At 65.1% G+C, this 55,025-nt stretch carries 55 protein-coding genes and 1 tRNA gene (2 of these 56 only partly in view); 29 read left to right on the forward strand and 27 right to left on the reverse strand.

What is annotated here, in order from left to right; all coding sequences use genetic code 11:
- A protein-coding gene (locus AASM09_RS12935; RefSeq protein ID WP_049430959.1) for a response regulator crosses the window boundary here: on the reverse strand, positions 1-332 show its 5' portion. Its footprint begins 2,776 nt before the window's first position; 332 of the gene's 3,108 nt are visible here — the first part of the coding sequence; it begins with the start codon at positions 330-332; its stop codon lies beyond the left edge, outside the window.
- 151 nt (positions 333-483) lie between these two features.
- Here AASM09_RS12935 and AASM09_RS12940 point away from each other — a divergent pair, with 151 nt between their 5' ends.
- Together AASM09_RS12940 and AASM09_RS12945 are read left to right on the forward strand one after the other, a co-directional pair.
- Positions 484-1,647 carry a two-component system sensor histidine kinase NtrB gene (locus AASM09_RS12940; protein ID WP_404830258.1) on the forward strand — a complete coding sequence of 388 codons (1,164 nt, stop codon included), beginning with the start codon at positions 484-486 and terminating at the stop codon, positions 1,645-1,647.
- Positions 1,637-1,996, forward strand: a complete 360-nt coding sequence (locus tag AASM09_RS12945) for a response regulator (RefSeq protein WP_049430967.1) — start codon at positions 1,637-1,639, stop codon at positions 1,994-1,996. Before AASM09_RS12940 ends, AASM09_RS12945 begins: the two co-directional genes overlap by 11 nt.
- A 66-nt stretch (positions 1,997-2,062) precedes the next feature.
- On the opposite strand, the gene AASM09_RS12950 is transcribed toward AASM09_RS12945, so the two are convergent.
- The 3 genes from AASM09_RS12950 to AASM09_RS12960 all read right to left on the reverse strand — a co-directional run bounded on the left by AASM09_RS12950 (position 2,063) and on the right by AASM09_RS12960 (position 12,860).
- Positions 2,063-5,752 (reverse strand): hypothetical protein, encoded by a 3,690-nt coding sequence (locus AASM09_RS12950; protein WP_049430972.1) that lies wholly within the window; start codon positions 5,750-5,752, stop codon positions 2,063-2,065.
- Complete coding sequence (locus AASM09_RS12955) at positions 5,749-11,832, reverse strand: CshA/CshB family fibrillar adhesin-related protein (protein WP_343368468.1); 6,084 nt, start codon at positions 11,830-11,832, stop codon at positions 5,749-5,751. The genes AASM09_RS12950 and AASM09_RS12955 overlap by 4 nt, the downstream gene beginning before the upstream one ends.
- A 461-nt stretch (positions 11,833-12,293) precedes the next feature.
- Positions 12,294-12,860, reverse strand: a complete 567-nt coding sequence (locus tag AASM09_RS12960) for a TetR/AcrR family transcriptional regulator (protein ID WP_049430975.1) — start codon at positions 12,858-12,860, stop codon at positions 12,294-12,296.
- 170 nt (positions 12,861-13,030) lie between these two features.
- Here AASM09_RS12960 and AASM09_RS12965 point away from each other — a divergent pair, with 170 nt between their 5' ends.
- Complete coding sequence (locus AASM09_RS12965) at positions 13,031-13,861, forward strand: universal stress protein (RefSeq protein WP_343368469.1); 831 nt, start codon at positions 13,031-13,033, stop codon at positions 13,859-13,861.
- Here AASM09_RS12965 and AASM09_RS12970 read toward each other — a convergent pair.
- The 5 genes from AASM09_RS12970 to AASM09_RS12990 form a co-directional block, all read right to left on the reverse strand.
- Complete coding sequence (locus AASM09_RS12970) at positions 13,809-14,702, reverse strand: AraC family transcriptional regulator (RefSeq protein ID WP_343368470.1); 894 nt, start codon at positions 14,700-14,702, stop codon at positions 13,809-13,811. The two genes, AASM09_RS12965 and AASM09_RS12970, sit on opposite strands and share 53 nt — an antisense overlap.
- 117 nt (positions 14,703-14,819) lie before the next feature.
- Entirely contained in the window at positions 14,820-15,284 is a 465-nt protein-coding gene (locus tag AASM09_RS12975) for a GNAT family N-acetyltransferase (protein WP_049430982.1), read from the reverse strand.
- A gap of 120 nt (positions 15,285-15,404) precedes the next feature.
- On the reverse strand, positions 15,405-15,716 hold the full coding sequence (locus AASM09_RS12980) for a GFA family protein (RefSeq protein ID WP_238378612.1): 312 nt from the start codon (positions 15,714-15,716) through the stop codon (positions 15,405-15,407).
- Positions 15,717-16,152: 436 nt separating this feature from the next.
- Positions 16,153-16,605, reverse strand: coding sequence for a hypothetical protein (locus AASM09_RS12985; protein ID WP_049430985.1), 453 nt, complete (start codon positions 16,603-16,605; stop codon positions 16,153-16,155).
- Positions 16,606-17,196: 591 nt separating this feature from the next.
- Entirely contained in the window at positions 17,197-17,619 is a 423-nt protein-coding gene (locus AASM09_RS12990; protein ID WP_065428086.1) for a hypothetical protein, read from the reverse strand.
- An 858-nt stretch (positions 17,620-18,477) separates the two neighbouring features.
- On the opposite strand from AASM09_RS12990, the gene AASM09_RS12995 reads away from it, so the two are divergent.
- Entirely contained in the window at positions 18,478-19,443 is a 966-nt protein-coding gene (locus tag AASM09_RS12995; protein WP_143568313.1) for a hypothetical protein, read from the forward strand.
- 333 nt (positions 19,444-19,776) lie between these two features.
- Here AASM09_RS12995 and AASM09_RS13000 read toward each other — a convergent pair whose 3' ends face one another.
- Positions 19,777-20,205 (reverse strand): hypothetical protein, encoded by a 429-nt coding sequence (locus AASM09_RS13000; RefSeq protein ID WP_180849171.1) that lies wholly within the window; start codon positions 20,203-20,205, stop codon positions 19,777-19,779.
- 607 nt (positions 20,206-20,812) lie between these two features.
- Here AASM09_RS13000 and AASM09_RS13005 point away from each other — a divergent pair.
- Positions 20,813-21,463, forward strand: coding sequence for a hypothetical protein (locus AASM09_RS13005; protein ID WP_146257112.1), 651 nt, complete (start codon positions 20,813-20,815; stop codon positions 21,461-21,463).
- 5 nt (positions 21,464-21,468) lie between these two features.
- Here AASM09_RS13005 and AASM09_RS13010 read toward each other — a convergent pair whose 3' ends face one another.
- From AASM09_RS13010 to AASM09_RS13020, 3 genes are all read right to left on the reverse strand, one after another.
- The gene (locus tag AASM09_RS13010) at positions 21,469-22,002 is read right to left on the reverse strand and encodes a hypothetical protein (protein WP_053091941.1); all 534 of its coding nucleotides are present in this window, start codon (positions 22,000-22,002) and stop codon (positions 21,469-21,471) included.
- A gap of 57 nt (positions 22,003-22,059) precedes the next feature.
- Positions 22,060-22,413: a phage major capsid protein gene (locus AASM09_RS13015; RefSeq protein WP_227415237.1), complete on the reverse strand. Its 354-nt coding sequence runs from the start codon at positions 22,411-22,413 to the stop codon at positions 22,060-22,062.
- Positions 22,414-22,672: 259 nt separating this feature from the next.
- The gene (locus AASM09_RS13020) at positions 22,673-23,356 is read right to left on the reverse strand and encodes a hypothetical protein (protein WP_062605942.1); all 684 of its coding nucleotides are present in this window, start codon (positions 23,354-23,356) and stop codon (positions 22,673-22,675) included.
- Positions 23,357-23,417: 61 nt separating this feature from the next.
- Between AASM09_RS13020 and AASM09_RS13025 the strand changes: the two genes are divergently transcribed.
- A complete protein-coding gene (locus tag AASM09_RS13025) occupies positions 23,418-23,627 on the forward strand; it encodes a hypothetical protein (RefSeq protein ID WP_049430994.1) in 210 nt (69 codons plus the stop codon).
- A complete protein-coding gene (locus tag AASM09_RS13030) occupies positions 23,624-24,427 on the forward strand; it encodes a hypothetical protein (RefSeq protein WP_146257106.1) in 804 nt (267 codons plus the stop codon). The genes AASM09_RS13025 and AASM09_RS13030 overlap by 4 nt, the downstream gene beginning before the upstream one ends.
- Positions 24,428-25,394: 967 nt before the next feature.
- Here the strand turns inward: AASM09_RS13030 and AASM09_RS13035 are convergent.
- Entirely contained in the window at positions 25,395-25,580 is a 186-nt protein-coding gene (locus AASM09_RS13035) for a hypothetical protein (protein WP_146257105.1), read from the reverse strand.
- A gap of 318 nt (positions 25,581-25,898) precedes the next feature.
- Positions 25,899-26,855: a hypothetical protein gene (locus AASM09_RS13040; RefSeq protein WP_146257104.1), complete on the reverse strand. Its 957-nt coding sequence runs from the start codon at positions 26,853-26,855 to the stop codon at positions 25,899-25,901.
- A gap of 243 nt (positions 26,856-27,098) precedes the next feature.
- Between AASM09_RS13040 and AASM09_RS13045 the strand changes: the two genes are divergently transcribed.
- Genes AASM09_RS13045 through AASM09_RS13060 form a run of 4 tightly spaced genes read left to right on the forward strand, consistent with a single transcriptional unit; the run spans position 27,099 to position 28,103 of the window.
- A complete protein-coding gene (locus AASM09_RS13045) occupies positions 27,099-27,341 on the forward strand; it encodes a hypothetical protein (protein ID WP_049431004.1) in 243 nt (80 codons plus the stop codon).
- On the forward strand, positions 27,341-27,631 hold the full coding sequence (locus AASM09_RS13050) for a hypothetical protein (protein WP_049431006.1): 291 nt from the start codon (positions 27,341-27,343) through the stop codon (positions 27,629-27,631). The genes AASM09_RS13045 and AASM09_RS13050 overlap by 1 nt, the downstream gene beginning before the upstream one ends.
- Complete coding sequence (locus AASM09_RS13055) at positions 27,628-27,849, forward strand: hypothetical protein (RefSeq protein WP_049431011.1); 222 nt, start codon at positions 27,628-27,630, stop codon at positions 27,847-27,849. Before AASM09_RS13050 ends, AASM09_RS13055 begins: the two co-directional genes overlap by 4 nt.
- On the forward strand, positions 27,846-28,103 hold the full coding sequence (locus tag AASM09_RS13060) for a hypothetical protein (RefSeq protein ID WP_049431013.1): 258 nt from the start codon (positions 27,846-27,848) through the stop codon (positions 28,101-28,103). Before AASM09_RS13055 ends, AASM09_RS13060 begins: the two co-directional genes overlap by 4 nt.
- Before the next feature lie 5 nt (positions 28,104-28,108).
- Here the strand turns inward: AASM09_RS13060 and AASM09_RS13065 are convergent, their stop codons facing one another.
- The gene (locus AASM09_RS13065) at positions 28,109-28,798 is read right to left on the reverse strand and encodes a hypothetical protein (protein ID WP_100443549.1); all 690 of its coding nucleotides are present in this window, start codon (positions 28,796-28,798) and stop codon (positions 28,109-28,111) included.
- A gap of 199 nt (positions 28,799-28,997) precedes the next feature.
- The gene (locus tag AASM09_RS13070) at positions 28,998-29,591 is read right to left on the reverse strand and encodes a hypothetical protein (protein ID WP_049431021.1); all 594 of its coding nucleotides are present in this window, start codon (positions 29,589-29,591) and stop codon (positions 28,998-29,000) included.
- A gap of 197 nt (positions 29,592-29,788) precedes the next feature.
- Between AASM09_RS13070 and AASM09_RS13075 the strand changes: the two genes are divergently transcribed.
- From AASM09_RS13075 to AASM09_RS13095, 6 genes are all read left to right on the forward strand, one after another.
- Entirely contained in the window at positions 29,789-29,929 is a 141-nt protein-coding gene (locus tag AASM09_RS13075; protein WP_171968965.1) for a hypothetical protein, read from the forward strand.
- 4 nt (positions 29,930-29,933) lie between these two features.
- Positions 29,934-30,353, forward strand: coding sequence for a DNA N-6-adenine-methyltransferase (locus AASM09_RS22215; RefSeq protein ID WP_196757850.1), 420 nt, complete (start codon positions 29,934-29,936; stop codon positions 30,351-30,353).
- A gap of 109 nt (positions 30,354-30,462) precedes the next feature.
- Entirely contained in the window at positions 30,463-30,645 is a 183-nt protein-coding gene (locus AASM09_RS13080; RefSeq protein WP_049431024.1) for a hypothetical protein, read from the forward strand.
- Between the two features lie 11 nt (positions 30,646-30,656).
- Positions 30,657-30,992, forward strand: a complete 336-nt coding sequence (locus AASM09_RS13085; protein ID WP_235643856.1) for a hypothetical protein — start codon at positions 30,657-30,659, stop codon at positions 30,990-30,992.
- A 73-nt stretch (positions 30,993-31,065) separates the two neighbouring features.
- A complete protein-coding gene (locus tag AASM09_RS13090; RefSeq protein WP_235643857.1) occupies positions 31,066-31,332 on the forward strand; it encodes a hypothetical protein in 267 nt (88 codons plus the stop codon).
- 26 nt (positions 31,333-31,358) lie between these two features.
- A complete protein-coding gene (locus AASM09_RS13095) occupies positions 31,359-31,838 on the forward strand; it encodes a tyrosine-type recombinase/integrase (protein ID WP_238378613.1) in 480 nt (159 codons plus the stop codon).
- A 93-nt stretch (positions 31,839-31,931) separates the two neighbouring features.
- Here the strand turns inward: AASM09_RS13095 and AASM09_RS13100 are convergent.
- Positions 31,932-32,008 (reverse strand) — tRNA-Arg (locus AASM09_RS13100).
- A 183-nt stretch (positions 32,009-32,191) separates the two neighbouring features.
- Here AASM09_RS13100 and amaB point away from each other — a divergent pair.
- From amaB to AASM09_RS13135, 7 genes are all read left to right on the forward strand, one after another.
- On the forward strand, positions 32,192-33,724 hold the full coding sequence (amaB, locus tag AASM09_RS13105) for an L-piperidine-6-carboxylate dehydrogenase (RefSeq protein WP_049398541.1): 1,533 nt from the start codon (positions 32,192-32,194) through the stop codon (positions 33,722-33,724).
- A gap of 40 nt (positions 33,725-33,764) precedes the next feature.
- On the forward strand, positions 33,765-34,574 hold the full coding sequence (locus AASM09_RS13110) for an SDR family NAD(P)-dependent oxidoreductase (protein WP_049431028.1): 810 nt from the start codon (positions 33,765-33,767) through the stop codon (positions 34,572-34,574).
- A 159-nt stretch (positions 34,575-34,733) separates the two neighbouring features.
- Positions 34,734-35,018: a DUF4190 domain-containing protein gene (locus tag AASM09_RS13115; RefSeq protein ID WP_049431031.1), complete on the forward strand. Its 285-nt coding sequence runs from the start codon at positions 34,734-34,736 to the stop codon at positions 35,016-35,018.
- A gap of 5 nt (positions 35,019-35,023) precedes the next feature.
- Complete coding sequence (locus tag AASM09_RS13120) at positions 35,024-35,794, forward strand: class I SAM-dependent methyltransferase (RefSeq protein WP_049431035.1); 771 nt, start codon at positions 35,024-35,026, stop codon at positions 35,792-35,794.
- 8 nt (positions 35,795-35,802) lie between these two features.
- The gene (locus AASM09_RS13125; protein WP_049431038.1) at positions 35,803-36,858 is read left to right on the forward strand and encodes a quinone-dependent dihydroorotate dehydrogenase; all 1,056 of its coding nucleotides are present in this window, start codon (positions 35,803-35,805) and stop codon (positions 36,856-36,858) included.
- A gap of 8 nt (positions 36,859-36,866) precedes the next feature.
- On the forward strand, positions 36,867-37,928 hold the full coding sequence (gene murB, locus AASM09_RS13130; protein WP_049431056.1) for a UDP-N-acetylmuramate dehydrogenase: 1,062 nt from the start codon (positions 36,867-36,869) through the stop codon (positions 37,926-37,928).
- A 32-nt stretch (positions 37,929-37,960) separates the two neighbouring features.
- Positions 37,961-38,848, forward strand: a complete 888-nt coding sequence (locus tag AASM09_RS13135) for a DMT family transporter (RefSeq protein ID WP_049431043.1) — start codon at positions 37,961-37,963, stop codon at positions 38,846-38,848.
- 181 nt (positions 38,849-39,029) lie between these two features.
- Here AASM09_RS13135 and AASM09_RS13140 read toward each other — a convergent pair whose 3' ends face one another.
- The 3 genes from AASM09_RS13140 to AASM09_RS13150 form a co-directional block, all read right to left on the reverse strand.
- Positions 39,030-40,037 (reverse strand): aminoglycoside phosphotransferase family protein, encoded by a 1,008-nt coding sequence (locus AASM09_RS13140; RefSeq protein WP_100443601.1) that lies wholly within the window; start codon positions 40,035-40,037, stop codon positions 39,030-39,032.
- 99 nt (positions 40,038-40,136) lie between these two features.
- Positions 40,137-41,171 carry a DUF418 domain-containing protein gene (locus AASM09_RS13145; RefSeq protein ID WP_049430701.1) on the reverse strand — a complete coding sequence of 345 codons (1,035 nt, stop codon included), beginning with the start codon at positions 41,169-41,171 and terminating at the stop codon, positions 40,137-40,139.
- On the reverse strand, positions 41,168-41,758 hold the full coding sequence (locus AASM09_RS13150; protein ID WP_049430703.1) for a TetR/AcrR family transcriptional regulator: 591 nt from the start codon (positions 41,756-41,758) through the stop codon (positions 41,168-41,170). The genes AASM09_RS13145 and AASM09_RS13150 overlap by 4 nt, the downstream gene beginning before the upstream one ends.
- Before the next feature lie 143 nt (positions 41,759-41,901).
- On the opposite strand from AASM09_RS13150, the gene AASM09_RS13155 reads away from it, so the two are divergent.
- Positions 41,902-42,327 (forward strand): DoxX family protein, encoded by a 426-nt coding sequence (locus tag AASM09_RS13155; RefSeq protein WP_049430705.1) that lies wholly within the window; start codon positions 41,902-41,904, stop codon positions 42,325-42,327.
- Here AASM09_RS13155 and AASM09_RS13160 read toward each other — a convergent pair.
- On the reverse strand, positions 42,300-43,103 hold the full coding sequence (locus AASM09_RS13160) for an APH(3')-II family aminoglycoside O-phosphotransferase (protein WP_049430707.1): 804 nt from the start codon (positions 43,101-43,103) through the stop codon (positions 42,300-42,302). The genes AASM09_RS13155 and AASM09_RS13160 overlap by 28 nt on opposite strands.
- Positions 43,104-43,323: 220 nt before the next feature.
- On the opposite strand from AASM09_RS13160, the gene AASM09_RS13165 reads away from it, so the two are divergent.
- Positions 43,324-44,040, forward strand: a complete 717-nt coding sequence (locus AASM09_RS13165) for an SDR family NAD(P)-dependent oxidoreductase (protein ID WP_049430710.1) — start codon at positions 43,324-43,326, stop codon at positions 44,038-44,040.
- A 95-nt stretch (positions 44,041-44,135) separates the two neighbouring features.
- Positions 44,136-46,082, forward strand: coding sequence for an EAL domain-containing protein (locus AASM09_RS13170; RefSeq protein ID WP_049430711.1), 1,947 nt, complete (start codon positions 44,136-44,138; stop codon positions 46,080-46,082).
- Here AASM09_RS13170 and AASM09_RS13175 read toward each other — a convergent pair.
- Positions 46,079-46,690 carry a TetR/AcrR family transcriptional regulator gene (locus AASM09_RS13175; protein ID WP_049430713.1) on the reverse strand — a complete coding sequence of 204 codons (612 nt, stop codon included), beginning with the start codon at positions 46,688-46,690 and terminating at the stop codon, positions 46,079-46,081. The genes AASM09_RS13170 and AASM09_RS13175 overlap by 4 nt on opposite strands.
- Positions 46,691-46,794: 104 nt before the next feature.
- Between AASM09_RS13175 and AASM09_RS13180 the strand changes: the two genes are divergently transcribed.
- Positions 46,795-47,871 (forward strand): MBL fold metallo-hydrolase, encoded by a 1,077-nt coding sequence (locus AASM09_RS13180; RefSeq protein WP_049430715.1) that lies wholly within the window; start codon positions 46,795-46,797, stop codon positions 47,869-47,871.
- Between the two features lie 83 nt (positions 47,872-47,954).
- Here AASM09_RS13180 and AASM09_RS13185 read toward each other — a convergent pair whose 3' ends face one another.
- A complete protein-coding gene (locus AASM09_RS13185; protein ID WP_152906597.1) occupies positions 47,955-48,251 on the reverse strand; it encodes a hypothetical protein in 297 nt (98 codons plus the stop codon).
- 225 nt (positions 48,252-48,476) lie between these two features.
- Here AASM09_RS13185 and AASM09_RS13190 point away from each other — a divergent pair, with 225 nt between their 5' ends.
- A complete protein-coding gene (locus AASM09_RS13190) occupies positions 48,477-51,596 on the forward strand; it encodes a discoidin domain-containing protein (protein WP_049430717.1) in 3,120 nt (1,039 codons plus the stop codon).
- 192 nt (positions 51,597-51,788) lie between these two features.
- Here AASM09_RS13190 and AASM09_RS13195 read toward each other — a convergent pair whose 3' ends face one another.
- The 3 genes in view from AASM09_RS13195 to AASM09_RS13205 are tightly spaced (at most 16 nt apart) and all read right to left on the reverse strand, a layout consistent with a single transcriptional unit that may run on beyond the window.
- A complete protein-coding gene (locus AASM09_RS13195; RefSeq protein ID WP_049430720.1) occupies positions 51,789-52,766 on the reverse strand; it encodes an ABC transporter substrate-binding protein in 978 nt (325 codons plus the stop codon).
- A gap of 16 nt (positions 52,767-52,782) precedes the next feature.
- Positions 52,783-54,528, reverse strand: coding sequence for an amino acid ABC transporter permease/ATP-binding protein (locus AASM09_RS13200; protein ID WP_080355066.1), 1,746 nt, complete (start codon positions 54,526-54,528; stop codon positions 52,783-52,785).
- Positions 54,525-55,025, reverse strand: partial view of a GNAT family N-acetyltransferase gene (locus AASM09_RS13205; RefSeq protein WP_049430722.1) — the 3' portion only. It continues 51 nt past the right edge of the window; only the last 501 of its 552 coding nucleotides appear in the window; the start codon falls outside the window, past its right edge — the gene reads right to left on this strand; it ends in the stop codon at positions 54,525-54,527. The genes AASM09_RS13200 and AASM09_RS13205 overlap by 4 nt, the downstream gene beginning before the upstream one ends.

Genomic DNA, 55,025 nt, shown 5'->3' on the forward strand with positions numbered 1-55,025 from the left:
GCCTGGCGCCGGACCTGGATCGCGCGCGAGACGATCAGTGCGATCATCAGGAAGGCGCAGCCACCCACGGTACGGTTGACAAGCGAGAACGACGAATTGTTGCTGGCTGGCGCAACGTTGAAGCCGATCACCAGCAGGACACAGGCGATCACCGCGACCACGAACGGCGCGCGTGCACTGCGCTGGAACACCGTCACGCCGACCGCGAGGAAGTAGGCCAGCCATACCGCGTAGCCGAGCGGGACGACCAGTTCCAACGCGATGGTCGCGGCCAGGAGCAAGGCGGACGTCATCCAGATCCAGCGGTCACGCGTAGTCGCACCAGGACGCATGCAGGTCGGTTCCAGAAGGCAAAGGGTGGAAGATGGTACTCCGTGTCGCATTCAGCCGCACAGGACAAATGGCACGTGTCAGGTGTGCACGCATCCTTCACACTTGAGTGCCTAGCTTCACGTCCCTCACAGGGGTAACACTTATTTACACGTGGACGCAGCCGCTTCTACGACGTCCGTGCTGACGGACCCTTCCCGACAACTGCGACTGCTGATCGACAGCGTGCGCGACCATGCGCTGTACCTGCTTGATCCTGAAGGCATCGTGTGCAGCTGGAACCCGGGCGCCGAACGTATCAAGGGCTATTCAGCCGATGAAGTGGTGGGAACGCACTTCAGCCGCTTCTACCTGGCCGCCGACCGCGAGGCCGGTGAACCCCAGCGCCTGCTTCGCGTCGCAGCGCAGCAGGGGCATGTCGCCAGTGAAGGCTGGCGCGTTCGCCGCGATGGCTCGTCGTTCCGCGCCAGCGTGGTCATCGAACCGGTCGTGGAAGCCGGCGAACTGCTCGGCTTCGTCAAGATCACCCGTGACATCACCGAGCAGTGGCAAGCGCAGCGGCTGCTGCGCGATGCCCAGCGTGCGCTGCGCAACACCCAGCAGTTCGAGACCGTTGGCCGTCTCAGCCGTGGCCTGTCGCATGAGTTCAACAACCTGCTGACCACCATCGGCAATGCGCTGGACCTGCTGTCGCTGCGTGTCAGCAGTGACGATGCGCGCGCAGCCGAGCTGCTGGATGCCGCGCAGGCAGCCACCGACCGCGGCGCGCTGCTGACCCGCCAGCTGCTGGCCTTCAGCACCGGCCAGACCCTGATCCGGGAATCGGTGGACATCAATGCGATGGTACGGCAGTGGCTGCCGGACCTGCAACGCGCCTGCCCGCCCACGGTGGTACTGGAAGCCCATCTCACCCCAGGCCTGCCGCAGGTGAGCACCGATGCGATGCAGCTCCAGACCGCCCTGGCGAACCTGGTGGCCAATGCCGTGGAGGCCACCGCCGATGGCGGCCGCATCCTGATCAGTACCGCGTTGGAACATCGCCTCGACCCGGATGCGGACACCACGCTGCAACGCGGCTATGTCACCCTCAGCGTCTGCGACGAGGGCCACGGCATGGCCGCCGACATCGCCGAGCAGGCCAGCGAGCCCTTCTTCACCACCAAGGACATCGGCAAGGGCAGCGGCCTGGGCCTGAGCCAGGTGTTCGGATTCACTACCCAGAGCGGCGGCTTCGTCGACGTGTCCACCACGCCCGGTGTCGGCACCACGGTCAGCCTGCTGCTACCCGCAACCGAGGAAGCAATCCATGACCGATGACCCGATCCGCGTTCTGATGGTGGAAGACCAGACTGATCTTCGCGAAATGATCGGCCTGGCCCTGCGCGATTTCGGCATCGAGGTGGCCACCACCGCCGACGGGCATGAAGCCGCAGCGTTGCTGAAGGGCGACGCGCGTTTCGACGTGGTGTTCAGTGACATCAGCATGCCCAACGGCATGTCCGGCATCGAGCTCAGCGAGCACGTCGCGCGTGAGCAGCCGCAGGCACGCATGATCCTGTCCTCCGGCTATGCGCGTTCGCAGCTGCCGCCCCTGCCTGAGCAGGTGGAGTTCCTGCCCAAGCCCTATCGCCTGCGCCAGCTGGTGCAGCTGCTCAGGCAGGAATGATCCGTCGCCGGGCATCGCCCGGCGTATCCGCTCATGTACAGCCGGGCCCATGCCCGGCTGCGCTCCTCAATAGCGCCCCACCAGGTTCAGGTACCACCCGCGATGGGTGTAATCGAACCTGGTCAGGTCATCGCTGAAGTCGGTGAAGTTGTAGCCCACACCCACGCGGAAGTTGCGGCCGATATCGCGATCGACACCGGCCAGCCAACCCTGCCTGCTGCCGCCGTCGCGGACATCCAGCAGCCGATACTCCAGCAGGCCGTGCCACTGGTAGTACAGGTCATAGCGCAGCTGTCCCGCAGCGAAGTTGGTGGCCGAGTCGAACCAGGGGCCGCTGCCGCGTCCATAACGCACCTCGCCTTCGCGCCGCGCCGCCTTGGCCGCCACCTCCCAGCGCTGGTCGATGCGGTACACGCCTTCCAGCGACAGGATCTGCGTGCGCTGATCGTAGTCCACGCCGTTCACCTGGCCCATCGTCGACAGGTCGTACAGGTAACTGTAGCGACCGAACAACGCCCAGCGGTCGTTGTCCCACGGCCGGTAGGCGAAGCCCAGGTTGCCTTCGATGAAGCGCGCACCCGCCACCGGATTGATCGCATCGTCGGTGTCGGCATAGTTGAAGCGCGCCGCGATGCGCCAGCTGTCGCTGAGGCGGTGGCTGAGGCGATTGGTGCTGACCCACTGCGTGCGCCGCTCGGCACCGGTATCGCGCCGCCATTCCAGCTTGCTCTGCCACTCGGTACCGGGCGCGGTGCGGCCGCCGGACAGGCTGACCGCCTTGCGATCCACCTGGCCACTGCTGGCGTCCAGCTTGCCGTTGCTCAGGGTGAAGCCCGCGTTCCAGCCCACCGCCGGATAGAAGTCCATGCCGAAGGTGTGCGCCAGGCCGGACTCCTGCCCGGATTTCAGGAACTGGCTTTCGTTGAACACGTTGACCTGGTCAGACAGGCGCCAGCGCTGGCCCAGAGTCCATCCATCCTGTGCGTTCGGGCTGAACAACGGGTCGTACTCGCTGCGGTCGGTGGACTGGGTGAATGCACCGTAGAAGCTGTGCTGCGGGGTCAGCCGGTACTCGGCGTTGACCTGCGCGGCGGTGCCACGGTCGCCGTCCGAGACTTCCGCACCAATGGTGGACAGGTTGGCGAAGGTCCAGGTGCCACCGGCCACCACCGCGTCGTTGTCGGCGTAGCGGCCATGGTCGTCGTCGACGGTCAGCTGGCCGCCGCCGTAGACATCCAGCGACGTACCGATGCGGTGCGTGTAGCGCGCCGCAGCCAGCACGCCAGCCACATTGCCGCCAAGGCTGCGGTCCTCCTGCACACGGCGCAGTTCGGCCGACAGTCGGTCGTTTTCGCCGATCCGCCATTCGGCGGTGGCCTGCGCCTGGATCAACGACGCATTGCCACGGCGGGCCTCGCTGTAGCGCGCATACAGGCTGAAGTCGTCGGTCACGTAGCCCAGCAGCTCGGCGCCCTGCTCGCGCACGCGCTGGCCGGTGTCGAAGCGGCCCACCGAATAGCCGCCGTCCACCTGGCGCCACCAGGCGCCGGCGCTCCAGTCGCGCTGGGTCCAGCCCAGTTCGCGCAGATTGACGCGTGCTTCAACGGCGGTCGCTTCACCTTCGCGCAGCCCCTCCGGGTTGAGGCGGCTGAAGCTCAGACCGCCGTTGTCCGAGAAGAACACCGGCGCACTGGTCGCCTCGCTGCGGCTGTGCTCGACCTTCAGGTAGGTGCCACGGCCGGCCTGCAGGGTCAGGTCCGCACCCTTCATCGAATAGTCCTGGCCGGAGCGCTGCTCGTCCACGTAGGTGGCGCCCACGGCAACGTGATCACCAAACCAGTGCTTGCCGCGCACGCCAGCGGTGATGTCATCGCTGTCGAATCCGGTCGGCACCCATTCGTAGTCCACGATCAGGCGCTGCTCATAGCCGTCCAGCGGCACGTAGCGGCTGATCCGGCGCAGGTTCTCACGGCTGACCTGGGCCAGCGGCCGGGTCAGCAGGATGCGGCCCTGCAGGGCGTCGATCTCGTAGTCGGCACCGCGCACCATCGGCACGCGCTGCTCGACGCGGCCGGTGGTGCGGTCACGGATTTCCAGCACCACCTGGTCCGAACCACTGAGGATGCTTGCATGCCGCAGGTAGTACAGACTGCCACCGGTGCCGATGAACTCGCTGTGGCCCGGCGCCGTTTCGGCCTGTGAACCGAATACGCGCAGCTCGCTGCGTGCATCCCCCCAGGCATTTGCTCCGCGCGAGCGCCACGACAGTGCCGCACCGTACAGCGAACGCACGTACTGCGCGTACTCGGTGCCGGTCAGGCCGGTGTTGTAGTTGCCCCACAACGCCTGGTTCTTGTCCCAGTCCATGCGCAGGTAGAAGCGGCCCATGCTGTCAACATCGCGCTGGGTCAGCGAGTCGTCGCCATAGGTCGGGTAGTACAGGTCCGGGTCCAGGCTGCGGAACAGGTCGCGCGGATCGGCCGTGGTGAAGCCGGTGAACAGCTCGTCCAGCGGACGGTTCTGGGTATCGGCCTGTGCGGTCAGCAGGTAGCGGCCACGGGTCTTGGCCTTCAGGTAGAAGGCCAGGCGGCCATCGCTGAGCACGTCATCATTGCGCTCGCCCCGGGCGAAGTCCTGCCCTGCCCCACTGGCCTTGTTCTGGTACACGGTGATGTCGGCCAGGCCGACGCCAAACAGATACTGGCCGCTGACATCGACTTCCAGCGTGCGCGCGATGGCCGGCGCATCCGGTCGCTCCACGCGCACGTCGAAGGCATGATGGCCAATCGGCATCAGGTACTCGGCGGCGAACTTGCGATCCTGGTCCAGCGGATAACTGTCGCCATTGATCTTCAGCGACGCGCCCAGTGGCAGGTCGCGGCCACGCAGGCGCACCCGCGATCCATACACCGGGATGTTCTGCTGGCGCAGGCCATTGCCATCGAACACCTGCTGCAGCAGTGACAACGACGCGGCCTGGTTGGCGTCCACCGAGGTACCGCGGCGGTCTTCCAGCGCGTCACGCAACTGCTGGTTGCCGCGCTCGAATTCCGCCGGCGTCACCAGCTGCATCGACTGCGCGGTGGTTTCATCGACATTGCCCTCGGCATCAAAGGCGCGCAGCACGTAGACCAGCCGGTCGCCGCGACGCAGCGGCGTCGAGGCCGGCAACGCGCCATCCCACACGCCCTGGGCAACGGCGGCCACCGGCAGTTCGAACGTCGCCAGTGCTGCCACACGATCCGTGTCGCTGCCGCGGTAAACGCTGACTTCCAGGCGCTGGATGAAGGCGGTGTAGTTGCCACGCACGTAGAACTCGACCGGCCGCACGATGCGGCCTTCGTCGAAGGCGACCATGCCCGGTGCAGAGACCGACAGTTCCGGCTGGCCCATCGCCGGGTCTTCGGTGGCCCAGATCGCGCCGCCTTCCGGCAGGCGGATCATGAACTCGCCACGCACGGTGGCCTTGCCCGGCTCATCGATCGCCACACTGACCCGGCGGTCCGGTTGCAGGGCCTGCGAGCTGGAACGCGTGGACGTTCCCTCGGTCACCGGTTCGTCATAGCTGCGCGAGCGCAGGCTGAACAACAGTTCGCCCTCGGCATTGCACTGGGTGCCGTCACAACGGATCGGCGCCGGCTCGGCGGCGGGCGGCTCGGCATGGGCGGCACCGGCCAGGCCAAGCAGCAGGGCCTGATACAGCGCAGCGCGCGGCAGGCGGGCCGCACGGCGGGCGGCAGAGTGATGCGCGCTCATGGGCGTGCCTCCTGTTGGCGGGCAGCCGCACGGGTGGCGGCGCTCCCCTCGTTGCGAACGCGCAGGCGCTGCTGCACGGCGGGGCTGAGCTGGCTGCGCAGCGCCTCGAACACGGCGTTGGCACGGCGCAGGCCCAGTGCCTGGTTGTAGGCATGGCTGCCGCGCACATCGGTGTGGCCGACCAGGCTGACCTGGCCACCGCCCAGCTTTTCCAGACGCGCGGCGATGGCGGCCAGCAGCGGCTTGAACTCGTCGCGTACGGTGGCCTTGTCGGTGTCGAACAGCACGTTGCCCAGCAGCGCGCCACCGGCATCCACACCGGCCAGCAGCGAGTGGGGATCGCGCACATCGGTGCGCAGCTGCACGGCCAGGCCGGCGCGTGCGCTTTCCGCAACCTCGGCCTGCAGTGCATCGCGTACCGCTGCGGCGCGGGCAAAGGCCAGTGCCTGGCTCTCGCCATTGGCAGCGATCACCACGTCGCCGCCCTGGTAGCGGTCGACCACCTCGGCCATCTTCTTCAGCACCGGGCGATAGTTGGCCTGCAGCTCGCTGCTGTCCGGTGCGAACAGCACCTCGCCCAACGCAATCTCCATGCGCTCGGCGGCGGCCTGCGGCGATGGCGGCAAGCGCACGCCGAAGCTGAAGCGGGTCGGCACGCCCTGCGTCACCCGCCGCAGCAGCGGATTCTCGGTGGTCAGTTCAGCCCCGGCCGGCAGCGTGGCCGGGTCCAGCTTGATGATGAAGTTGCGGCCCAGGCGCGCGTCACCTCCGTGCACGTCAGCCAGGTGGTAGCGCCCGAACGGATCGGTCTCCACCAGCAGGCCTTCCACCGTGGCCAGACGCACACCGGGGATGCCCTGCTCCTGGATGCCTTCGTTGCCGATCACATAAGCCACTTCGTAACCCTCGGCGACACGGGCGATCTCGCGGCGCACGCTCGGCTCGGCTGCGGTGAGGCCTTTGCCGGCCTCACCGCTGCGTTCCACGCGCGTGGCGCCCTGCGCGTCCATCCGCAGGCGGTGGCCCTGCGCGCTTTCCAGCACGAAGTCATCGCTGAAGGACAGTTCGCGCAGGCGCTGGCGCAGCACCACCTGATGCGCCTCGGCGGTGTCGGACGTGGACGCGCGGCCATGCACCACGCCAATCTGCACTCCGTGCAGCAACGGTGCACTGGCATCGGCCAGCGGTTGCGGGCCATCGCCGCGATCCAGCGTGGTCGAGCCCGGCACGTAGGCCGCAGCAGCGAAGCCGCCCTGCACGCGAACGCCGCTCAGCTCGGCACTGTCCTGCCAGCCATCGCCGTCACGATCATCAAACACAGTGCCGAATACCAGGCTGTCTTCCAGCAGCGGATCGGCATCCATGGCCACCTCGGCGGTGGCGATGTTCGACAGCGGCGTGCCATCGTCGGCGGTGGCAACGGCCTGGTTCACGTGGTTGCCCGCGCGCACGCCGGCGCCCACACGCAACAGGTAGGTGATGGTCGCACTGCGACCCACGGCAATGTCCACCGCACCGATGCGCAGCGGAACCTGGCTGCTGGCCAGCGAGAACGCGCCGTCATCGTCGGCCACGCGCATCGAGCCGTCGACGTAGCTGAAGCCCGGCGGCGGCGTATCGACCACCACGCCGTTGCGCCAATGGCTGCCGCCCACGTTCTCGACCACCAGCTGGTAGCGCACCAGGTCGCCCACCTTCACCCGGCGCGGGCTGGCGGTCTTGGTGATGCGCAGGGCGAAGTCGGACACCACCTTGTGGCGCGTCTCGCAGGTCGTGCAGTCCGGCGGCGGCGAGCCATCCGGATACTGTCCGCGCAAGCGGTTCAGCACCTCGGTGCGGGCCTCCTGGTTGACCACGGCCTGGTAGGCGAATTCGTGGCGACCGATAGCAGTACCCGTCGGCACCGTGCAGACGATGTCGGGCCCCTGCTGGACGCATCCGGACGGCAGGCTTTCGATGCTCAAGCCGGCGTCCGGCGTATCCACCAGCTGCAGCGGCTGGCGCAGCGCCGCCCGCTCGACCGTGGCCACCAGCGTGTAGCGCAGGCGGTCGCCCGGTCGCACTTCGGTGCCACTGGCAGGTCCGGAATGCTTCTCCAGCACCACGCGCGGTTCGGCCAGCGCGTGCTCGGTGCTGCAGTCACCGCTGCAGGTGGGCGTGTCACCGCCGGTGCCGAGTACGGCGTTGCGCACGCTGCCGCTGGCCTGGGCGTTGACTAGCGCGCGGTAGCCCAGCGCATAAGTCCCGGGCGCGGTACCGGCCGGCAGCGTACAGACCAGCGGATTGCTGGCGTTGCAGGTGAACGGTCCCGGTTGGGTGACCGACTGCAGGTCCAGGCCCGTGCCCAGGGTATCGGTCAGGGTCAGCGTATCGAGGGTCTGCGAGTTGGCGACCGTCACTTCCACGCTGTAGTCCACCGCATCGCCCACGCCCACCGGAGTGACGGTGGTCGACTGCTTGCGGTAGGTCACCACCGCCGACAGCACCGGCGTGGTGGTTCCGCAGTTGCTGGTGCAGGTGGTGACGCCGGTGCCACTACCGAGCACGGCATTGCTGACGCTGCCCTTGGCCCGGGCATTCACCCGAGCGGTGTAGTCCACCGTGTAGGTGCCCGGCACAGTACCGGCCGGCAGCGTGCACACCAACGGATTGGCGGCATTGCAGCTGAAGCCCTGGCTGGCAGTCACCGCACCGAAGTCCAGGCCGGGGCCCATCGTGTCGGTCAGGGTGAACACCGCCGTGGTGCGCGAGTTGCTGACCACTGCAGTCAATGTGTAGGCGATGCTGTCGCCCACCTTCACCGAACCTGCGGCGGCCGAGGTCTTGCGATAGTCGATCGCGCTGCCGGTCACCGGCGTGCTGGTGCCGCAGTTGGCGGTACACGACGGATTGTCGCCACCACCGCCGAGCACGGCGTTGGTGACCTGCCCGGTGGCCTGCGCATTCACCACGGCGGTGTAGGTCAGGCTGTAGCTGCCCGGAACGGTGCCAGCCGGCAGCGTGCACACCAGTGGATTGGCGGCATTGCAGGTGTAGCCCCCCGCAGTGGTCACCGCGCCGAAGTCCAGGCCGGTACCCAGCGTATCGGTCAGGGTCACCACATCGGTGGTGCGCGAGTTGGTCACCACCGTAGTCAGGGTGTAGGTCAGGCGATCGCCCATCGAAACCGGACCGGTGCTGTTCACCGACTTGGCATAGCTCACCCCCGGTGTCGCCACCGGGGTGGTGGTATCGCAGTTCACGCTGCACGACGGATTGTCGGTGCCGCTACCAAGCACGGCATTGCGCACACTGCCGCTCGCCTGCGCATTGACGGTGGCGCCATAGGTAACACTGTAGGTACCCGGCACGGTGCCGGCCGGCAGCGTGCACACCAGCGGATTGGCGGCGTTGCAGGTAAAGATGCCTGCGCTGCTCACGCCAGCGAAATCGAGGCCATTGCCCAGCGTATCGGTCAGGGTGACCACGGCACTGGTGCGCGCGCGCGTCACGGTTGCAGTCAGGGTGTAGTCGATGCGGTCACCCACCCGTACCGGCCCACCTGTGGAGGCCTGCTTGGCATAGACCACCTGCGCTGCGGCCATCGGCGTGGTGGTATCGCACGCACCCACGCAGGACGGGTTGTCGGTGCCGCTGGGCACCACCGCGTTGCGCACCTGGCCACTGGCCTGCGCGTTGACCACGCCGGTGTACGAGAATGCATAGCTGCCCGGCACGGTCCCGGCCGGCAGCGTGCAGACCAGCGGGTTGCCTGGCGTGCAACTGAAGCTACCCGCGCTGGTGACGCTGCCAAAGTCCAGGCCGGTGCCCAGCGTATCGGTCAGCGTGGTCACCGCCGTGGTGCGCGCGTCGGCCACCAGCACCGTCACGGTATAGGCAACACTGTCGCCGATGGCAACCGGACCGGCGGTGCCGCTGGCCTTGGACACCGAGATGCGCGGCGCCGCCACTGGCGTGGTGGTGGTGCAGTTGCTGCTGCAGGTGGGCGTATCGGTACCGGTGCCGGCCACGGTGTTGACCACCTGGCCACTGGCCTGCGCATTGACCGTGGCCGTGTAGCTCAGGCTGTAGGTGCCCGGCACCGTGCCTGCCGGCAGCGTGCACACCAGCGGGTTGGCCGCATTGCAGGTGAATGCACCGGGGCTGCTGACGCTGGCGAAATCCAGGCCGGTGCCCAGGGTGTCGGTGAAGGTCAGCACATCGCGGGTGTTGCCGTCGGCCACGGTGACATCCACCGTATAGTTCACGGTCGCACCCACCGCGACCGGGCCGGCGGTGTTCGAACGCTTGGCGTAGCCCACCCGTGTCACCGGCACGGTCACATCGCTGCGCGTGCAGTGGTCAACGTCGGTGCAGCTGCTGCCGGGTGCCGGCGGATTGCCGTTGTTGAAGGGATCGTAGCCGCCGCCCACGCTGGCATGGTTGGTCAGCACACCGGTAGCAGCCGCAGTGACCGTCACCGGCAACGTGAACGCCGAGCTGGAGCCGGCGCTGCCGGCTGCAGCCAGCACCTGGCTGCTGGTGCAGGTGACGTCCTGGCCACTGGCCGTACAGCTCCAGCTGCCGCTCACATGGGCACCCGTCCAGTTCGGCACGATCCCGGCCGGCAGCTGGTCGCGCACGATGATCGCACCCACCGGCACATTCGGTGGATTACCGGTGGGCACATCACTGGTATTGCTCACCGTCAGCGTGTACTGGGTGCCGGCCTGCCCGTAGTTCCAGATGCCACCGGTGGCGTTGTTGCCCTTGACCACCTTCAGCGAGGGAGCGGTGATGGTGATGCGGTGGTCTTCCACCTCGCCGTCATCGGCCACGCCGGTCGGGTTCTGGATCTGCGCGGCGATGGTGGAGTAGCGCAGCCGCACGTAGCTCGTGCCGGCGCTGACCGCGCTGGGTACCGTCCAGCTCAGGTTCGCCTGGCCTCCGCTGCAGGCGGCGGTCGTGCTGCGTTCGTTGAGATCGAAGGTGCCATTACGGTTGAAGTCGATCCAGCCGGCAACGCTGCCATTGCCCGCGCAGGCTACTGACTGGGTGATCAGCGTACCGGCCTGCATCACCGTCAACCGGTAGCTGGTTGGCCAGGCATCTTCTTCACGGCTCCCCACCTGCGGGAAGTTGTCATCGCCCAGTGCGTCCGCGCTGTAGCTGCTCTTCTGTTCGGTATCCGGGCCCAGGCTGCCGAGGAAATCAGTCAACGGTGGTGCCAGGCCACCCGGCGTATAACCGGCGGTATTGATGTTGAAGTTGCTGGCGCCCTGCGGAATGCCATCGGAACGGAACTGCAGATCGTCCACCACGTGCATGGCATCGCCGTAGCTCTGCGGTGCGTCACCGAAGTCGGCATACGGCACCAGCAGGCCGATGGCGATGGCGGTGGTGCCGCCGCCGCGCATCGAGAAGCCCATGTTCACCACCAGGTTGCCCGGCGCGTGTGCGGCATTGTCGAAACTGAGGAAGGTAACGGCCGCCGTGTTGTCGTCGTTGCCGGGACCGAAGCGGATCACCTGGTTGGCGCCGCTGGTCGACTTGTTCACCAGATAGGGCGTGGCATTGGCCAGGTTCTTGCGAACCTCCACCACGTTCCAGGTGCCCTGCGCGCTGGCTTCGACGAACTCGCCGCTGTTGTTGATCGATTCGGCATCGGCCATCACCACGCCGCGCAGGCGGTAGGGCGCGCCCCCCAGGGTCGACGTGCAGGTGATGCTGAAACTGGAGGTGCCGCCCGCACGTGCGATGCCGGCAATCAGCTGGTTGCTGGTGCCAGTGCCGCCGATGTTGTACAGATCGTCAAGACTGTCACCGCCGAAGTTGCCAGGCCGATAGCTGCGCAGCACACCGGTCTCGGCGGTGTTCAGGCGGCAGTCCACGCGCAGGTTCACTCCCGCCGCCACAGGCATATCGATGGACGACGTCGCGCCGTCGTTGAGCGCGACGTTGTTCACGCCATTGGCACCGCCGCCCCAGGTCAACCACAGCACGGTGTTGCGATACGGGCTGCTACCGCCGGTGGCATAGGCCGCAGCCCAGGCCAGCGAGGGTGCCAGCATTGCCAGCAACAGCAACAGGCCGGCTGCCATCCAGCGGCCGGGGTGCAGGTACTGCAGGTTTTTTCCGGGATGAACGCATCCACCGCCCGCGCGAATGCGCGACGTCGTCGACTGCCACATGTTGATTTCCCCGCTCAGCCCTCAGACGGGCCGAAGTTCAATGGGTGACCTGGGACGAAATCCCGGCACCGGCGACGCACGCAACTACGTGTTCTGCCGACTCCGTGGCACCTGCCTTCGTCCCTGCACCCGGATGGTTGGGCACACATATCTGTGACCAAGTTAACACATTTCGCACAAATGTGTGACCTTCATCACATTAATATTTGCCAACTCTGGCGCCAATCGCCTGGCCACAGTTGTAGCAACACGGCCCCGGCGGCCCGTGCACGATTCCGGCAGCTGCAGCGCCCTTTCCGGCAAGTTGCCATGCGAATTCGGCGCACAGTGGGGCCAGCGACAAGGTGGCGCGCGCTGCGCGCCATCGGGAATCAGCCCTTCATCGCCCCATGCCGGAACGAGGCCAACAGCGTGGATGCGGCCATTGCCGGGGCCAGACGGCCGCGCGCAAGCGACCAGGTGATGCCGTAGAAGCAGGTCCAGTAGAAGTCGGCCAACCACACCGCGGTGAACTCGACATTGAACTCACCCGCTCGCTGGCCGCGCAGGAAAAACGCCTCGAAACGTTCACCGATCGGGGCCCAGCGCTCCGGCAGCAGATGCAGGTCACCCTGGCGCTGCTGCTCTTCCATCATCCGCGCGAACACCAGCGTCACCAGCTCCCAGTCGGCCAGCAGTGCCGCCGTGACCTGCTCCAGCACCTGCTGCGCATCCACGTTGCCATCGAACGAGCTTGCCGCTGCTTCCAGGCGTTCGAATCCCGCCGCGAACAAGGCCTCGTCAATCGCCTCCCGCGTTGGCGCGAACCGGTACAGGGTCGCGCGACTGATGCCTGCCCCGCGCGCCAGTTCGCTGAGCGTGCAACGAGGATGGCTGACCAGGGTGGCAGCAAGGGCGTGGTGCAGGTCGCGGCGTGTGCGGGCAGCGGCAGGTCGCATGGAGGGGCCTGGATGCGGGGTCCGGTCACGCTAGCATGAATCATCAATTAATAAACTGAATCATATTTGATTCACTCGAATCACGGATGCGCTACAACAGACCTGCGTCCGGTGCACCCGGGTCGGCGCACGGCAGGGAACGCGTCACAGGCATCGAAGGAGACAACGCCATGCTGCATCCGCTACGCGACATCGCCGTTCTGTTCGACGCCAGCGATACCGGGGACCGCGTACTGAACATTGCCGCGCACCTGGCGCAGGCGCAGCAGGCGCATCTGGTCGCGGTATCAACCGCCCAGCATCCCACCGACATCGCCAACGGTTTCGCGCGTGGCGCGGGCATCGCCGCCGCACTCGACCATGAAGCCCGCGCTGACGCCGCCTGCACCGCGCAGTTGATGCAGAACCTGCGCGACGCCGCCGAACCGCTGCAGATCAGCACCGAACTGCGCATCGTCTCGGACTATCTGGGCGGCGCCGATCTGGCCCTGCAGTCGCTGTACTGCGACCTGATCGTCGCCGGCTATCCGCATACGCCCGGCGCTCCTTCCGGCTGGCATCCGCTGGGCACACTCCGCCAGACCGGGGTGCCGATGCTGCTGGTGCCGCCGCACTGGAAGGGCGAGCAGGTCGGCCGGCGTATCGTGGTGGCCTGGAATGCCAGCAAACAGGCCCGTCGTGCCGTGGCAGATGCCCTGCCTCTGCTGGCCCGGGCGCAGGCCGTGCACCTGCTGATGGTCGACACGCCCAAGGCTGAAGCCGCACCCGGCGCCGAAATGGCCCAGCATCTGGCGCGGCACGGTGTCGAGGTCGAAATCCAGGCGATCAGCTCCAGCCAGGGCGGCGTTGCCGCCACCATCCGCCAGCATGTGCTCGATGCCGGAGCCGATCTACTGGTGTTGGGGCCGTACAGCCGCAGCCGCGTGGTCGAACGCGTGCTCGGCGGCGTCACCGAGGATCTGCTGGCCAAAGTTCCGGCGCCGCTGTTCGTATCGCACTAGCGCCACCCTGGCCGGCGCGGCGGTAGCCGGTCAGCGACTGGCCGGTATGCCGCCGGAAGTAGCGGCACAGGTAGGACGCATCCTCGAAGCACAGGCGTTCGGCGATGCGTCCGATCGACAGTTCGCTGTAGCTCAGCAGTGCCTTGATCTCCAGCACCACCTGGCGGTCGATCAACGCCTTCGGCGTTTCATCGAAGCATTCCCGGGTCAACTGCGAGAGATAGAACGGGGTAATGCACAGCGCCTCGGCGTAGGACTGCACGTCACGCTGGCGCATGCTGCGCCGGCCGACCAGCTCCCAGAAGTTCCAGGCCAGGCGCTCGCGCCGGCCAACCTGCGGCGCGGCCTCGTAGCGTGCCGGGAGCAGCGTGGCGAACTTCAGGAAAAAGGTCTGCAGCAGATTGCGCAGCATCACGTGCCGATGGCGGCCACCGTTGTGCTGGGCATCCATCAACTGCTGAAGCCAACCCTGCAGCAGCGGCACCTCCAGCGGTGACGGTACGCAATGGGGATGCTCGTGCAGGAACTTGAACAATGCATTGGGCAGCACATAGGCGACCTCCGAGGCCAACGCCTTCGGCATCAGGCAGACCACCGCCAGGAAACCGCGCGAACGCTGCCGCAGCAGCGCCAGCGTATCCTCGGCCAGCACCAGCACGTCGTGCCGCTGCACCGCCACCTCGCGGAAGTTCAGTGCGAAACGCGCACGCCCGGACACGCACACCAGCACCGCCAGATACGTATGCCCGAACGACAGTGGAACACCCAAGCCTTCAGCCAACGTGCTGACCTCCAGGCGCATGGATTCGTCCTGTTCCAGAAGCTGGGGGATTCGATCCATGGGCCGATCCGGCTGGATTCCGGGGCCCAGCATATCGGGCCCGATGCCAGACTTGTGAAAAGTACCGAAATGATCAAGATGCCGCCCCCACCCGCAGTAGCCGACGCTGGGGGTGGATCAGCCCCCGCTGCGCTGCATGAACAGCAGCTCCGGCGTTGAAGCGTCTTCCACCGGCTGGAAGCCGAGATCACGGTAGAGGGCCACCGCCGCGACGTTGTCACGATAGACACGCAGGGTCAGGCGCTGCACCCCCGGCGACCGGAGGGCCTCGGCACCCAACAACTGCATCAGCACCCGCCCCAGGCCGCGCCCACGCGCCTGCGGCGAGACAATGATGCGGCCCAGGTGGGCAGTGCCGGGCGCGGTCCACCAGTACTGGCCGAACCCCATGCACGCACCCTCCCCGTCCAACAGCACCCAACCCGGGCGCTCGGCCAGTTCAAGAGCCTGTGCGAATGCCTCAGGCAGCAGAGGAAACGCAACGCCCGGGCCAGCCCAGCGTTGCGTCGCTGCAACCGAATCGAGCCAGCCAGCGATACGCGGGTAATGCCGAGGTTGAACCGGTTGCAACTGTGCGGGCATATGGAAGCCTGTGTGGTCTGGTCCACTGATTGTGAGCGGCCCGCCCGGCGCCGTCACGCTGCGCGGCAGCCATTGAATGTTGTCCTGCGACAATGCCCTTGCACCATCACAGTCGCAGCTTCAGCCCTGCAGGTAGGCAGGGCCGTCCCAGCCATCAAGGTACCTCGGCAACTCATCGCGAACCTCAACTACGCGTTGCCGGTAGTAGAGATGCATTGTGGGCGCCATGGCAACGTCCAGCCATCCGCCGCCAGCGCGGGCGAGCATGGCGTTGGGAACGACACGCATGCACAGACGGTTCGTGCCGAACACAACCTCGCCGCACGTAGCACAGAAGGTCTTCTTCAGCTGCTTGTGGGGATGGCTGAAGCTTCGCGCATCGAAGGAGGCCATCTGAACCGACGAAGCCTCCCATGCCGTCGCGGAGAACACGGTGACACCGTAGAAGTCCCTGCACGATGAACAGTGGCAGTTGGCGCGTGCGACCGGCTCTCCACCCAGCTCAATGGCGACGTTCCCGCACAGGCACGCTACTCGTATCGACATGATGACCCGAAAGAGAGGGGCACGCGCGGATTCTACTGCCATATCTGGAACACATGCCGACTGCCCCAGCAGAAAATTCAATCGGCCTCACCCACAGACGCAAAGTGTCGTCCATCGACTTCAGGGTCTTCGGGCGCCTCCTCCCGATACCCTTTCCCTTCAGGGCCAGCAGGGTATCCAGCATGTCGTACCGCACGACGATGGTGTTGATGGCGCGCTCGCCGATGTTGCCCACCTTCTTCACCCGGAGCAAAGTGACGGCAGCGAACTTAACGCGGGGTGTAAAAGAGAAGGGCCCATCGGAGAGCGGGCCCTTCCTTGTTCATTTGCCGGTTGTTGACGACTGGATGGGCTTCGGGGTGGTCAGATCGTAGGCAAAGCATGCAGCCTGCATTTCCGTAAGCGCCTTCCGTCGATCGTGCGACGCCTCTCTGCGATCCGTGATCACTGGGAGCTTCAGACGAATCACGTCAGCGACAGCTCTACGATCAGCAATTGCCGCGGATCCCCCGAACCCAGAGTCCTCCAGCGCCTTTCCCGCCATACCAGAGGCGCCCCCCAATGCACTTAGTCCCGCTATTGCACCGGCGTGCTTGGCAGCGTTCGCCGCCGTAAGTGCAGGTGCGATGACCGTGCCCGCGACCAGCCCGATGCCGTACACCCAGAGGGACGCCTTTCGCTGATCAACGGATTTGTTCTCCATCCCGAGGATGAGCTTCTTGCATTCCGCCAGTACCGCTGGCAACGCCTCCTCAACGTCCGAGGCGTCATCCACCTCCTCTCCAGGCTCATACCATCCGTCGCGGGGAAGCCTCCTCGGAGGCTTGACTCCGCTGGGATCAGGCGCCTGGGCCTGACCGTCAACGGGGGGCGGCGGAGGTGGAGGTGGAGGTGGAGGTGGTGCTACGGCGGCCCGGGAAGGATGGCCAACGAAAGAGACGTTGTAGGGTGCAGTGGCCCCCCCCTTGGTTGAACAACCAACGCAAAGCACAGCCGCAACCAGAACAGCGGTCATCGCCTTCATGTTGCCCCCTGTCGGCGGCGTCATGCCACCGCTGGGGCCTTTACTACCACAGGATTGCGGTTTTCACGGGACCGACAATCCGACGCTGCCTGCATTTTGCCGGGGCCCAGTTTGGCGGACACCGGTTGCATGGCCTGCGGCCGCGTGAATCCAGCCTCCACCTGGGCCAGGTACCCAGCCCGGACGCACTGCGCCAGTAGTAGTGCTGGTCGACACGGGGTACACCGGGTTCGTCGAAGATGGCCTCTATCCGTCATTCCGTCTGATTGACGATTCGATCATCGGCGGCCGAGTCCGCCTCACCCAGCACCTGCATGGCGTTGCATGACCTGCCGCGCTTGGTTATTGCTCGCGGGTCAGGCGAAGGTTCCCATCGGACGGCAGCAGGATTCGATAGACCTGCCTTTCGCCCGCGTTGATGGTCAGGTTCTGAGACGTTGAAATGTTCGGGCAGGCGCCGCCGCCTGTGTCGAGCTTCACGAAGTAGGAGCCTGGTGATACATACAGAGTGGCGGCTTCGGACTGGCGAATGTCCATCACCTTCTCATTGTTGAGAGAGATGGCATGCGTGCAGGCAGATCCATGGAAACCCTTGTCCCGCATGATGTAGATCTGCGCACTACGGTCCGGCGACGGCGCCAAGCGTTCGGCCTTGTAGATACGATCAGGAGGCACCGGCCTGGCGGTTTCCTCCGTGACGGGGACCGTGGAACAGCCGATTAACGTGGCCATTGCGGCCGCAGCACCAAGCATTCCTTTCCGCATGATCCCCTCCGTTATTGTTGGCTGATTCTACTGCGCGTCCGCACTTGCGCAATTCCGAACGGATCGGCAGAAAGATTACCTTACGGCATTGCGATTCAATTGCCGCGCGGCAATCCAACTCCAGCCGCCCACCAAGCCTCCCGGCAGAGGTGGGCAGCCAAAGTGTTGAGAGCGATCCAGACGAAGATGGCCGGGGGTGCACGAGGTCGGCAAGTAGCGCGAGGCGCCGCTGGGCCGGTATGTGCGCTGGGCACTTCGCTGTCTATCCGATCCGCTTGTCGCCGTGCACAAGAACACGGTATGGCCATCACCGGAGTGCCGTTGCGACAGGTGCAGATCCTGGCCGGGCATGCCGACTACGCCACTACTGGAAGTGCTACGAGCACCTCTCCCCCTGAGGGCGATGACGGTGCGGTGGCGAAGCCAACCTATTGATTCGCCATTACCACCACTGTGACCAAATGGCGCCTTTTGATGGCCCGATATGGCCTGTGGCGATATAGCGGCTTTCGCAAGTTGTTGATTCTGGCGACCCCGGCCCGATTCGAACGGTCGACCTTCCCCTTGGGAGGGGATTTCGTCGCCCGCTCAATCAGCAACTTACGAAGTGCCTGGGACCAGCGTGGGTCCATTGCCACTCGATCACACGACGCTGGTGATTACTGCCCCATCAGGGAACCCAAGAGGCAGGGCTGGCAAATGTCCACCTTTCCCAACAACCCATGCTACGTGACCAAAGAGTTCTCCCGCCAAAATCGGCAAAAGCTCGCGCTTGGTTGAAGAGTATAAGTGAAGCGCCAGCACGTTCACGCTGCGCTTACATTGCACGCCAATCTACAACTCCAGGAAGGAACTGAAATGCGTTTGAAGGCTGCAAAGGTCATTCTCGGAATATCGCTTTTCACAAGTGCCCTCTCCGCACACGCAATCGACTCAATAACCTGTGATGACTGCACTTTGACAAAGCGTCAGATGCAGTCAAAGGCAGGAGGAGACGGAGACTACTACTTCTGGGATTTCAAGAATCGACGCCTGTACCACATGAACGTATCCGGTAGTGGCGGCCCGCTTTATCGCGCAGCTGCCGCTCCAGGCGGAACAAAAGTAAAGGAAATCATGCTGACTGCGGACGAACAAGCAATGTTCAATGCGGGCATGCAGCTCTACGACGCGAATGGCCGGTCTGAGACGGTTAGAGTCCAAGCGCCTGTATATGACAGCCGCGCTGCGCTCAACTCATTCGGTGGCGCGATCGCCGCAGCGCCCACCCAGGCTATACCACTCGCCGATCCACCTCAGACCTACCCGATGAATGCAATGGATGCGGTGACGACACCGGCTTGGCGTGAGGCGGCTATTGCGAAAACACTATCCTACGACAATCTCGGGCCTTTGCGGTTTGTGGGAGAGACCCTTCGTGTTCTCGTTTCAGGCTTCTCTCAAGCCGTCAACATCACAAAGCTGCCGAGCCCCTTCAGCATCGTAACCACTATTCCCTTCCCTGACGGCTCTTACATTCTCGTGCAATACACCTATCAAGATCACGGGTACAGATACATCCGTGGATCCGGGCGAGACGCAGCAGGCAATGTGATTCCTGACGGGCAGAAGGATATTGCGAGCCCCGATCAAGCTTCCCAAACGTACATTTATCCGACGGGCCCACTTGCGGCAGGCCCGGGTGGTGAGATGATAAGACACCTCGACAACCTGGGTGTCCGTTGGATCGGCGCAAACTCTCCACCGGTATATGTTGGTTTCCGAATCGGCTGTTCCTACACTCCCTCAGGTGCACAATGCCAAGTGAACTCCCTAACCCCATAGAACGTGGATCAGAGCGACTGATCCACGGAAACGGCATTCTTATCCGGGCATTTTTGATCCTGACGATGAGCTCTGCAGTATGGATGCTGGCCGGACTGTCGATCGGAAGGGGTGCCAAGGGCGCTCTTGTCTGGCCGTACATCATTCCATCCCTCGTCTTCATCGCGCTCATCGTTTCCTATAGAGCGAGGGTGCGGAATGCCGAATGGTTCACCAATAAGCCACGGACGCTGTTCCTGCTTACTCTGTCTTGGATTGCCTGCGCAGTTGGGCTTGTTCTTTCAGTAGCACCCTTCTGATGACTGAGCCCTGCCGTCGTGATGGCGGTGGGGCTCACATTTCCTCATGAGGGCTGCGCCCTACAGCACCAGTGCTCTCTCGCCTGAATCGACAGGTCACCCTCGCACGCGCCTCCAGCCGATACTCGATGGAACCGTCGGCGCGTTCCACCTTGAACGCATAGGCGTCCGGCACATTGGGGTCGCCCGCAGCGCGAAGGGCAACCTGGCCCGGGTCGGTCAGGTCCTCGGCCACCTCCACCTGAGGGTCACCGGCGTTAGTGATGCCCTTGCCCTTCAGCGCCACCAGGGTGTCCAGCGTGTCGTACTGGACGATGTTGGTGCTGATGCCGCGCTCACCGATGCTGCCGACCTTCTTCACCTGCGCGAAGGTCAGGGCCTTGAACTCGGTCTCGGGCAGATCGGTGTGCAGGTTGTTCTCCAGGTACCGCTGGATGATAGTCTTGTCGCTGTGCTCGCACATCTTGCGGGTGGCGAGCAGGTTGAACTTCGACCAGGCAGCAGCAGCGTGTTGGCGATCAACGCCGTGTTCGTGCCGTTGAACACGTTGAGCAGTGCCTGATTGAGCATACCCACGATCAGCTCGGAGTCGGTAAAAGCTGTCCAGCTGCCAGTCGGGGCAGCAGTCGGAATCACGCCAGCGGCATTGAACAGGCCGGTGAAGCCCTTACGGCAGGGTAAGGTGAATCATCGTGCGGCCTCCTTCAGCTGCAGCCGGGAAAGGGTGACGTTCAGGGCGGCCAGCTCGTCCATCTTCATGACGAGCCACATGCGGCGTTGCTCGTGGATGCCGTTGAAACTGCCCAGGTGGCAGCCCTTGCACAGGCCACGGTGGTGTAGTGCTGCCCCTACTTGATGTGGTGGGCGTCGCTCGGTCCTGGTCGGCTACAGACACTGCATGGCAGCAGCTTTACTGCTTCCACGTGCCGCTCCTCTGCAGGAGTGAACGCCTTCTAGTTCTTCGAGCGCATCAGCAGCCCTCCCAGATCGGCAGGGGAGTGCGTATCCTCCCGCCATGGATAGGGGGAAATATCGACATGGGCTCGAGGAATCGGATCAACTGGATCACGGTGCTGCTGTACGTCGCGCTGATCACGGCGGGCTTCGGTGCAGCTCTTGGGCTGCTGTCCCTGACCGGACAGATATCGCTTGGCAAAGACGCGCCCGCGTGGGTTCAGGCCATTGGTAGCATCGTGGCCATCCTTATCGCTGTTGCAGTTCCTTCGGCTCAGCACTATCTGACTGAGAGAAAACAAGAGCGCGAGATGGCCGATAAGGCGCGCAGCCTGGGGCTGATGCTGCTGCCACACATCCAAGAGTTTGCCGAAAGAAACAATGCTGTGTGGACCGACGAGGATCCGGACGAACACGCGCAGTCTCTCGGTGAAGATGCCTGCGTGATCGGTCCGCTCGCTGAGAGTGCACTGAACATTCCACCAGCTATCACCGCAGTGATTTCGCGAATTCATGAACTTGGCCCTGCAGCCGAAGGCCTCCAGCGCGCGATCTACAACGTCACACGCGCTCGCGAGCTGATGATCGTCACCGGCGCCACCGTCGAGCACCTTCAAAGCGGCCCTCTGTATAAATCTCGAATGGCCACCTACAGCAAGAGCAAGTTCTATGGCCTGCTCTGGGACACGCTGGCGGCTCTGACCACTTCGCAGAATCGCATCGAGGCGTTTTTCTTCCGCCCTTCCGCGCTTAATCCCTCTGATTGATTCTTTCACGCCACTCTCCTGTTCTGCCCGGCCATTTTCCAGAACTCGGCGCGCACGTCGTCGAGCATCACATGGGTGTAGCGGCGGCCGATGTACTCGGTCAGACCGTCGAACAGCTCCTGGAACCGGGCCTGTTCCATCTCGCCGAATGACAGGCTCTCTGCGCGCTTGACCGGGATGGTGCGGATTTCCGGCAGCGCGCCGGCCGGCACCTTGCGGGCGCCTGCACCCAGAGGCGCCTCGCAGGCGTCCAGCACCGCGGCGATCACTGGGGTGGCGTCCATTTCCACGATCTCGCAGCAGACGTCAGCGTCCAGCTGCAGACGCTTCACCGCATCGTGCGCGCCCAGCTGCTCCCCGCCTTCGACGATGTCGACCATCAGGTGTCCGATCTTGTGGATGAGGCGGTGCTGCGATTCCTCGCGCGGCTGCTTCAGCTCGCCGCGGGTCTCCCGGCCCACGCGGAACTTGCGATCGCGTAGCAGGCGCTGGTCGACGGCATTGGCCGCCTGCGCGGAGGTGTTCTTCTGCTTTGCCATGATGGTCTCCGAGGGACGCCCGCGCTGGGGCGTCCCTCCGTTCGTGGGCCGAGGCAGTTAAGCCGCAGCGCCGTGCTTGAAGGTCTTCACCGCGCCGCCCACGTCAACCAGGTTGCCGCCAGAGCGCATCCAGGCCATGAAGCCCACCTGGCCCTTCTTCACATAGGCCGAGTCGTTGAAGCGGAACAGGGTCACTGCCATCACGTCGCGGATCTCGTAGTAGCTGAAGTCGCCGAACGCGATCGAGGTGGCGCCTGCGGCCGGGGCGGGGCGTGCTGGTTGATCTGGATATCGCGGTTCAGCAGACGATCCGGCGCACCGCCCGGATTGTCCTGCTCGTAACCCGGCACGAAGATCGGCCGGCCCGTCGAAGTCGCCGGCAAGCCGAGCGTTCGCGTTATAGGCGGCCAGCCGTGACCGACTACGACTTCTTCGCCGCCATGGCCGGCGGCACCCCGCCCATCACCCCACCCACTGCCCCCCTGCCCTGCGCTCTCCCCCTGTAGCGCAGGGAGCCCGCGCCGGCCGGGCTCCACCGGCCGGCAACCCATCCCAGGAGTCCAGCGTGCGCAACCACCTCGACATCTTCGATCACGACCTCGCCCGCATTGCAGCAGCGGTGCGCTTGCCTACTGCCGCCACAGCATGCTGCGGTCTGAGCGCAGGAACCTCAGGCGGGGTCCTGCAGCGCAACTTCGAATGCGGCGGCAGAGCAATGCTCTGCGTCGGATCGGATCCGTCGAAGCCTGGACAGGGTGAGATTGAACGAGACTTGCCACTCCGCTCGCCTCACAGTGAACCCATCCTCCGTTTGTCCAACGTCGGGCCAATTGCTGTAGGAAGAAAACGAGCTCCTTTGAATGTAGAGGTCGCCCAGCAACCGTCCAAGCCTCAGCCCTATGGCGGGGCTACAAACGTGGAAACTCGGAAGCATCCGCCCAGCATTCTCGACACTGAGGCTATGCGCCTGATCGGACATTGTCTTACGTGCAGATTTGCTCGCAATGAACTCTTCGAAAGCGAAAGCTCTCCCGTCTTCCATCAAGCTAATACAAGCCGTCGACCATCGGACGACGGCTTCGAGCTCAGCAGAAAGAAAGGAAAGAATGACCCGCTCCTGACGAGCTCTCTCTTCCATTTCACGTTGCTCAGCAGTCGCCGCCTTTTCCCTAGCCTCTCGTTGACTAGTCTGAGAGAGCTCGTTGGCCTGATAAGCGAGATACGCAACCGCGATAGCGCCGAGGAGAGCAATTTCCGCAGCACCCATTGCCACACCAACAGCCCAAGCGTCCCACCACACCTCACAAGTACTGCTAAGCGGCCAGCACTGAATTACGCCGTCCAGCATGCTCATTCCCTGATCCCCCTTTGGACTCGGCCGCATTCTGCCATGGCCCGGTGCCCGGAGGCGTGCTGTGCATAGCCAGCTCGACATCCTCGATCACGACCCAGCCCGCATGGCAACGGCCAACCGAGCAGCCGCCGAGCGCGCACTGCACCACGTGCAGTTCACCGCCACCGTCCGACAGGAACGCCATGAGTACTACCTGGGCGAAGCCGAACGCTGGGAACACCTCCCCGCGCACAGCGAGCGCTCCACCAACAGCAAGGACATGCATGCATGAGCAACCACAAGACGACCCAAGCGGACGTGTGGCTCGGTGGGACGGCCAGGCTGGAGCATGTGCTGCCACCGCTACCGTGGACGACCTACAAGGCCTACAGCGACGCAAGCGACCTTTCTTCCGTATGGCTTCAACGGCTCTCACCAGCGCCGCCATGGAGCCCACCGCGGCCTCTTCTTAGGCCCCGCGAATATACGTGCGTTGATCTCTTCGAGGGCTTTCTCCAGCTCCGTGTCCGCAATCTCCAGATGCGTGTCCAGAATGTTCAAAATCAGAATCCGATCTTCAGCGCCAGGTCGCAGCGCACTTCTAACTTGGTACTTCATTTTCCTGGCCGCGACAGCGCAGGCCACCGCGACCGCAAGTCCTTGGGCCGCTTTGTGCAGCTCGTGGATGCGATGGAGGTTTTCTCGTACGGAAGCCGGAGCTTGAAGAACGTCACCGCCCTCTGCCTCAAAGCTTTCATTAATCGCTTGGGCGTGATCGTGTTGGATGTGGTGCCGCAACTTCCGAATGCGTTCGTGCCACTCCTGAACATCGGGCTCCAAGAGCGTGGACAGGCCAAGGGCTCGTTCCAGCGCTTCTTCCCGTCTGCGTCTCTGTTCTCGAAGCGATATTTGCAGCGCCAGAAACGCGGCAAAGAACGTCCCAATTGCCGACCATGCATCCCAGTCAACCAGACATTTACTGCCGAGCCACCAGCACTGACTGACGCCATCCAGCATACTCATTCGCTGATCCCCCTGTGGATTCGCCGGCATTCTGCCACGCCATGGCGCGTGGAGAGCTGCCATGGGTGACCGGCTGCTCACCGCTGTACAGGCCAAGCACACAGCGCGCGTCTTCCTCAGCGAGGCGCGAGCGCGGCGGCATGGCCTCGGGGCTACTGGTTCTCGTTCAACGCCGCTCAGCGCGCGCGTTTGCGCGCCACCGCCCCGCCCCACTGCCGGAGCCGCCGCGCGCACCGGCACTGCCGGCCCAACTGGATCTGTTCGCATGAGCGCTCTAGCGTTTCCGCTCAGCCTCAAGCTCCCCCAGCACAGCCGCCAAGCCGCGATTGCTGGCAATCGCTCGATCATGCCGGGTCTCCCCAGGCTTTCCCGAGTTGAGCCATTCCATCGCCCACGTCCGAAGCACCAGGTTTGCCGCTTCCAGAACTACCTAGTGGCGAGCATTCCTCTACCCATTCGCGAGCCGAGGGCCGAACACCATGAGCAGAGTTGCGCCCGGCTCCAGAAGCTGTTGCGCCGCATCCCCCTCCAGATGCTCACCGTGGTGAACCTGCCTAGCCAGTGCATCCAACAAATCGGCGAGCGACCGGTCAGCGCCAGGAGCCACGGTGCTCGGATCTGCTGCCTTTCCCCACAGTTTCCTTTGCCGCCTTGTCGTCTAGCAACCTGGCCTCGTACCAGTCCAGATACCACTCCAAGTAGTCGCGGACCTTTGGCAGGCGCGCCGAGATCCGCCCCCCCCTTGGGTCAGTTCTGCTTCTTTCGCGGCACGTATTCTCTCCGCCTCACGGGCGTCAGGTTGCCCAATGGACCAACGAAAGCGCTCGCCGCCTTCCGCCCAGTCGAGGTGGGCCTTGCTGCCGCGCCAGTAGAGTCGAACCTTTGCCATTCCTCTGCACCTTCGATCGCGGCATAGAGCGCCGCCTTTTCGTACAACTGCTTTCCCATGAAGCGGCGGGAGTGAGCCCATAGCACATGGCGTTCTTCCTGAACTGGCTATTGGAGACGCCGCAGTAGTGGGCGGCTTCGTCAACGGTCAGCCAATCCTCCACTGATAAATCGAGCCTTTCAGCGGCGCCCATTGGCGCCTCCTGCGGCCTTCCTGAGCCAAGAAGTGCGCCTTCTGAAGCACGGTCACAGTACCGAACTGGATGCACGCATCCCCCAGCGGCTGCGCGTACTGGCCGGCGCCCATGGCGGCCGCTACGGTTTCGGTGCTCACCATGGTCTCTCCTGCATAGGTGCCCGCCCCGCAACCGGCTGATGCGCGAGGATGTGGTTGGTCCGGGGGGGGCTGCGGGCGCAGAGGGCCGATCACCACCGCTGCCTAGGCGCTGCCCGGCCTCTAAAGGCCGTGCGCAGACCGCACGCCTGCGTTGTCGCCAACCCCAATCGCCTCACGGCGAGCGGAGGGGCTTTCGGCGCGGAGGTTGATCGGTGTTCGGGTCCCGGAAACGCAGAAGCCCCAGCGCAGGGCCGGGGCTTCAGGGACAATTATTGACAGTTGCAGAATTAGTTCATTTCCTAACGTCACTGTCAATCACTTCGGGATGGGGCGACCCAGCTCCTCATGCAAGCCGGCCTTCTCGCCAGTCTCGTTCATCGGGAGGATGGCTTGCGAAAGATCTGTAATCTCAGAACGCTGGTTTCTGACCTTGCGCGAATTCTCCACTCGATTCAAGTAATCGCCCAATGTCAGCATATTCATGACGCTGGTGGACTGCGACCCCTGGGTGGCGGCTTGCTTGAGCGAATGCATCTGATTTGCTAGCCCGGCCTTGTCGCGCTCAAGCTCACGAATGCGGTTTTCTGCATGTTTGAGTGCCTGCGTGTCAGTCTCACCTTTACTCTCGAGCCGCTCTTTGCTTTCCACAGCTTCGCGGAGCTGTTCGTCCTTCTGGGTCAGCTGGTCACGGAGCTCCCCTACCGCCATGAATATCTTCGAAACATCAGCATCGGGGACGACATCCACCCAATTCTCGATCGACCCAACTACTTCTAGCTGGAGCGTCCGGATTGATTCGAGCACTTCATCAAGGTTGCGCATAGCGACTTGAGCTCGGACCTCTGGAACCTGCTGCTTCTGAGAGTCAGCAACGAAAGTGGCGACCCTTCGCTCCAGCGCAAGCGTTTTGGTCAGAATCAAACGCAGACCACGCACAGCCATCCGGCCACTTGCATATAGCTTACCGTCTTGGTTGATAGCTGCCATCGCTGTCGAGATCCTCGCCCCGACCACGCCCGTTACCACAGCGACAACGATTTGCAGCAAGGCATTGTAGTTCTCACCTACAGCTTTGGGTCCGAACCAGCCCAGCACGACGCCGACCACTATGAGTAGAAAAGTATAGGGGTCCAGAACGACCTTCAGGAATACTCCCCAAGGTCTAACCACTCCTACGAGCCAACGGCCAAAACCATAGAATGCCCCTCCACCGGACGTTGGAGTGCCACTCTTCACATTTGCTGCATTCTCCGCCGCAGGATCGCCTGCCATGATCTTCCCCTGACGTCACACCGCCATTCGGCCCCGGATCCAGTCTAGGGCCTTGACTAGCTCATAGCGATACTGTCGAATCGTTAACGAACCGCCATACCTCTCAGCCACCATACGCGCCTTGCCCGCGCACAGAAGGCGGCAGCCGACGCCGCGGCAGAGGCAGCGGCCCAGCAGCAGACCGAACCGGTGGCAGCCGCGCCGGCAGCGACTGCGGCACCGGCGCGAAGCGCTCCGACGGCAATGGCCAGCACCCCGGCACCGAACGCCGCGCCGCGCGAGGTCGCCAAGATCAAGCTGGGCGACATCAACGCGCGCATCGCCCCGCTCTTGATCAGCGCCGACGGTCTGGCCCTGCTGGGGTTCAAGCCGATCAATCCCACCGGTGCCACTAAGCTCTACGACCAGGCGCAGTTCCCGGACATGTGCCGGGCCATGATCCACGGTCTGCAGGATGCGGCCGACCAGTACCCGCTGGCCGCGTGATGGAGCTCTGGCGCACCAGCGAACTGCAGGCCCTGCGCCAGATGGAGGGCCGCGACGCGATGACCGTCGCGGATGCCCTCGGACGCTCGCCCCGTGCGGTTCAAGACATGGCCCGCTGCCAAGGGATGCCGGTACCGCGCCAGCGTCATGCCCGGTACTGGCCGGCCACCACTAAACGCCGCGCCCGGCAGCTCCGGGCCAGCGGCAACACCGTCAACCAGATCAGCGCCGCGCTGGGTGTCCCGTTCGGGACGGTGCGCCGCTGGGTCTACGAAGGAGCAGCAGCATGACCAGCATCCACGTGAAGCCCGTCTTCAGTGGCGCGACCGACCGCGAAAAGGACCAGGCCCGGCAGAAGCTGGCGAGTGACATCGCACGCTTCAAGGCCGCCGGCGGCAAGGTCGAAATCTCGGGCACAAGCGGCATCGACAAGAGCACGATCAGCCGCAGGCAGGTGGTTGAGGCTCGACACGGTCGCCGCGGTGGTAAGAAGGCAGCAAAGGCATGAGCCGCCACATCGAACGCCGCGCGCCCAAGGAGACGCTGGGCTTCGCTTGGGGCCGGTTCCCAACCGTCGACGGCAGCGCAATCACCTGGCGCCTGTACCGCCGCGACCACCGCCGTGCGCTGCACATGCACGCAGAGACCTTCTTTGCCCAAGAAGACCGCGCAGTGATCGCCAGGCACCTGCGCCGCGCGCGCCGCCACCTTCGCGACCAGGTGGATGAGATCGACCTAGTTGCGATGGGGCTGGCAGAGTAAGCAATTTAAGCGACCGGGATTCTTTCCTGTCCCTCGGTGCGCTCGCTTTCGCTGAGAACCTCCTCGCGGAAGCGATCGACCAGATCAGGAGCGATGCTAGCCACGAATTGAAGTTGCTGCCGCAGCACCTCCAAAGCCATCCGCCTGCCGGTGTACGAGACGCTGATACGTGTAGCCATGATCGTCGGTATCGGCTGGTGCTCGTGGATGTGCGCGGCGATGTGGCAGGCAGCCGCGTTGATATCCCTGCTGTGGCTGATCATCGTCGCCAGGTCCGCGCCGAGATCTACGGACAGGTAGTGGATCCGCTCGGCGATGGCTTCCGCGCTGGGCAACAAAGGTTCGGCGAGGCGCTCAACTGCGTTTTTCACGGCGCGCCAATCTTTGACCCTGCTCGGGTCGAGTGTGGGCAATGCGTCAAGTTCAGCCGCGTAGGTCTGGATCTTCTTCGGCACAGCGGTCACTTCGTGAAGCAAAAGGCGTCCAACGATTCGGGCTTGTGCCTTCCACAGAACCTGAGAGTCCAGGTGTTGCCTCGCAGCGATAGTTGCGGCTTGCCGGGATGTGCGCCACGCAAGGAAAGCAACCAGAACAGTCACCAGACCCACGGCTGCGGTGGCGATGGCTCCCCACCCCGCCCAGAACGTCGCGCACTCCGCCTTCATCGAAAGGCATTCACCAAATCCCAGAGCCATCCCATGGTCCCCCTCTCTGTGCTGGAGCCGATTCTGCCATGACCTTCATCCATCGGAACGAGCGGGTCTAAGTGTAGGAACGGCTCTGACGAACTACCGTCGTCTGGAGCGAGACCAGCAACCGCGACATGATCCTGACCGACCGCCGCGGCGCGCGATCATGCGATCCAATCAATGCTGATCGCTGAACCACAGACACTCAACTCCCTTGTTCGTGGCCTCCAAGGTCAATACCGGTGAGCTTCTTTATCGCGAGCAAGACGTTCTGGGCGGCGAGCTCCACGTTGTCAAGAGCCGTCGTGTAATCAGAGAGTCTATGAAAAGGATGATTACCATACATATCAATCTCCTCGCCGGCGTCCAGAAAGGCATTCAGCACATCAAGGCTGGACTGCAAATTGGAGACACCAATAGAGATCATTTCCAGGCCATCAGAGAGGATGACAAATGGAACTTGCCCCTTAACCCTCAGAAGACCTGAGACAGTCTTGGCGTCGGCCCCAGCGGCCAAGGCCTTCGGTATTTCAGGCAGGATCTTGTTCTTAATCGTCTTAGTTTGATCCCGCACGTCGAGGATTTTCGGAAGAAGACGATTGATTTCGATAAACGAGATCTGACGCTCTCGCGTGGCACGCCTCTCGTTATCCACCTTGTAGTTGCGAGCGGGAACGTACACCGCGAGAAATGTGGCAATGGCAGCAGCCCAACCACCGATAGCAGACACGGCCGTCCAGTCAAGTCGACAGGTGGGCGCGAAATTGAAGCAAGGAACCATGACTTCAGCAACGATCATCTGGCCATTTCCATATGGTGGAGACGCCATTCTGCCATGGAGAGCCGCCGTGTCTGACACGGCGCTCAGCGCTAAACCAGATAACGGCGCGCTTTCGGCGACGGGCAACCATCGGAATCTGCACATTGGGGCTGCCCACTGCTCCATCCTGCCTAGTAATCCATTTGCCACGACTGCGCGTCTCTCGGAGATTGCCCATGACTGACCAGCTGCTCACCGCCGCAATGGTCCACGTGTTCGCCCTGGCCGGGTTTGCGGCCGGCATCGCCACCCTGTGGGCGATCAGCCGCGCATGCCTTGCCGCGCGCGCCGGGCTGCGCTGGTGCTGGCGGAGGTGAGCTCATGGCCAATAAGTTTGGAAACGCCGACGGCGGCGGCTTCAACAAGGAAACGTGGCTCACGCCGCCACACATCCTCGCCGCGCTCGGTCCCTTCGACCTCGACCCCTGCGCAGCCCCTTCGCCACGCCCTTGGCCGTCGGCCGCCAGGCACATCGAGTTGCCCGGGGACGGCCTGACGGCGGAGTGGCAAGGTCGGGTGTGGTGCAATCCGCCATATGGGGCCCAAGCCGTTCGCTGGCTTCAGCGGATGGCGGAACATGGGAACGGTGTGGCTCTGGTTTTTGCACGAACCGAGACGACCATGTTCCAGGATCAGGTCTGGCCACGGGCCCACGCAGTTCTGTTCTTGCGCGGCCGCATCGCGTTCTGTTCACCAGACGGCAAACCAGCAATGAGTGACGGGCACCGTCCGTCCTCATAGCCTACGGGGAATCCAACGCGCGGCAGCTGGCCGCCTGTGGGCTCGAAGGGTATTGCATGAAGCTCGAACCGGCATTTCGAAAGAACGATGACCTGTTCGGGGCTGCCGCATGAACGCCCAGCTCTTCCCCCGCGAACCGCGCCGCATGAAGCAGCCGGCCAAGGACGTGCTGCGCGAGCAGCTGGTGGTCGCGGCCGATGAAGTGATCTGCCTTCGCGCAGAGGTTCTGCGCATGCGCGATGCAGCAACCCAGGCCACCAAGCAGCTGCGCGCTCCGCTGGCCACGAACTAAAGGAGGACCGGATGAGAGCTGCTGAAAAGCTGGACATCGTCGGAAAGGACTGGCTGACCGTGGACGAGGCCGCGCACTACTGCGGGGTGTCACGAAGCCAGTTCGATTCGAACATCGCCGACTACGGCATCGAACCACGAAATTTCATGGGCAAGAAGCTCTACGAGAAGGCTGCCCTCTACTCTGCAATCTACGGCTCCAAGCAATGGTCAAGGTCACAATCGTCTGGCGCGATGGCGCCGCGTACCTCAACTGGCGGGAAGGCGGCAAGCGAAGCCGTGTCGCCATTGGTCGCGTCAGCCCACGCGAGACTGAGCGCGTATGAGCAGCGAAAGAAGCGGAACTGACCCATGGTGTGCGCATCCTCCCCGGCTGCCCACTGTCAGGGATTTCCTGGAGGCGTACCTGGACTGGTACAAGGTGGAAGACCCGACTACGCACGGCAAGGCAAAGAGCGAGGTCCGACTGTTCATTGCTCGCTTCGGCCATCGATCGATCGACACCCTGCGCCCGATGGAAATGGAGTCATACAAGACAGATAGCCTGACCAAGGACAAGGTGGCACCAGAGACCGTGGGCAAGGAGGTGCGTAGGCTGCAGGCCGCGTTCCGGCGTGGCGTGAAGTGGAAGAAACTGTACTTCAACCCGCTGGAGGAAACCCAGGCACGCGCGGCGTCCGCAGCGTAGCGGTGCGGTTCTACGACCGGGCCGCGATGCGCAAGCTGTATCGTGCGAACCCCGGTCGGGCGCCTCTGTGGCTTTTCATGGCCCACACGGGTCTGCGCCGTGGTGAGCTGGTTGGACTGGGCAAGGATTCGGCGGCAGGGAGCAGACTCAGGGTCGAGAGCGAGCCAGACGAAGATGGCCAGGGGCGCACGAAGTCAGGCAAGTGGCGCGAGGTGCAGCTTAACCGGTATGCGCGCTGGGCGCTGCGCCGCCTACCCGATCCGCTGGTGGCCGTGCACAAAGACACCGTATCCGACTGGTTCGCGTCCGATGCCAAGCGGGCTGGGATCGGCGGCAGCCTCCACCGGCTACGGCACACCTTCTGCGCCCACGTGGTGATGGCCGGAGTGCCATTGCGAAGGGTGCAGATTCTGGCCGGCCATGCCGATTACGCCACGACCGAGAAGTTCTACGCCCATCTGACGCCTGAGGGCGACGATGGCGCGGTGGCGAAGCTCAGGTACTGAGCAGGAGCGCTGGGCCTACTGGGACCAAATCCTGTGGATATGCGGGAAACAGTGGGAAATGCTCACCACTGAGTCCGCCTAAGTTGTTGATTCTGGTGACCCCGGCCCGATTCGAACGGGCGACCTTCCCCTTAGGAGGGGGACGCTCTATCCAGCTGAGCTACGGGGCCATGCAGCCGGGAAGTTTACAGGCAACACACCCTGCCCTCCAAGCATTCGTGCTCCACACGGCGGCGCTGGCGCGTTGCACCATGGCCGGACAGGCCGCTCTGCTACCATCGGCGATTCAGTTCATCGCGCCCCCCACCTGCCCGCGATGGCACCAAACAACGTAACGAAACACAGGAGTCTGCATGTCTTCCGAGCTGCTCAAGTCCCTTGGCCTGGACGCGATCAACGCTGGCACGTACCTGGGCAACGGGGAGTGGTCGAGCGCGACCAGCGGTGAGCTGATCACCCCGGTCAACCCGACCACCGGCGAGCCGATCGCGCAGGTCCGCGCGACCACCGAGGCCGAGTACGAGACCGTCGTCGCCCGCGCCCAGGAAGCCTTCAAGGTCTGGCGCACCACGCCGGCCCCGCGTCGCGGCGAAGCCGTGCGCCTGTGCGGCGAAGCACTGCGCAAGCACAAGGACGCCCTGGGTTCGCTGGTGGCGCTGGAAATGGGCAAGAGCAAGCCGGAAGGCGACGGCGAAGTGCAGGAGATGATTGACATCGCCGATTTCGCCGTGGGCCAGAGCCGCATGCTGTACGGCTACACCATGCATTCCGAGCGCCCCGGCCACCGCATGTACGAGCAGTACCACCCGCTGGGCCTGGTCGGCATCATCTCTGCCTTCAACTTCCCGGTCGCGGTGTGGAGCTGGAACTCGTTCCTGGCCGCCATCTGTGGCGACGTGTGCATCTGGAAGCCGTCCAACAAGACGCCGCTGACCGCCATCGCCTCGCTGAAGATCTGCAACGACGCCCTGCGCGAAGCCGGTTTCCCGGACATCTTCTTCCTGATCAACGATGCGGGCACCGCGCTGTCGGAAAAGATGGTCGATGACCGTCGCGTGCCGCTGATCAGCTTCACCGGCTCGACCCAGGTCGGCCGCACCGTCAACGAGAAGGTCGCGCGCCGCCTCGGCCGCTGCCTGCTGGAACTGGGCGGCAACAACGCCATCATCCTGGACGAAACCGCCGACCTGAAGCTGGCCGTTCCGGGCATCGTGTTCGGCGCCGTCGGCACCGCCGGCCAGCGCTGCACCACCACCCGCCGCCTGATCGTGCACCGCTCGATCTACGCCGACGTGCTGGCCACCCTGGTCAAGGCCTACAAGCAGGTCGAAGGCAAGATCGGCGATCCGACCGATGCCGCCAACCTGATGGGCCCGCTGAACAGCGACGGTGCCGTGCAGCAGTTCCTCGATGCCATCGCCCAGGCCAAGGCCGCTGGCGGCACCATCGAAACCGGCGGCACCCGCATCGACCGCGCGGGCAACTTCGTTCTGCCGGCCATCGTCTCCGGTCTGAAGAACAGTGACGCCGTGGTCCAGCACGAGACCTTCGCACCGATACTGTACGTGATGCCGTACGACAGCATCGACGAAGCCATCGACATGCAGAACGGCGTGCCGCAGGGCCTGTCGTCCTCGATCTTCACCCAGAACCTGAAGACCGCCGAGAAGTTCCTGTCGGCGGCCGGTAGCGACTGCGGCATCGCCAACATCAACATCGGCACGTCCGGTGCGGAAATCGGCGGCGCGTTCGGTGGCGAAAAGGACACCGGCGGTGGCCGCGAGTCGGGTTCGGATGCGTGGAAGGTCTACATGCGCCGCCAGACCAACACCATCAACTATTCGGACTCGCTGCCGCTGGCCCAGGGCATCAAGTTCGATCTGTGATGCCTTCTGTAGTGCCAGGCCATGCTCGGCAGGATGCGCCATGAACACCGTTGGAAATGCAGCCGAGCATGGCTCGGCTCTACAAGGTCGCAAGCCGGTGATTGATTTCACCGGCCGCCGCGTGCTGATCGCCGGCGGCAGCAAGGGCATTGGCCGTGAAATGGCGCTGGCATTCGCTGCTGCCGGTGCGCAGGTATCGGCCTGCGCCCGCGGACAGGCCGGGCTGGACGCCCTGCAGGCCGACGCCCATGCCCAAGGCACGTCGCTGCACACGTTTGCCACCGATCTGGCCGACATTGGCCAGATCCAGGTGTGGCTGGACGCTGCCGCCAACGCACTCGGCGGCATCGATGTGCTGGTCAACAACGCCACCGGCTACGGCATGGCCGATGACGAAGATGGCTGGGCCGCCAGCCTGCAGATCGATCTGATGGCGGCGGTGCGGGCCTCGCGCCTGGCACTGCCCTGGCTGCGCGCATCCAGCGATGCCTGCATCCTCAACCTGTCCTCGATCGCCGCACAGCAGCCACGCCCCGGCGGCGCACCCTACGCCGCCGCCAAGGCCGCGCTGTCGCACTACACCACCTCGCAGGCACTGGCGCTGGCCAAGGACCGGATCCGGGTCAACGCCATCGCACCCGGTTCCATCGAATTCGACGATGGCCTGTGGGATCGCCGCCGCACCGAAGACCCCGCGCTGTACCACGGCACCGTGGCGAAGATCCCGTTCGGCCGCTTCGGCCATCCGCGCGAGATTGCCGACGCGGCCCTGTTCCTGTGCTCGCCGCTGGCGCGCTGGATCACCGGCCATGTGCTCAATGTGGACGGCGGCCAGGTGTTGATGGGCTGAATCTGTAGAGCCGAGCCCACGCTCGGCTAGCGCGCGAGGCGCGGTCGACACTGCATTGTCCAGGGTCCAGCCGAGCATGGGCTCGGCTCTACAGGGCGCTGCCCATGGGATTGCCCGGGCAGAGGCACTATCATGTGCACACTGCCAAGGAGGACCCCGATGAGCGTGGCACCCCGACAGACAAGCGCCCTGGCCGTAGTCAGCCTGGTCATGGGCATCGCCAGCTGGACCGTCCTGCCCTTCGTGGCCAGCATCGTGGCCATCGTCACCGGCCACATGGCCCGCGCCGAGATCCGCCGCCGCCCGCAGGAACTGGAAGGCGATGGCCTTGCCGTCACCGGTCTTGTGCTGGGCTGGGTGATGGTCGGCGCGGTAGTCGCCGCCATCCTGGTCTTCATCCTGTTCTTCGGCGGCCTGGCCTGGCTCGCCGCGATGTCGAACTGATCGCCATGACCGTTTCCGACAGCACTGAACGCTTCAGCAGTCGCGTCGCCGATTACGTCCGCTACCGGCCCGACTACCCGCCCGCCCTGCTGGAGTGGCTGCATGGCCCCATGGGCGTGGGCCACGAGGCCGTGGTCGCCGACATCGGCGCCGGCACCGGCATTTCCAGCCGCCTGTTCCTGGCCACCGGCCATCCGGTCATTGCGGTGGAACCGAACGCCGCCATGCGCGCTGCGTCCGAGCAGTGGCTGGCACCGCAGTACCCACGATTCAGCGCTATCGACGGCCGCGCCGAGGCCACCGGCCTGGACGATGCCAGCGTTGACCTGGTCAGCGTCGCGCAGGCCTTCCACTGGTTCGATACCGTAGCGGTGCGCGCCGAGTGGCAGCGCATCCTGCGCCCGGGTGGCCAGGCACTGATCTACTGGAACTCGCGCCTGCTCGATGCCAGCCCGTTCCTGGTCGGCTACGAACAGCTGCTGCTGGACTACGGCACCGACTACACCGCCGTGGCCGAGCGCTACCAGGACGACGCCACCATGCAGGCCTGGTTCGGCGCCGGGCTGCGCGGCATGGTGCAGCTGCCGAACGTGCAGTACCTGGATCTGGATGCCCTGCAAGGGCGCCTGCTGTCCTCCTCCTATGCCCCCCAACCCGGTCACCCGCGCCATGCGCCGATGATCGCCGCTCTGCAGGACCTGTTCGCCGCCCACGCGGTCGACGGCCAGGTTGCTTTTGAATATCGAACCCGAGCCTTCCTCGGCACGCTGGACTGAACCGACGCATGTATTCGCTTGCCCGCCCCTTCCTGTTCTCGCTCGACGCCGAGCGCGCCCACGGCCTCGGCCTGTCCGCAATGGACCTGGCCTATCGCACCGGCACCACGCCGCTGCTGGCCGCCCGCATCGCGCCGATGCCGAGCACCGTGTTCGGGCTGACGTTCCCCAATCCGGTCGGCCTCGCTGCTGGCCTGGACAAGAACGGCGAGCATATCGATGCGCTGTTCGCGCTGGGCTTCGGCTTCGTCGAAATCGGCACCATCACCCCGCGCCCGCAGGCCGGCAACCCGCAGCCGCGCCTGTTCCGCCTGCCGGAGCACAACGCGATCATCAACCGCATGGGCTTCAACAACGCGGGCGTGGATGCGCTGGTGCGCAATGTCGAACGCGCGCGCAACCGTCGCGGCCTGCTCGGCATCAACATCGGCAAGAACAAGGACACCCCCAACGAACAGGCCGTGGACGATTACATCGCCTGCCTGGACAAGGTGTATCCGCTGGCCGACTACATCACGGTCAACATCTCCTCGCCCAACACCGCCGGCCTGCGTGAGCTGCAGGAAGAGACCGCACTGCGCCAGCTGGTCAGCCAGCTGCGTGACCGCCAGGAAGCCCTGGCTGCGCAGCACGGTCGCCGCGTGCCGATGCTGGTGAAGGTGGCGCCGGACCTCAGTGAACGCGACATCGATGCCGCCGCGCGCGTGCTGGGCGAACTGCAGGTGGACGGCGTGATCGCCACCAACACCACCATCGACCACAGCAAGGTGGCCGGCGATCCGCTGGCCAACGAGGCCGGTGGCCTGTCCGGCGCGCCGGTGCTGGAGCAGTCCACGCTGGTGCTGCGCCGCCTGCGTTCGCGCCTGCCCGAATCGGTACCGCTGATCGGTGTCGGCGGCATCCTGTCCGGTGCCGATGCCGTGGCCAAGATGGCCGCCGGCGCCGCGCTGGTGCAGTGCTACAGCGGCCTGATCTTCCGTGGCCCCGCCCTGGTCTCCGAATGCGTGGAGGCGATCCGTCGCCGCCGCGAAGCGCCGAGCCGCGGCGCGGTGGCGCCGCTGTGAGCGCGCCCATGGACACCACCGATGCAGCCGCACCGCTGCGCTGGACGCTCACCCGCAATGCGCCCCTGCAGGCACTGAACACCTTCCATGTGCAGGCCAGCGCGGCACAGCTGCTGGAACTGCACGACGCTGCCCTGCTGCCGGAAGTGCTGGCGCTGCCCGAAGTGGCCAGCGGCCCACTGCTGGTGCTGGGCAGCGGCAGCAACGTACTGATCGCAGAAGACCTGCCCGGCACCGTGCTGGTGTTCGGCAACCGCGACATCAGTTTCCTTGAACACCGCGCCGACCATGCGGTGATCCGCGCCGGCGCCGGTGTGCCCTGGCATGGCCTGGTGATGTGGTCGCTGCAGGAAGGCCTGTCCGGCCTGGAAAACCTGGCCCTGATTCCCGGCACCGCCGGTGCCGCGCCGATCCAGAACATCGGTGCCTATGGCGCGCAGGTTGGCGAATTCATCCAGTCCGTCGAGGCCTGGGACTGCCAGGAACAGGCCTGGGTGCGGCTGGACAACGAACAGTGTGGCTTCGCCTACCGCGACAGCGTGTTCAAGCAGCAGATGGACCGTTACCTGATCACTGCCATCGAGCTGAAGCTGCCATTGCTGCATGACCTGCGCATGGACTACGCCGGCATCCGCGAGGAACTGCAGGCACAGGGCGTGGAACTGCCGGGTGCGGTGGACGTAGCCAATGCGGTGATCGCGATCCGCCGCCGCAAGCTGCCCGACCCGGACGTGCTGGGCAATGCCGGCAGCTTCTTCAAGAACCCGGTGCTGCCGCTGGAACAGGTTGACGTGCTGCTGCAGCACTTCCCCGACCTGCCGGTGTTCCCGTCCGACCAGGACGGCAAGCGCAAGGTTTCGGCGGCCTGGATGATCGAGTCCTGCGGCTGGAAGGGTTTCCGCGAAGGCGATGCCGGCGTGGCCGCCAGCCACGCGCTGGTGCTGGTCAACCATGGCAACGCCAGCGGCGCTGAACTGCTGGCACTTGCACGCCGCATCTCGGCCTCGGTGCTGGAGAAGTTCGGCGTGCCGATCGAACCGGAGCCCCGCCTGCTCGGCGCCCAGTGGTGAGCACCCCCGCCCTCTCCCCAAGCGCCACTCCGATGCGGGCGGCGCTGCTGATGCTCGGCAGTACGATGGCGTTCGGCCTGATGGCGGTGGCGATCCGCTATGCCACGCGCTACGTGCCGACCCAGGAAGTAGCGTTCTTCCGCAACGCCTTCGGCCTGCTGGCCCTGTTGCCGATGCTGTTGCGCCCGGGCCATGCGCCGCTGAAGACCCAGCAGCTGCCGCGCTATTTCGTGCGCAGTGCGATCGGCCTCGGTTCGATGCTGTGCGCGTTCTGGGCGCTGGGCCACCTGCCTTTGGCGCAGGCGGTTTCGCTGTCGTATTCCACGCCGCTGTTCGTCACGATTGCCGCCGTGCTGTGGTTGGGGGAAACCGTGCGCGTGCGGCGCTGGGCTGCGGTCGTGGTCGGCTTCATCGGCGTGCTGGTGATCGTGCGGCCCGGTACCGCGGGCTTCACCGCGGGCAGCTTGGTGGCGGTGGCTGCCGCCGTGCTCAGCTCATTGGTGGCGATCCAGATCAAGCAGCTGACCCGCGTCGACAGCGCCGACACCGTGGTGCTCTACACCTACGTGTTCTGGGTACCCCTGTCGCTGGTGCCGGCCCTGTTCGTCTGGGTCTGGCCGACCGGCATCGCCTGGCTGTGGCTGCTGGCCACCGGCGTACTCGGCACTATCGGCCAGCTGCTGTGGACGCGGGCACTGCGGCTCGGTGAAGTCTCGGCACTGACCCCGATCAGCTTCCTGCAGCTGCCGCTGGTAACACTCTTCGGCTGGCTGTTGTTCAACGAAAGCGTGGATCGCTGGACGCTCATCGGCGCCAGCATCATCCTCGCCGCGAACGCCTACATCGCCCACCGCGAAGCGGTGTTGTCGCGGCGTGCCGCAAGTGCGGCGGCCTCGGCAGCGGCCAAGCCCGCAGAATGAAAACCACCTGCATGGACAACCCATGGGTCGTGCACGGACAGGCTGCGGGTAGAGTCGACTGTTAGTCGACTATCGCGCGCATCGCGGGCATTGCTGGTTCATTCGAAGAGCAGTCGACTAACAGTCGACTCTACCCGGGCGATCCTGGCAACCCGGGGCGATCCTGGCAACGGCCCGGAACCTACGCCAGCGCGCGATACGCACGCTCCGCAGCATCGAACACATTGCCCGGCGCGAACTGTTCGCCCAGATAGTGCAGCGACTGCCGCCGCAATGGAGGCGAACGCTCCTCTCCATCGCTGCCCAGCAACACCTGCTGGAACTCGATCAGGTCCTGCAGGATGCGCCAGTGCCGGTACCACGCGATCCAGCGCGGGTCGCCGCGGTCGCTGCCATAACCCTCCTCGAAGCCCAGCGGATTCTCACGCCCCCAGCGCCCGCCAACCGCGGCACCGATGAACATCAGGTCACGCTCACGCGGGGCCAGCGACAGGCCGTCCCAATCGATCAGGTGCAGGCCACCGTCATTGCCCATCAGCAGATTGCCGGCATGCAGATCGGTATGACACAGGTGCAGGTCAACCGGAACCTCCTGCAATGCCGCGTGCAGCTGCAGTGCCTGCGCGTGCAGCGCGGTGATGCGCGCATGCTGCCGGTCCCATACGGAAACGAATGCACGGCCCAGTCCATCCTTTGCAGCCGCAAGGCCCTCGCCGGCCAGCCACTGCCCAACGGTCTCAAGTGCCGCAGTTTCCAGCCGCGTGGTCGGAAGCGCACCCTGCAGTTCGGTCGGCAGCTGAGACGCGTGCAGGCGCCGCAGCACCTCGCCCAGGCGCCGCCACTGCCCATGGCTCAACGCCGCCTCGAACCCGGACTGGCCTTCGATGTAAGGGAACAGGGTGAACTGCAATCCCCAACGCTGCACCGACGCGCCACCGGTCAACGCCGGCCACGGGGCAACGATTTCATCGATGCCCAGCGTACCGCGCAGCCAGTGCAGGCTGTCCCATACCGCCGGATCAACCTGGTACGTGCGGCATTTCAGCCACCATTGCCCGTGGCGCGCGTCCACACGATACACGCTGGCATTGGCGTCGGCGCCCACCGGGCGCGGCACCACGGCGGTGGCGGTAATGCCATAGGATTGTTGCAGGACTTCGCCGAGATGCTGCGCCGAAGCGAATGACATGGATGCAAGCGGAAAGTAATACCTGCCGCCACTATCGCAGATGCGATCGCCGCGACACAGACATGTCCGTCACAACATCACCTCGGCGCGACCAAAGGACTAGCCCGCGATGCGCCGCATCATCGCTTCCAGCGGACCGCGTGCGAACCGCCACGACCACAGCCACGCCGCGCCTGTCGCCAGCATCAGGAACAACAGCGCCCACAACAGCACCGACGCAAGCGAAGCACGCCCATCAAGCAGGCCAAGGCTTTCCAGTGTTCCCATGCCCAGCAGGATGTGGCCGACATAGAGCGTGAGGGTCATGCGCCCTGCCGCCGTGAACGGCTCCAGCCAGTCGCCCGGATGTACCCGTGCCAGCCACAGGCAGGCGGCGATGACACTGCAGGCCGCGCCCGCACCGGTAAGCACGTAGGCGGGGCCCGGCGGCATCGGTTGCGTACCCAGCCACGCCTGCCATGGCGTTCCCTGCGCAAGATGCTGCACGCCCTGGCCGGCACCGATCAACAGCACGCCCAGCACCAGCAGTGCACGCTGCACCCGCGGTTGCGACAACTGCAGCCGCGCCAGCAACATGCCCAGCAGGAAGAAGCACAGCCAGGGCAGCAGCGGATGGAAGCCATTGAACAGCAGGTTGCGCGCGGCACCTGGCCATTGCCAGAGGCCGGCGTACTCCAGCGTCTGCCAGTTCCATCCCTGGCTGTAGTCCCAGTGCAGCAGCGCCCAGAACGAACAGGCGGCAAGGCCAACAATGCTGGCCAGCAATACCTGCGGGGAGGCGCGCAGCCACACCACGGCCAGCGCGAAGTACACCGCGTAGTAATGCAGGATGTCGGCGGGGAACACGGTCAGATTGAGCAGGCCCAGCACCAGCAGGAACAGCGCGCGCCGCAAGGTCTGCACGCTGGCTGGCCACCATTGCTGCCGCTGCGTAGCCAGCACCAGGCCAAGACCGGCCAGGGTGACGAAGGTCGCCGACGCCTTGCCTTCCAGCAGATGGAAGAATCCCGCCAGCCAGCCCGCTTCTTCAGCGGGACCGGCCATCGCCAGGCGGAAGTTGACCAGCACCATGCCGGCCAAAGCCAGGTAGCGAGCCAGATCAAGGCCGTGCAATCGCCGGTCATCGGCGCTCATGCGCGTGCCCCGAGCAGCCGCGCGAGCAGGCCAAGATCCAGCGATGCCCCATCGGTGCCATCGGCTTCGCCCAGCCCCCGACGCAGTGCATCGCTTTCGATGGCATCCAGCAGCACCTGAGCCTGCAGTGCCGCTGCCAGCACGGGACGCCGCCGCTCGCGCTGAGCCACCTGCTGCAGGGCTTCGGCCAGCGTCGCCTGCAATTGCCTGCGATTGGCCGCAAATGCCTCGGCCACGGCTGGATTGCGTGCGCTCTCGGCCAGCACTTCGACGGCAAGCGCCGCCCATTCCGGCTGGCGGCACAGTGCGTGGAAGTCCTGAAGGAAAACCAGTACCTGTGCACGCTCGCCATTGGACGCGACCAGTCGCTGCAACAACGGTGCCAGTTCTTCGCTCTCGGCCACCGCCACTGCGAGGATGATCGCTTCCTTGCCCGGAAAGTGGTTGTAGAGATTGCCCAGGCTGACGCCGGCCGCCTGCGCGATGTCACGCATGCTGGTCTGGTGAAATCCCTTTGCGAGGAAGCACTGCAGTGCCGCCTGCAGGATCAGGATCATGCGCTGCTCATTGCGGTCGATTCTGCTCATGCCACAAATAGTGAACGAACGTTCGTCCGTTTTGAAGAGGGTAGCCCGGCCACCACCGGGCTTCGTTCAGGCAGCCTTGACCTCAACCGCTGTTGAGGCCCGATGCTGCCCGCCCTGCCCAACGCTCAACCCGGAGCTGCTGCATGCCACGGATGATCTCCACCCTGCTCGACAGCCGCGCGCTGTGGTTCCTCGCCCGCCTGCTGTTGGCCGTGGTGTTCCTGTCCTCGGGCCTGGCCAAACTGATGGCGTGGGACAACAGCGTCGCCGAGATGCAGGCGGCCGGGCTGCACCCACCTGCGCTGTTCAACATCGCCAGCGCCATGGTGCTGCTGGGCGGCTCACTGTGCCTGCTGCTCGATCGCCTGCTGTGGCTGGGCAGCGGCGCACTTGCGGTGTTCATGCTGTTGACCATCGTCATCGTGCACACCTTCTGGGCCAAGCAAGGTGCAGAACAGCAACTGGCCCTGTTCTTCGCGCTGGAACACCTGAGCGTGGTGGGTGGCCTGATCTGCGCAGCCATCGCAAGCCGTGCGCGGTCTCAGAAGAACTCGTCAAGCAACCGATAGAATGCAAGCCGCCGCTCATCAGGGACCGCACCGTAGCGCCGGAACAGCGTGGCGACACAGCGGGTCTCACCGGAATTGTGGACCAGGCTGCGCGCGGCCAGGGCCAGGTCCTGATAGCGGTCGGCCACGCCCAACCGGCCACAATCGATGAAGCCGGTGAACCGCCCATCGGCCACCATCAGGTTGGGCAGGCAGGCATCGCCATGACTGACCACCAGGTCTTCATGAGCGGGCCGGGTAGCGCGCAGCTCGGCGAAAACCTGCTGCGGGCTCTGGCCCAGCCGCTCGTCGTCGAAGTCATCGGCATCGACCAGCCCCGCCTCGACGCGTGCCTGTGCGGCCTGCAGGCGCGATGCCAACCGCTGGTCGAACGGGCAGTTGGCTACAGGCACGGCATGCAGCCCACGCAGTGCGTCAGCCAGCAGTTCTGCCACCTGCCTCGGCGCGAGCTCCGGCGAGGAGGCCAGGTCGCGGCCGGGCAGCGCGCTCATCAACAACCAGCGCCGACCGCCCTCCTCGGTCGTGGCAATCACCGTCGGCGCCGACTGCCCCTGCGCCTGCAGCCAACGCAGCCGGGCGATCTCATCACCCAGTTCACTGAAGGCATCGATCACTTCCGATTTCAGGAAGGCATCCGCCTGGCCCGATCGATGGACGCGGGCGACGTCGGCACGCGACACACCGATCGACTGCCGTTCGATGTATGCGTCGGTCAGCATTTCCTGCCATGCCTGCGGCAGCTGCATCCCGCAGGGGACCGCTTCGTTTTCGTCCATGTGCATTCAACGACCCAGGCAGGTGGATGGCACTGCCGATTGTCGCGCACCCTGCCGGTTCGCGCCCATCCCTGCAAAGGTGCGCCTGGCGTGGCACAGTGCTGAACGGAATGAGTACGCCGACGCGCACGCAATGGACGAATTGCCGCGCGCCGTCCACAGTAGCCGGCCCCGTACAGGCAGCAGCGGCCGCTGCAACTCCCAACGACAAGGAAGCAGCATGAAGTTGATGGTCATCGGCGCCAGCAGGGGCCTGGGGCGGGCATTCGTTGAAGGCCTGTGCCAACCCGGCGATACCGTTGTCGGCGTCTCCCGCAGTCGCCCGCGCGAAATCCAATGCCCTGCGGGCGTCACCCTACAGTGGATCGAAGCCGACCTGGCCCAACCAACCCTGGCCGCCGACCATATCGCGACGCAGGCACCAGCCGATATCGACGTGCTGATCCACAATCTGGGCATCTGGGAAGCGAACGCCTTCAGCGACGATTACGCCTTCCTCGATGAATCCGACAGTGCCCTCGCACAGCTGATCGACGTCAACGTCACCGCCACCCTGATGCTGCTGCGCCGCCTGCTGCCTCGCGTGCTGCAGGCATCGCGCCCGCAACTGGTGCTGACCGGCTCAACCTCGGCCCTGCCACGCAGCGGCCGCCCGGAAGTGGCGTTCGGCGCTTCGAAATTCGCACTCAACGGCATCGCCGACGCATTGCGCGAAGGCTTCCGTGATCGACGCCTGGCGGTGACCAGCCTGCAGCTGGGTTATCTCAATACCGACGATGCACTGTCGGTTCCCGTGGCAGCGGCGGCAGCGCGCGGCGATGGCGAACTGGTGCCGGTGCACGACGTGGTGACCATGGTGCGTGCGCTGCTGCAGCTGTCGCCGTCCGGCTTCGTACGTGAACTGGTACTGCCCGCCATCGCCGACCCGCGCTACTGACCCCAGGGGCAGCGCAGCGCACTCGCGGTGGCCGCACAGGCGGCCGTGGTTTACCCTGCTCCTCACTGGCCGTCGGTCACAGGCGGGAACCTGCTATGGATGCGCTTTCACGGGTTGCGGCCCAGGTCCTGGACAGCGCCCTGCCCAGCCTGCCGCTGTACCTGCTGCAGGCCACGGCGGTGATCGGCATGATCGGCGTGCTGCTGATCGCCACCCGTCGCGCCGGCCACGCCATTGAAGGCCGCCGCCTGTACGTAGGCGTAGCGCTGGGCCTGATCTACCTGTTCAACTCGTGGTTCGTGGCCCGCTATACGCAAGGGGTGGTCAAGCTCCATCTGGGCTTCGACATCCTGCTGGTCAGTGGCCTGCTTGGCGGCTGGCGCGGCGGCCTGGCCTGCCTCGGCGCCAGCCTGCTGGCCCGCTACCAGTTCGCAGGCACGCTGTACTTCCTGCCTGCTGGCCTGGAGGCCGCACTGCAGATGTTGGCAGGCGTCTGGCTGCGCAGGCGCCTGCACCCGCGCATGCTCAATGAACTCTCGCTGCGCATGATCCTGCAGGCCTGGGGCGTACGCATCGCCGTCACCGCGTTCGGCCTGGCCCTGGGCGTGGCGATCATCGGCGCCGACCTGCTGCCGGTGGAAGAGCTGGCGATCCAGCGCCTGCTGGCGCTGCCGCTGTCACTGCTGATGCTGGGCGCGGTGTTCGCACTGGTCTACAACGATGCGCAGATCGACGTGCAGCGCCAACGCGAACAGGCCTGGCTGCGTATCGATCCGATCAGTGGCCTGCCCAACATGCGCGCGCTCGGCGAACGCCTGCAGCACTTCTGGCGCGACAACGACGGCATCGGCAAGGCCTGCCTGATCGTGGCCGAGATGGGCAACCTGCGCGATCTGCGCCTGCGCTATGGTCCTCTGCAGGACAACGGCCTGTGGCAGCGCGACACCACCGACGAGGTGCATCGGTTGCTGCCCGCGCTGCCGACCGGACAGCTGGAGATCCATCAGTTCGGCGACGCCGCGCTGGCGATCCTGGTACGCGACCTGACCCTGCCCGAACTGCGCACGCAACCACAGATCACCGAGCTGGCCAGCAACCTGGCTGACCGGGTCGGCCGTGACTGGCCGGGCTTCCGCCCGTTGTTCCGCTGCGCGGTGGTGGAGCTCAAGCCCCCAACCCCTGAAGACGACGGCCACCTGCCGTTCCGCGCGATCACCCTGGCGCTCAGCGCGATCGAATCGGGCGTGGTGTTCTTTGATGACCCGATCCAGCGCGACAGCGAGATCGACGCCCTGATCGAGAGCTCACTCGAACGCTGGTTGCAGCAGGGGGATGCGCCGCTGTGCTACCAGCCCAAGCATCGCCTGCAGGATCGCCGGCTGGTCGGCGCCGAAGCACTGCTGCGCATGCGCGATACCGAGGGCAGGATGATCGCACCGATGCGCGTGATCTCCCTGCTGCGTCGGCATGGGCGGTTGGCCGAACTGGAATGGGCCACGCTGCAGTCGGCCATCCATTTCCTGCAGCAGTGCCGGCGTGATGCCACAGCATTGACCGTTGCCGTCAACGTTTCCGCCGAGTCCCTGCGCCAGCCCGGCTTTGGCCAGCGCCTGCAGGAACTGCTGCAGCTGCACGATGTGCCTGGTGAGATGCTGCGCCTGGAGATTGTCGAATGGACCGAGATCGTCGAGCGCGACGTGGTCGATGCCAACATCGCGCAGTTGCTGGCGGCCGAGGTCACCTTGTCGCTGGATGATTTCGGCGCCGGCTATTCAACCCTGATCCTGCTTTCGCAGCTGGCCATTGCCGAGGTCAAGATCGAACAGGCGCTGATCGCCACGCTGTCCGACGCCAAGTCGCAGTCGATCGTGCGCTTCATCGTCGAAGTCGCGCACCGCTGCGGTGCGGTTGTCGTGGCCGAGGGCACCGAGACCCTGGCGCAGGAACAACAACTACGTGCACTTGGCGTGGATGTCGGCCAGGGCTATCTGTACTCGGCAGCGCTGCCGGCCGACGAGTTCCGCCGTTTCGCCGCCAACTAGACTGCGTAGAAGCCCAGGAACATCGCCACCGCCGACTCGGCCACGCGTGCACGCTCATGCGCATTCAACGGCGCCTGCCCCATCGTCACCTGCGGCCAGAACGCGAAGCTCTTCACCAGGCCGTGCAGCTGGTGGCCAGCAAATTCCGGATCAACCTCGCGCAGCCGGCCATCGGCGATGGCCGCGCGGATCCAGGCACTCTCGCCGCTTTCCTTCTCGCCCATGCGACAGACGATGGCCTGCGCGCGCTCCGGCGAATGGATGATCTCGGCCATCGCCACCCGCGCCAGATCGATGAAGTTGGCATCGCTGAGCAGTTCCAGCTTCTGCCCTACCAACTGCAGCAGCTGCGCCTGCAGCGTCTGGTCAGGCCGGTACGGCAACGTATCACTGGCTACGCTGCGTTCCCACAGCTCCTCCAGGATCATCGAGAACAGCGCTTCCTTGCTCGGGAAGTGGTTGTAGACGGTGCGCTTGGAGACCCCGGCCACCTCGGCAATGCGGTCCATGCTGGTCGCCTCGTAGCCCGAGGCACGGAACTCCTCCACCGCCGCGCGCACGATGGCTTCGCGTTTGCGGTCGGTCAGGCGTTGCGGGGCACGGGGCATGGCGGAAACCGGATAGCTGAACGGACACCGACATTTTACACCCGTCAGTGTACTTTTCAAAAAACGGAAACTACACTGTGCAGTGTACTCAGCGGACGTCACCCATGAAGCGCCTGCTCCTTGTCCTCCTGCTTGGAATCCTCGCCGTGACCGCCTACACCTTCTGCAAGTCCTGGTCCCTCCCCGACTTCCCCGACTCGCCGCAGTACCGCGACGGCAAGTTCCGCAACGCCCTGCCGAAGCCGGCAATGGGCCTGCGCGACGGCCTGGAGATCTGGTGGACCTTCCTGTTCAACAAGCCCAAGGGCACCGTGCCCAATCATCCGATCCCGGTGCAGCCGCTGGACCGTGCCACGCTGGACGCTGCGCCGGACCGCAGCCTGTTCCGCATCGGCCATTCCACGATCCTGTTGAAGCTTCGCGGCCAGTACTGGCTGACCGACCCGGTGTTTTCCGAGCGCGCCTCGCCGGTCCAGTGGATGGGACCGGCCCGCTTCCATGCGCCGCCGATCAGCATCGACGAGCTGCCGCCGATTGCCGGCGTGATCCTCTCGCACAACCACTACGACCACCTCGACCACGCCGCCGTGATGCAGTTGGCCGGCAAGACCGCGCGCTTCATCGCACCGCTCGGCGTGGGTGACCAGCTGATCGCCTGGGGCGTGGACGCCGCCAAGGTCGAACAGCTGGACTGGTGGCAATCCACCGAAGCCAACGGCCTGCGCCTGACCGCCACCCCGGGCCAGCATTTTTCCGGCCGCGGGCTGGGCGACAGCGACCGCAGCCTGTGGGCGTCGTGGGTGATCCAGGACGGCGACTTCCGCATCTTCTTCAGCGGCGACACCGGCTACTTCGACGGCTTCAAGGCCATCGGCGAAAAGTATGGCCCGTTCGATCTGACCATGATCGAAACCGGTGCGTACGACCCGCGATGGGCGTTCGTGCACATGCAGCCGGAACAGACCCTGCAGGCGCACCTGGACCTGCGCGGCAAGTGGCTGCTGCCGATCCACAACGGCACCTTCGACCTGGCCCTGCACGCGTGGCAGCAGCCGCTCGAGCGCATTACCGCGCTGGCGAAGGCAAACAACGTGCCGGTGGCCACCCCGATGATGGGTGAAGCGCTGGACATGCAGTCGCCGCAGGCGGGCACGCGCTGGTGGGAGACGGTGGAGTTGTAACCGGCGTGACGGGGCGTCATGTATCCCAAGGCCCTGTAGAGCCGAGCCATGCTCGGCTGCTTCTGAAACGTGTTCAGTGGAAGTCAAGCAGGCTCAGCTCTGGCGAAACTGCAGGTAGAGACGCTGGCAGCATTGCTGACATCAGAATGCACCGCTATCAACTCGGCTTCCGGGAGCGCCTTCTGGACCTGCGCGCATGAGTCACGCGCGACATCGTTTGCGGCCGTTCCCTCTCGCCAGAATCGCAACGCCAAGATGCCCGGCAAACCGCTGCCCAGCAATGCATCGTCACATCCCGACTCTGCAAGACATCGCTCAAATGCACTGAGATCTTCTCCGGTATCGGGCACCCGATACATCAGCGTGAAGCTGAATTCCATCATCAATCCATTTCAGACCTGAGGTCGCTATCAATCAGCGTATGACCTAGCCGGCAGGCGTCCAGAGCCACATGCGTCAGTCCCATCGATGAATCGTGACTCAAGCCCACGAAGGAGGCGACCGGGGATCATCCGCAACCTATTGCAACGCGTCATGTAACCGATTACATACCTTGCTAGCGTAGCGCTCGCCCGATACCGGTCGAACCTGCGAGGCTGTCCGTAATGACGTTGCGCGCCGAACGCTCCAAGGTCTCCCGCTCAGCCTTCCCGTGGCAATCTGCCGCCACCCTGCTGTTGGCCGCCCTCGCCGCTGCCGCACAGGCACAGCCCCTTCCCCCCCGCAGTCAATGGCAGGCCAGCAGTTCCTCGCAGCAGGTGCCGGCGATGGCGATCAGCCACCTGATCGACGGCGACCCGAAGACCGTCACCGGCGGCGCCTTCAGCCCCGGCCACTGGTTCCAGATCGACCTGGGCGCGCCCACCCTGCTGGCCGGCGCGCGCCTCACCTGGGATGTCTCCAATCCGGAAGGCTATTCACTGCAGACCTCGCTGGATGGCACGCAGTGGCAGACCGCGTACACCATGGCCGATTCGCTGGGCGACGTTGAAACGCTGTACTTCGCACCACGCCAGGCACGCTACCTGCGGCTGGCCAGTCCACGGCGCACCTCCGACTGGGGCGTGTCGATCTTCGAGATGGAGCCACTGGACAGCACACTCAGCGCGCGCATCGGCGGTGTCGATGCGACGCAGGCAGCCGCACTCTGGCAAGGCGGCAGTCCGGTCGCCTTGCCGACCGGGAAAGGTGGCAGCCACACGCTCGACATCACGCTGCCGCGCACGCAATCCACGGCTGGCCTGGCAGTGGAATGGGCCGACGGCGCGCGCGGTGCGGCCCGCCTGCAGGCACAGGACGCCCAAGGCCGCTGGCAGGAACTGACCCACGATGCGCAGGCGGCAGATCACAAGCAGAGCTGGCTCGCCGCCGATACCGCGCAATCCGTGCGTGCATTCCGCCTGAGCGTGGAGGGTCCTGCACCAACGGTGGCACGCCTGCGCCTGCTCGGGCCGAAGGCGGTGATGACGCCGATGAAGCAGTACCAGATTGCCGCCAGCGGTGCGCAACGCGCGTTGTTCCCGGCCTCGCTGCAGATGCAGCAGACCTACTGGACCGCTGTTGGGGTGCATGCCGGGCGACAGAAATCGATCTTCGACGAGTACGGCAACCTGGAAGCGTTCAAGGGCGCGCCGCTGGTGCAGCCGATCTGGCGCAGCGCCAGTGGGAGCACTGCAGGTGCCGCCGGGCAGAACGTGCAGCATGCTTTGCGTGATGGCTGGAAGCCGATGCCCTCCGCCACCTGGTCGCCGCAGCCTGGGCTGGAACTGCGCAGCGAAGTGTTCGCCATCGAACGTGATGGCCAGCCGGTGACCTTCCTGCGCCACCGCCTGCACAACACCGGCAGCACCAGGATCGAAGGCACGCTCAGCCTTGTCGTGCGCCCGATGCAGATGAATCCGCCGTGGCAGAACGGTGGCCTGTCGCCGATCCGCGACGTTGCTGTAGACCGTCAGGCCGTGCGCATCAATGGCCGCACGTTGTTGTATTCGCTCACGCCGGTATGGGCGTCTGGTGCGGCGCCCTTCGGCAAGGAGGGGGCCACGGAAATCACCTCGGCCCTCGCCGTTGGGAAGCTGCCTTCCACCCAGCAGGCACGCGATGAGCAGGGTCTTGCCGCCGCCGCTATGGACTACCGTATCTCGCTGGATCCGGGTGCCAGTGATGCCGTCGTGGTTGCCTTCCCGCTGGGTACTGCCGCCGCCGATACCAAGGGTGTGCTGCCCGAGGCACCACCGCTCGATCTGGCCTCGCTGCCGCGCGACGCCAACACGGCATTCGACACCCTGGCCACACAGGCCTCTGCGGACTGGCAGGCACGGCTGGGCCAGGTCGGCCTGCGCCTGCCCGATCCCTCACTGGTGGACATGCTGCGCGCGCAGGCCGCCTACATGCTGATCAACCAGACCGGCCCAGCCATGCAGCCTGGCCCGCGCAACTACAACCGTTCCTTCATCCGCGACGGCATGGCCACCTCGGCGGTGCTGCTGCGCATGGGCGAAGCCCGCGTAGCGCGTGACTACCTGGCCTGGTACAGCAAACACGGAGTGCATGCCAACGGCCTGGTCTCGCCCATCCTCAACGACGATGGCAGCGTCAATACCGGCTTCGGCTCTGACATCGAGTACGACAGCCAGGGCCAGTACGTCGCGCTGGTGGCCGATGTCGCGCGTCTCGATGGCGGGCCCGGGTCGGTGCGTGCCTATCTGCCGAAAGTGAAGGCGGCGCTGCGTTTTCTGCAGGAACTGCGCGAGCGCACGCTGGTGCCCGGCTACAAGGCCGACCAGCCAGCGCCGGAGCGCTTCGCCGGCATTCTTGCGCCATCGATCAGCCACGAGGGCTATCCCTCGCCCACCCACAGCTACTGGGATGACTACTGGGGACTGAAGGGCTGGCACGACGGCGCGTGGCTGGCTGAATCGCTGGGCGACCACGAGACTGCGATGTGGGCACGGGAACAGTACAAACTGCTTTACGACGCGCTGCACGCCTCGATCCGGGCGACGATGGCGTGGAAGGGCATCGACTTCATTCCCTCCTCGGCCGACCTGGGCGATGGCGATCCCACCGGGGTATCGATCGCGCTGGATCCGACCGGCGCACAGAGCGTGCTGCCCGCCGAAGCGCTGCGCATCACCTTCGCCCGCTATCTCGATGACGTGCGCAAGCGCAGCCAGCCCGGCGCGCTGTACGCCTACACGCCATACGAGATCCGCAATGTGCTGAGCTACGTGCACCTTGGCCAGCCACAGGTGGCCGACGAGCTGCTGCAGGGGCTTCTGCACGATCGGCGCCCGCTTGAGTGGCAGGTGCTGGCCGAAGTGGTGCATTCGCGGCTGCGGTTCCCGCGCTATCTCGGCGATATGCCCCATACCTGGATCGGCGCCGAGTACGGCCGCACGCTGTTCGGCATGCTGATGCGCGAAGACGATGATGCGCTGTCGCTGCTGCCAGGCACGCCGCCGTCGTGGGTGGCGGGCGATGGCTTGGCGGTGGAACGCCTGCCGACGGCGTATGGCACGTTGCAGATGCAGGCGCGGCAGCGCGACGGCGTGCTGACGGTGGCGCTTGGCGAGGGGCTGCGCAACGGGACGGCGGTGAAGGTCTGGTGGCCGGCGCGCACGATGCCGAAAACGGTGCGTGTGGATGGACGTAGCGTTTCCGACTTCGATGCCGAGGGTGTGCGGTTGGCGAAGCCCTTCAAGACGCTGGAGGCGCGTTGGTAGAGCAGCCGAGCATGGCTCGGCTCTACAGAAGGCAGATTCCGCGAGTAGATCCACGCCATGCGTGGATGCTCTTGTAGAGTCGAGCCATGCTCGACTCGTCGCGAGCCGCGCGAACCGCGCGAACCGCGCGAACCGCAGCCGAGCATGGCTCGGCTCTACAGAAGCGGAGGTAGCGCCGGGCCACGCCCGGCGTCACTGCAGCGTCGGCAACCCCGGTGGATTGGTCTGCGACTGCGGCACCGCTTCCTCGGCCACATTCCAGCGCTTCAGCGCCTGCGCATAGGTGCCGCTGCCGATCTGGGTGTTCAGCGCCTGCGTCACCGCCTCGGCCAGGCCACTGCCCTTGCGCGTGGTCACCGAGATCGCCGCGGCGTTCGGCCAGCCACCGGGGAACAGGCCCACGCGCCGAACCTTGCCATCGCGTGCCGAGTACGCGCCGGTGGCATTGGGCTCGAACGAGACATCGGCGCGGCCGGTGATCACCGCCAAGCGGCCGACCACCGCGTCGTCGAAGTACTGGTACTCCACCGGCTTCAGGCCCGCGGCGATGTTCTGCTGATCCCACTGACGCAGGATCTGGTCCTGGTTGGTGCTGGCGCCCACCACCACCTTCAGCCCCGCGACATCCGCCGGCTTCTCGATCTTCTGGATCGGCCCATCAGTGCGCGTGTAGATGCCCAGCAGGTCGTAACGATAGCTGGAGAAATCGAATTTCTTCTTGCGCTCCTCGGTGACCGTCACATTGGACAGCACCGCATCGTACTTGCCCGATTCCAGCCCCAGCGGCCAATCGGGCCAGGCCACCGGTACGATCACCAGCTTCAGGCCCAACCCATCGGCGATCAGCCGCGCGATGTCCGGCTCGATGCCGACCACGTCCTTGCTGTCGGCACCATAGTCGGCCAGCGGCAGCTGCCCCGGATGAGTGGCCACGGTGAACGTACCGGGGGTGACGAAGCGATAGTCGGCCGGGATCAACGCCTGCGCCTTCGGGTCAAACGTGCCCTTCAGCACGGCTGTGTTCGCACCGGCCAGGCTGGTCGCGGCCACGGCGCCGGCATCCGGTGCCTGGCGTACGCGCGAATAGACGATACCGGCGATGCCGATGACCAGCACGCCCACGATCAACAGGGTGCTGCGCGAGGGGCGACGCGGTGCTGCAGGGCTCATGGTGTTCCTTCCGGGGCTACAGGGTCTTGGCCAGGAAATCGGCCGTGCGTTGTTGGCGCGGGCGCTCGAACAGGGCCTCGGGCGTGCCCTGCTCGATCACCCGCCCTTGGTCCATCATCACCACGTGGTCGGCCACGCGGCGGGCGAAGCTCAGTTCATGGGTGACGATCACCAGCGTGGTGCCGGAACTGGCCAGCTCCTCGATCACGCTCAGCACTTCAGCCACCAGTTCCGGGTCCAGTGCCGAGGTCGGTTCATCGAACAGCAGCACCTTCGGTTGCAGCGCCAGTGCGCGGGCGATCGCGATGCGCTGCTGCTGGCCACCCGACAGCTGGCGTGGGAAGGCATCGGCCTTGTCGGCCAGGCCAACCCGCTCCAGCAGCGTCCGCGCCTGTTGCTCGGCCTGCGCGCGCGGCACGCCACGCACCGCGATCGGTGCCTCGATGATGTTTTCCAGCGCGGTCAGGTGCGGGAACAGGTTGAAGCCCTGGAACACCATGCCCACTTCCGCACGACGGCGGCGGATCTCACGCTCGGGCAGTTCGTACAAGGTGTCACCCTCGCGGCGGTAGCCAATCAGCTGGCCGCCGACAGTCACGTAGCCGCCGTCGGCGCGTTCCAGGTGGTTGATCAGCCGCAGCAGCGTGGACTTGCCGGCGCCGGACGGGCCAATCAGCACCGTCACGCTGCCGGCGCGCAGGTCCAGGTTCACGTCTTCCAGCACCGGCTGGTCGCCGAACACCTTGCCTACGCCGTGCAGCGACACCGCAGCACCCTCGCCCGCTTCCACCTGCGTGGCGATGCGCGGGCGGCTTGCCACGCGCGGCGCGGCATCGCTCTGCACACGCGGGGGGGATGACACCCGCGACACGGAGCGCTCGCGCTGCAGCTGGCCGCGCGCGAAGCGCTGCTCCACGCGCCGCTGCAGCAGCGACAACACGGTCAGGATCACCAGGTACCAGACCGTGGCGACCATCAGCAGCGGCACCACCTCAAGGTTGCGCCGGTAGATCACCTGCACGGTGTAGAACAGCTCCGGCAGCGCCAGCACATAGACCACCGAGGTACTCTTGGCCAGGCCGATCACATCGTTGAACGCGGCCGGCAGGATCGAGCGCATCGCCTGCGGCAGGATGATGCGCCGCACCTGGCGACCACGCGGCAGGCCGAGCGCGGCCGCGGCCTCGTACTGGCCGTGGTCGACCGAGAGGATGCCACCGCGGATCACCTCGGCCGAGAACGCTGCCTGGTTCAGGGTCAGGCCCAGCACCGCGGCGGTGAACACACCGATCAGCTGTGTGGTCGGGTACGAGAACAGGCTGATGCCGGTGAACGGCACGCCCAGCTCGATGGTGCTGTACAGGTAGCCCAGGTTGTTCAGCAGCAACAACAGCACCAGCAGCGGGATCGAGCGGAACAGCCACACGTAGCCCCACGACACCGCCGACAGCAGCGGCGAGCCGGACACACGGGCCAACGCCAGCAAGGTACCCAATGCGAAACCAAGTCCGGTGCCAAGCGCGGTCAGCAGCAGCGTGCGGCCCAGGCCCTCGAGCACTGGGCGTGCGAAGAACCATTCGGCAAAGGTGCCCCAGCCCCAGCGCGGATTGCCCAGCACGGACTGCAGCCCGATCAGGATCAGCGCCAGTGCCAGCACCGTGCCGAAGACCTGCAGCGGATGCCGGGCCGGCACGATCTTCAGTGCCGGTCCGGGCGCCGGACGAGCGGCGATGCCCTCCAGCGCGGTCGACGGTGTGCTCATGCGTGGGCTCCGTGCAGCAGTGCCTGTGCAGCGGTAACGACAGGCGTCGTCGCCCGCAGGTGCTTCTCGAACGGCAGATGCGCAACCGTTTCCGGGTCGGCCTCCAGATCGAACAACGCGGTGTAGCCATGACTGAGGTACAGGCCAACGGCTTCAGGCTGACGGAAGCCGGTGGTCAGGAACACTCGTCGGTACCCTTGCCGTGCCGCCTGGTCTTCCAGCTCCTGCAGCACGCGTCGCGCGATGCCCTGGCGGCGCAGCCCAGGCAGCGTCCAGATACGCTTGAACTCGGCGGTATCCGGATCACGATGCGGCATGAAGGCGCCACCCGAGATGGCAGCGCCATCACGCAGCAGCAGCACGAACGCCCCTACCGGTGCGGCGAAGGCCTGCGCCGGATAGCGCTGCAGCTCCTCGCGTGCGCTGCCGCCGATGCGGCGGCGCACGTCGGCGTAGCGGCTGTCGTACTCCTGCTCCAGGCCATCGAACAAAGGCCG

Source organism: Stenotrophomonas maltophilia (assembly GCF_039555535.1).
GTDB lineage: Bacteria > Pseudomonadota > Gammaproteobacteria > Xanthomonadales > Xanthomonadaceae > Stenotrophomonas > Stenotrophomonas maltophilia_Q.

Excerpts from the sequence above, each read along its gene's own strand:
- AASM09_RS12945 (WP_049430967.1), top strand. The coding sequence starts at position 1,637 with ATGACCGATGACCCGATCCGCGTTCTGATGGTGGAAGACCAGACTGAT.
- AASM09_RS12950 (WP_049430972.1), bottom strand. The coding sequence starts at position 5,752 with ATGAGCGCGCATCACTCTGCCGCCCGCCGTGCGGCCCGCCTGCCGCGC.
- AASM09_RS12955 (WP_343368468.1), bottom strand. The coding sequence starts at position 11,832 with ATGGCAGCCGGCCTGTTGCTGTTGCTGGCAATGCTGGCACCCTCGCTG.
- AASM09_RS12960 (WP_049430975.1), bottom strand. The coding sequence starts at position 12,860 with ATGCGACCTGCCGCTGCCCGCACACGCCGCGACCTGCACCACGCCCTT.
- AASM09_RS12965 (WP_343368469.1), top strand. The coding sequence starts at position 13,031 with ATGCTGCATCCGCTACGCGACATCGCCGTTCTGTTCGACGCCAGCGAT.
- AASM09_RS12970 (WP_343368470.1), bottom strand. The coding sequence starts at position 14,702 with ATGGATCGAATCCCCCAGCTTCTGGAACAGGACGAATCCATGCGCCTG.
- AASM09_RS12975 (WP_049430982.1), bottom strand. The coding sequence starts at position 15,284 with ATGCCCGCACAGTTGCAACCGGTTCAACCTCGGCATTACCCGCGTATC.
- AASM09_RS12990 (WP_065428086.1), bottom strand. The coding sequence starts at position 17,619 with ATGCGGAAAGGAATGCTTGGTGCTGCGGCCGCAATGGCCACGTTAATC.
- AASM09_RS12995 (WP_143568313.1), top strand. The coding sequence starts at position 18,478 with ATGCGTTTGAAGGCTGCAAAGGTCATTCTCGGAATATCGCTTTTCACA.
- AASM09_RS13000 (WP_180849171.1), bottom strand. The coding sequence starts at position 20,205 with ATGTGCGAGCACAGCGACAAGACTATCATCCAGCGGTACCTGGAGAAC.
- AASM09_RS13010 (WP_053091941.1), bottom strand. The coding sequence starts at position 22,002 with ATGGCAAAGCAGAAGAACACCTCCGCGCAGGCGGCCAATGCCGTCGAC.
- AASM09_RS13020 (WP_062605942.1), bottom strand. The coding sequence starts at position 23,356 with ATGAGCATGCTGGACGGCGTAATTCAGTGCTGGCCGCTTAGCAGTACT.
- AASM09_RS13030 (WP_146257106.1), top strand. The coding sequence starts at position 23,624 with ATGAGCAACCACAAGACGACCCAAGCGGACGTGTGGCTCGGTGGGACG.
- AASM09_RS13040 (WP_146257104.1), bottom strand. The coding sequence starts at position 26,855 with ATGGCAGGCGATCCTGCGGCGGAGAATGCAGCAAATGTGAAGAGTGGC.
- AASM09_RS13045 (WP_049431004.1), top strand. The coding sequence starts at position 27,099 with ATGGCCAGCACCCCGGCACCGAACGCCGCGCCGCGCGAGGTCGCCAAG.
- AASM09_RS13050 (WP_049431006.1), top strand. The coding sequence starts at position 27,341 with ATGGAGCTCTGGCGCACCAGCGAACTGCAGGCCCTGCGCCAGATGGAG.
- AASM09_RS13055 (WP_049431011.1), top strand. The coding sequence starts at position 27,628 with ATGACCAGCATCCACGTGAAGCCCGTCTTCAGTGGCGCGACCGACCGC.
- AASM09_RS13060 (WP_049431013.1), top strand. The coding sequence starts at position 27,846 with ATGAGCCGCCACATCGAACGCCGCGCGCCCAAGGAGACGCTGGGCTTC.
- AASM09_RS13065 (WP_100443549.1), bottom strand. The coding sequence starts at position 28,798 with ATGGCTCTGGGATTTGGTGAATGCCTTTCGATGAAGGCGGAGTGCGCG.
- AASM09_RS13070 (WP_049431021.1), bottom strand. The coding sequence starts at position 29,591 with ATGATCGTTGCTGAAGTCATGGTTCCTTGCTTCAATTTCGCGCCCACC.
- AASM09_RS13075 (WP_171968965.1), top strand. The coding sequence starts at position 29,789 with ATGACTGACCAGCTGCTCACCGCCGCAATGGTCCACGTGTTCGCCCTG.
- AASM09_RS22215 (WP_196757850.1), top strand. The coding sequence starts at position 29,934 with ATGGCCAATAAGTTTGGAAACGCCGACGGCGGCGGCTTCAACAAGGAA.
- AASM09_RS13080 (WP_049431024.1), top strand. The coding sequence starts at position 30,463 with ATGAACGCCCAGCTCTTCCCCCGCGAACCGCGCCGCATGAAGCAGCCG.
- AASM09_RS13085 (WP_235643856.1), top strand. The coding sequence starts at position 30,657 with ATGAGAGCTGCTGAAAAGCTGGACATCGTCGGAAAGGACTGGCTGACC.
- AASM09_RS13095 (WP_238378613.1), top strand. The coding sequence starts at position 31,359 with ATGCGCAAGCTGTATCGTGCGAACCCCGGTCGGGCGCCTCTGTGGCTT.
- amaB (WP_049398541.1), top strand. The coding sequence starts at position 32,192 with ATGTCTTCCGAGCTGCTCAAGTCCCTTGGCCTGGACGCGATCAACGCT.
- AASM09_RS13110 (WP_049431028.1), top strand. The coding sequence starts at position 33,765 with ATGAACACCGTTGGAAATGCAGCCGAGCATGGCTCGGCTCTACAAGGT.
- AASM09_RS13115 (WP_049431031.1), top strand. The coding sequence starts at position 34,734 with ATGAGCGTGGCACCCCGACAGACAAGCGCCCTGGCCGTAGTCAGCCTG.
- AASM09_RS13120 (WP_049431035.1), top strand. The coding sequence starts at position 35,024 with ATGACCGTTTCCGACAGCACTGAACGCTTCAGCAGTCGCGTCGCCGAT.
- AASM09_RS13125 (WP_049431038.1), top strand. The coding sequence starts at position 35,803 with ATGTATTCGCTTGCCCGCCCCTTCCTGTTCTCGCTCGACGCCGAGCGC.
- murB (WP_049431056.1), top strand. The coding sequence starts at position 36,867 with ATGGACACCACCGATGCAGCCGCACCGCTGCGCTGGACGCTCACCCGC.
- AASM09_RS13135 (WP_049431043.1), top strand. The coding sequence starts at position 37,961 with ATGCGGGCGGCGCTGCTGATGCTCGGCAGTACGATGGCGTTCGGCCTG.
- AASM09_RS13140 (WP_100443601.1), bottom strand. The coding sequence starts at position 40,037 with ATGTCATTCGCTTCGGCGCAGCATCTCGGCGAAGTCCTGCAACAATCC.
- AASM09_RS13145 (WP_049430701.1), bottom strand. The coding sequence starts at position 41,171 with ATGAGCGCCGATGACCGGCGATTGCACGGCCTTGATCTGGCTCGCTAC.
- AASM09_RS13150 (WP_049430703.1), bottom strand. The coding sequence starts at position 41,758 with ATGAGCAGAATCGACCGCAATGAGCAGCGCATGATCCTGATCCTGCAG.
- AASM09_RS13155 (WP_049430705.1), top strand. The coding sequence starts at position 41,902 with ATGCCACGGATGATCTCCACCCTGCTCGACAGCCGCGCGCTGTGGTTC.
- AASM09_RS13160 (WP_049430707.1), bottom strand. The coding sequence starts at position 43,103 with ATGGACGAAAACGAAGCGGTCCCCTGCGGGATGCAGCTGCCGCAGGCA.
- AASM09_RS13165 (WP_049430710.1), top strand. The coding sequence starts at position 43,324 with ATGAAGTTGATGGTCATCGGCGCCAGCAGGGGCCTGGGGCGGGCATTC.
- AASM09_RS13170 (WP_049430711.1), top strand. The coding sequence starts at position 44,136 with ATGGATGCGCTTTCACGGGTTGCGGCCCAGGTCCTGGACAGCGCCCTG.
- AASM09_RS13175 (WP_049430713.1), bottom strand. The coding sequence starts at position 46,690 with ATGCCCCGTGCCCCGCAACGCCTGACCGACCGCAAACGCGAAGCCATC.
- AASM09_RS13180 (WP_049430715.1), top strand. The coding sequence starts at position 46,795 with ATGAAGCGCCTGCTCCTTGTCCTCCTGCTTGGAATCCTCGCCGTGACC.
- AASM09_RS13185 (WP_152906597.1), bottom strand. The coding sequence starts at position 48,251 with ATGGAATTCAGCTTCACGCTGATGTATCGGGTGCCCGATACCGGAGAA.
- AASM09_RS13190 (WP_049430717.1), top strand. The coding sequence starts at position 48,477 with ATGACGTTGCGCGCCGAACGCTCCAAGGTCTCCCGCTCAGCCTTCCCG.
- AASM09_RS13195 (WP_049430720.1), bottom strand. The coding sequence starts at position 52,766 with ATGAGCCCTGCAGCACCGCGTCGCCCCTCGCGCAGCACCCTGTTGATC.
- AASM09_RS13200 (WP_080355066.1), bottom strand. The coding sequence starts at position 54,528 with ATGAGCACACCGTCGACCGCGCTGGAGGGCATCGCCGCTCGTCCGGCG.